This window comes from Nostoc sp. ChiQUE01b, assembly GCF_034531255.1.
GTDB lineage: Bacteria > Cyanobacteriota > Cyanobacteriia > Cyanobacteriales > Nostocaceae > Nostoc.
In genome coordinates this window covers 64,004-121,674 of sequence record NZ_JAVRBM010000007.1, presented here as the reverse complement: position 1 = coordinate 121,674, position 57,671 = coordinate 64,004, and the positions used below count along the sequence as shown (strand labels likewise).

The following is a 57,671-nucleotide window of genomic DNA, read 5'->3' as shown; positions in this document are numbered from 1 at the left end:
CAGATGCTGGTTCAAAAAATTTTGAGCCGCTTACACAAGTTCAATCTGAGTTGAAAGCAATTACAACGAGTTTACCCAAAAGCAAGGGCTTACTGGATCGAGATTTTACTCCTGAGCGCTTGCAAGAAGAATTAGAAAAAAATACTTATCCAATAATTCATCTAGCGACTCACGGTAAATTTGGTATTGATGATAGAGAAACGTTTTTGGTAACTGGGAAAAAAGTTACAATAAATCGCCAAAAATCACTTCCAAATAAGATTTACAACGAAAAGTTGACAATAAACGACCTTTATCAACTTATTAATCGTACTTACCCTCAAAATAAACCGATTGAGTTACTAACATTAACAGCTTGTGAAACAGCAGTAGGTAGCGATCGCGAAACTCTGGGTTTGGCTGGTATCGCCATCCAAGCCGGATCTCAAAGTGCCATAGCAACTCTTTGGAAAGTTGATGATGCAGCAACGCCACAACTCATAGCGAAATTTTATCAAAACTGGCATAGCGGAATGAGTAAAGCCAAAGCCTTACAGGCGGCTCAAATAGCTTGGTTGCAAACGCATCAGCAGCAACTTGAAAGTCACCCCGGATATTGGGCACCATTCATTCTCATTGGTAACTGGCTTTGATCTCTACATCAACGACTCATTTCTCCTAGCGCTGCAATTGATGTATTTTACTATTTGTCAGCACTAGTTTAGTTTGTTCTCTTAATTCTATTTTAGTATCAGTTGCTACCTGTTCTAGAAGAGAATCTTTTAATTCTCTAAGAGGAGGCTCATTTTTGGAACTTAAAGCAATTTCTAAAGTGTTATACCACAAATCAGCTTTGTTATAAAGATTTGCCTTGATTAAAACATTATTGCTCTGCAAGAGTTGCTTTTGCAAATCTGGTGGAGTTGAAACTGCTTTCATCGCAGCGATCGCAAACGGATTAGCTGAAGGACGATTAGCATCGCAGACCAATTCGACTTGCCAAAGATATTTTTGACCAACTAACAATTCTAGATTAGACAAAGATAAAACCATGATTCCAGAGGAACTTTTAAAATTTTCATCTTTAATCTCTTTTACCAATATAGATTGTTTATTAGTTTCGTCATACTCATAAAGGCGAAACTCCATTTGCCAGGAGTTATTATCTTTCACAAACCAGGCGAATGTTGGACTATTTGCTAAAGTTTGACCGTAACTTTGCGTAGGTGCAAGTAAGATAACATGTGGAATACTACTTAAAGATGCTTCTGTTTGAGTCTCGCATCCTCTAGAACCACCTGAACTTCCTCTAGTCTGCGGTGGAGGGTCGTCAGAATTATTGTTGTTCTTATCAGCTAAGGCTGCTGTAGACATTGATAACAATAAGCTTAAGGTAATATAACTAGTAAGGATGTTTCTCAAACTTTTGTGTAAAGGGCATAGTATTTCAGCCATATTCTTACTCTGTAAAGTTTTCAAACAAGTCTATTTACTATACATATAATTAAACCTAAATTATGCATGACTTTTCCCGTTAAGTCTCAAAAAGTCTAATCTTGTATTCTGATATCATGTCCGGCTAATCACTTATGATTACTGTGTCTGACCATACGTATGGGTAACGCCCCTGCAAATCTGTCGGTGATGCGAACGATCGCACTCAATATTTTGCGCCGAAATGGTTATTCCTCCATTACCCAAGCCCAGAGATTTACCTCTAATGATATTGACAAACTATTATCCCTTGTGGGATGAAACAGCCCTGCCCTTGGAAAGGGGGGAAAACTTCTAAAAGTCCCCCTTTTTAAGGGGGATTTAGGGGGATCTACAAGTCTCGAATACAACACTAAAAAGTTTTCAGACATCCTCTAAACGATAAGTCTTTAACAGGACATAATATGAACTCCTGACCCTGAATTCTGTTTTGATAACTTAGTTAAATCTTGCGTTCAATTAATGCCTGTTTTCCCACTGCGATGCTAGCAATCACGATACCAGAGACTACCAGCATCAAAGGCGTAATTTGTTCACCTAGTAATAGCCCAGAAAATATAATCGTCAAAAACGGTTGTAGTAACTGTATCTGACTGACCCTTGCAACACCACCGATACTCATCCCGTGATACCAAGCAAAGAAAGCCAGGAACTGACTGAAAATACTGACATAACTAAAACCTAACCAAGCAGTTGATGAAGCAACTAATCCGTGCTGAAACACTGTGTAGATTACAGGTATAAGCAAAATCGGAAATGCTATAACTAAAGCCCAACAAATAACTTGCCATCCTCCCAAAATCTGAGCTAAACATCCTCCTTCTGCATAGCCAATAGCAGCTGCGCCCACTGCGCCCAACAAAAGCAAATCTGCTCCCTGAATTTGTCCCGCGCTGGAGGTAAAAGCAAATAAAACAACGGTCGTACTACCGAAAATACTAGCGAACCAAAACTTTCGGGAAGGACGCTCTCTACCTTTGAGTGTGGCAGCAATGGCAGTTGCCAAAGGAACAAGCCCTATAATTACTGCACCATCTGTCGCTGGTAGTTGCTGCATTGCCCAAGCTGATAGTAATGGAAACCCCAAAACCACTCCAGCTGTAATAATTAGTAAGCTCCCCCAGTGTTTGCTTAGTGGTAAAGGCTGACGAGTTACCCACAAAACAATCATTGCCAGAACACCAGCAACTACTGCACGTCCCAGTCCAACAAAAGTCGGATCGAAGTCAGCAACGGCAGCACGAGTTGCTGGTAAGGTAAGGCTAAATCCCAGCACACCCAAAAAGCCACAACCGAGTCCTAGTGTTTCTGGATTAATCCGGTAAATATTTGAATTTCGGATCATGCTGACTTACTTGGTATAATACTGAGTTTCAATCCATATTCGCATTTCAGCTTCAGAGCCAAAACAAGCAGAACGTCCTGTCATCGGGTCATAGGCGTGCCAAGAACAATCCCCATTGGCAAGGTGATTTTGCCAAACTTGCAACTGAGAACTGCTTGCCATTACTGTAATTAAGCTATACCAAGATTCTTGAAGTTTTGATTTTAGTAGCAACCATTTATCAACTATTTTCATAAAAAAGTCCCCTTGGCTCAATCAAGCATCAGATACTTTCTAGATTCGCTTGGAAAAATAGCAATGAGAAGGTACAGATTTGTCCAATTTTTACTGGTACAGTCACAGTATTTACAACTGTTCTAGTCAAACTGCACTCAACTGTACCAGTTCAAATACAAAAAAATCCCTTATATTGCCTATAATCCCTACATCATCCCGAAGGAAGGGTTTCACAGTGAATATTCCTTTAGATCGGCACTCACCAACCCCGATATATCTCCAGATTCGCAATTATCTCAGTCGTCTGATTCAATCTGGCAAAATACCAGATGGACAAAAACTTCCTTCTATTCGGGTGATGTCTACGAGTATTCAAGTTAACAAGTTGACTGTCATTGAGGCTTACAGTCTCTTAGAAGCTGATGGTCTCATCCATGCTCGTCAGGGTTCAGGCTATTTTGTCAACCGTACAATCACAGTATTATCTAATCTAACTTTGCGTTCAACCTTTGCCCCGTCTCAAGAGGTGATAATTTCACAAGGTGGAGGGTCATTTTTTGAGCAATATACAGCTTCAATTCAGGCTCGACGGCAGCAACATATTATTGAGTTCAGTTCAGGTTTTCCTTCTAGTTCCATTTCAGATAACCTGCAACGGGTTGCTAAACGAGCATTGGCTAATGCAGGAGATATCCTTTTTAGAGAAGACTTTCCTCAAGGACAACTTATGCTGCGGCAACTGATTGCTCAGATGTTAGTTCAACAAGGATTAGAGGTTTCCCCTGAAGAAATAATTATTACCACTGGCTCACAGCAAGCTTTATCTTTAGCTATGCAATATTACCTACAAAAAGATGACTGGGTGATTGTAGAAACACCAACCTATCATGGAGCATTGGGAATTCTCGAAAATTTACAGGCCAAAGTCATAGGAATTCCCATGACGGCAGAGGGAATGAATCTAGAATTATTGGAGCAGTATCTCAAAAGTCATCGACCAAAATTAATTTACACCATCAGTACTTTACATAATCCAACAGGTATTACAACTTCCCAAACTCATCGGCAAGATTTATTAAAATTGGCACAAAAATACGAGTGTTTTATTTTGGAAGATAATGCCTACGAAGAGTTGAAATTTCAACCTGTTCCTCCTCCCATCAAGGCACTCGATCGTCATGATTTGGTCACTTACATCAGTACATTCTCAAAAACTTTAATGCCTGGACTACGAGTTGGTTACATGGTGGTAACAGGTGAGCATCATCAATCTCTGGTAAAGCATAAATTACTCAATGACTTGCATGTTTCTACAGTATCTCAGGTAATTGTGAGTGAATTTTTAGCATCGGGACATTACCGCCGTCACTTGAATCGTTTACGTATTAATAACTTGCAAAGTCGGAATGTGATGTTGCAAGCTCTGGAAAGCTACTTTCCTGAAGCTATCACCTGGACAATTCCGAAAGGTGGTTTATTTTTGTGGACTCATCTGCCACACTATTTACCTATTCAAGCAATTTGCTCTGAAGCCTTATCTTACAATGTCCTGGTTGCTAGTGGTGCTGCATTTTTTCTAGGACAAGGGTATCCGGCGATGCGCTTGAACTTTTGCCAAACACCAGAGGATATTGAACATGGAATTAAGATTCTTGGTCGGCTAATTAAAAAGTATTTAACTAAGAGTTTTATCAGTATGAGTTTGTCATCTCAACGCGTAAGTGTATCGTCTATTCATTTATAGTCATGTTCAGTTACACATAATTCATTGAGTGGTGAAACGCCTAAAGTCACTGTTACGCAGACATCAGTTCAATTGGAGTACGAAGCGACTTTCAAAAAATAAAATCAGCAATAAATAGAATAATAATTACAGCAGATTCGGAGTTTATGAGGTACAGGCTATTGTAAGGGCGAACGGCCGTTCGCCCCTAGCCGTGTACCTCATTTACCTAAAAAACGCTGTAAAAATATGGGAGAGAGAAGCAACGAATGGCTGCTCCTCTCTCCCACAAGTTGTATTAAATTTAACTTAGATTCAAATTTTTGGGTGCTTGAAGTCCCTTAAATTTGGGCAATGGGGAATTGATTAACTCGAATGATTAGCGATGCCTACGGCAACTTCGTTCAGCGATCGCTACTCATTTACTGGTATATTCCAATACTTTTACAAGTTTGCAGCGACACACCGTTTCTATCAATATTTCTTTGTCGCTGCTAAATTCAGAACATTTATTTGCTTGTATGCTTTAGCCCAAAATTGAGTCTGAATCAAGTTCCAACTGATGTTTGAGCAATTCTTGGTAAGTCGTTTCCCGAATCATCATCTGCTTATAAAGCATAAGCAAAAACTCTTGAGCTTGTTCACGAGACATCTGCTGCACTTGGTCAGCAAAAACTCTAAGGTTAAATTCTTGTTCTAAAGATAATGTCATGGGTTGATTCATCGCAGTGTCAATCGCCCAACTAGGCGAAAACTAAAGGGTCAATGTTGGCAATCTTGAGAAGAAGCGTTCATATCTAGCTGCCGTTAGCAGTAATACACTCATCAAGCGACCTACTGGGTATTCCCTTACTTAGCGGTGTTAACCTAAATATGAACTTCTGTTAACTAGTATAACAAAATATTTACAAAACTGAGATGATGGCATACTGTACTAATTCTCTAAAATAAGGCAACAGATGTAAGCAGGGATTGCCTTGCTGTATCTAAATTTATCAATTGCGAATTGCGTTAGCGCAGCGTTAGCGAGTCCGCGTTCGCGTAGCGTCTCGTAGAGAGCGTCATTGCGAATTGCGAATTGGTATTAATGCTTTAGTACATCCTGTGTCACTGATACCCCAAATATCCGAGTAATCATTTGTAATGAATCCTTACACTATCCTTAATCAGACCGGACTTCAGCGTGTTAGTGATGGCATGACCCGACCCCTACTAGAAAATTGCGAGACTGCCTCATATATCCTTATTTTAGTCTGGCCACAACTTGGGGATTTTGATAGTCTTGAATATGCGTGGTGGTTACAGCGCGAAGCTAAAAAATTGTCAGCTGAAAAACTCGCTATTCGTGCAGTCGGAATTGGTAATCGCGCCTCTGGAACCAGATTCTGTGAATATACAGGATTTCCACCGGAAAATTTATTTGTTGAACCTAATGGAGAACTACATCACCAACTCAAACTCTATTCAGGTCTCAATCTTCCTCTGGCTGGACTTTCCCCTGCTCAGAAAGCTTGGCTAAATCTAGTGTTAATGTGTGCAGGGTTTGGAAGTCCTGGAACCCTAAGAGAAGTTTTTCGGGGATACAGGGGAGATCGTCAAGCCCCTCAACTCATTGAAGATGATGAAATTATTCAAGGTACTCCTCTACCTGCTTTTCAAGGCTCATTTTTCCAATTAGCTGGCGGAAGTGGGTTTCAACGTCCCTTTGAATTAGCTACTCTACGGCTACGGAATATGGTGGAAGTTCTCAGCAATTGGCATACTTATGTACCTAATTCTGCCTACTTAACTCAGCGTGGTGGAACTTTTCTGTTTGATACCAAAGGCCAGTTACTTTACGAACATCGAGATCCAGGAATTCTGGGCTTTGCTGCTAATATGAGTCAGCCCCTATCATTTTTATCCTTGATCGAAACGGATGGCCAAGTGGGCATTGGGGAGCCACTGCGGTCTTCTCCCAAGGGGAGACGCCAAGGGCGATGAGGTCTCCCCAAGTGAAGCAAGTGGCGTCATTGGTATGTTCTTCCCCATGCCCCATGCCCGATTCCCCATGCCCAAAAACTCCATCCCCTTGTGGGTGGAGTTTTTCATTTGTGCGAAGTGGTCTTCCAGTAGGAAAATAGATGAAGCAGTAGTAACCATCAAGCTATATGTTTGAAATTATGGTATTAAATCATTTCTTGTTAAAAGAGCCTGCTTCGGTATCTCATCAACACTCCGAGCACATCAATCTACTTTTGTAAATCCAAAATCTGCTCTAAAAGAAGCTCTAATGGGTGTAAAAGTCATATTAATTCGTAATTGATAATGACGCTTGCGGACTCGCTAACGTAATTCGTAGTTGTAATCACTGCTTGCTCTGTACTCTCTTAATTACGAATTACGAATATAGCAAGTAAGGATAAATAAAATGTCATTTATTATGCAAACTTCTGGAACTCTTACTGGTTTAGATATCTTGGTAGTTGAGGATGATGATGATACTCGCTTTTTTATCACTACTGTTTTGGAAATGGATGGAGCAACAGTTATAGCAGTGATATCAGCAGCAGATGCACGCAATGTATTGTCCGAATTGCAACCCGATGTTTTAATTAGTGATATCGGGTTGCCTGGAGAGGATGGCTACACTTTCATCTCCAAATTCCGTGCGCTTAAACCAAATAATTGTGGACGAGTCCCGGCTATTGCTTTAACAGCCTTTGCTGATAGTGAAGCTCGTATCCGTGCTTTGGAAGCTGGCTTTGACACTCATGTATCTAAACCGATCGCTCCAGAAGAACTAGTGGAGATCGTGGCTAATTTAGTTGCTTCTTGTAATTGGTAATTATTCTTATCGGTCTTGATAATCTTCAGAAGACTTTGGATCTAACTCCCAGCGATCGCCATCACGATCCTCTAAAATATCGTTGGTATGCAGAAACTCAGAATCAGCCATTTCTAACCCCACTGCTGCTTCTAAGTCCTCAGTTACATTTTGATCGGGAGTGGAAGTACTACCCCCAACAGCTTCATCTCCAACTGCATCTGCATCTTGCCAATAAGCATCAACATCTCCACCAGTCAGTTTCGGACTAGTTTCTGTGTACTCATCTCTTTCATCTTGCATAGAGCGTCCGCCAATATTGTATCCCGGCAAGTCTTTCACACCAGTACCGTAAGATTCGGTAATCTCTTGTGGCAAATCATTACTTTTAATTTTGTCATGATGATTTTTTTCTGCCATGATACTAGCCCTTTTCTGCATTCTTACAATAACGTTTTTTTGTCAGCAATTTGTCTAACTAGAGGTGTATAGCTGATAAAATAATCTATCCCCTGAGAACGACGCTAAACTAGCGATCGCGCCATAAGATTGTAGCTATGAATTCATGGTCAAGGAACTTGTAGTTGAAGTTATGAGTGAGAAGTTATCCAACCGAAATTATTCATTAGTGAACTTCTCGCTCATAACTATTTTTTGTTCGACAAAAATAGGCAAAGAAAAATAAAATTTTAATAAGTTTAGCATTTTACCTTGGTATTCATCTTTCTAACTACATAGATGCTAAACAATCAAATACTCAAAATTATTTGAGTAACGGAGGCAGATAATTAATGATGATAAATAATTCAAACTTATTTATTCAGAGAATAATCTGTCTGTTTAACTGTGCGAGGCGATAAATATTTTTGTAGCTAGCTAAAGACTAGAGAAATAAAAACGTAATACCATCTATGACTGAACATAACAATCACTCCGGCAATAAAAAAGTTGCGATCCTTATTGAGCAAGCAGTAGAGGATGCAGAATTTACAGTTCCTTACAATGGACTAAAACAAGCGGGAATGGAGGTGGTAGTCCTTGGTTCCCGAACGAATGAAAAATATAAAGGTAAACGCGGCAAACTTAGCATACAAGCCGACGGTACCACAACGGAAGCGATCGCAGCCGAATTTGATGCAGTAGTGATTCCCGGCGGTATGGCTCCCGACAAAATGCGACGGAACCTTAATACAGTACGTTTTGTACAAGAGGCTATCCAACAAGGAAAATTAGTCGCTGCTGTTTGTCACGGGCCACAAGTTTTGATTGAAGGCGACTTACTCAAAGGCAAACAAGTCACTGGGTTTAGCGCTATTGCCAAGGATATAACTAACGCCGGTGCAAATTATTTAGATGAGCCGTTGGTAGTTGATGGCAATTTGATTACATCTCGCGAACCTGGAGACTTGGCAATTTTCACCACAGCTATTTTGAGCCGTTTGGGTTATGGTGGCAAAGATGCAGCATTGCCAAATGAGAAAGACACAACTGCTGAATGGTGGAAACTAGCTGATGCTTGGGGTGGTTCAACTAAAGGCGATATTAGCAGAGGTTTAAATATTGCCCTTACTGGTGAACGTTATTCACTCGAAGCATTTGAAAAGTACTTTGAAAAGGAATCAGATAGCGAAGTTAAATCACTCTTTCAACAAATCATTGCTAATAAGCAACGCCACATTGAAAAACTAGAAACCTATCTTCAACATTTGGGCGAGAAACCCTCTTTAGGGTCAAATATTGCCAATCAGTATGCCAAGGTAAAAACTGCCTTGACAGGAAGTGATGACATATATCAGTTACGTTCCGCTTTGGGGGATGTGCAAACGGGTATTGGCGATATTGGTAATTTGTCTGCGATGTTCACCGATCCAGTAGCAACTGCTATTTTCAAAGGAATTTACCAGGATTTAGTGAAATCTGAACAGCAATTAGTAGAGTTGTATCGAGCGCGGATAACCGCTCAGATTCAGCCTCCTAAGCCGACTACAGGGGCAGCTATATCAATGTAACCAATTCCAGAGGCGCATACCGCTTAACCTCTGATGAGTATTTGCGTTTTGGTTATTTTACTAGACGTTTGTCAAGTTTAGAAGACATCTGGTGAAATGATGTAGGCACAATTCATGAGTTGTGCCTACCAAGGATTTCAGGCAACGCAGAATTAATTTTCACTCCTATGTCTACTGTATGTAATGGAGAGATAAAAAAGTGACTTCGACATCAGGCGATAAACTTACTCCCAGTCAGGGTGAAGCTAGTGAAGTAGAGCGTTGGGCATCTCTCATCGGTGGCGGTGCTATGGTGTTGATGGGTTTAAAACAAGGTTCTTTGCGGGGAGTGTTAACAGCTTTGGCTGGTGGTGGTTTGATTTATCAAGGTGCAACTAAACAAAGTACAATCCAGCAAGCACAGGAAGCAATAGGGATAAACCAACCCATCAAAATTGAAAAGACGGTAACAATTAATAAATCGGCAGAAGAATTGTATCGTTTTTGGCACAACTTTGAAAATTTGCCCACATTTATGAAGCATCTCAAATCTGTAAGGGTGTATAACGAAAAACGTTCTCATTGGATAGCCAATGCACCCTTGGGTAACAGCGTAGAATGGGATGCAGATATTCTCGAAGACCGGGAAAATGAATTTATTTCTTGGGCTTCTGTCGAAGGTGCAGACGTTGATAATTCTGGTTTTGTCCGCTTTAAAAAAGCACCAGGCGATCGCGGCACAGAAGTAAAGATTGTCTTGGAGTATAACCCTCCAGGTGGAGGATTGGGAGCTACCATAGCTAAACTTTTTGGTGAAGAACCAGAACAGCAAATTGGTGATGAATTACGCCGCTTCAAAATGCTAATGGAAGCAGGGGAAATTGCCACCACCGAAGGTCAACCTTCTGGACGCAGCTAGTTATTAGTCCTTTGTCCTTTGTCATTTGTCCTTTGCCTAAAACAAATGACCAATGACTAATGACCAATGACTAATGACCAATGACTAAGGACTAATAACTATGAAAGCAGTTTGCTGGAACGGTGCTAATGATGTGCGGGTAGAAACGGTACCAGATCCGAAAATTCTCAACCCCCGTGATGCGATTATTAAAATTACTTCCACGGCAATTTGTGGCTCTGATCTACATATTTATGGCGGCTATATTCCCACAGTGCAACAGGGTGACATTATTGGTCACGAATTTATGGGAGAAGTCGTGGAAGTTGGCAGAGGAGTCAACAATTTAAAAATAGGCGATCGCGTTGTTGTTCCTTCGACAATTGGCTGTGGTAATTGCCATTATTGCCAACGTGATATGTGGTCGTTGTGCGATAATTCCAATCCTAATGGTTGGATTCAAGAAAAATTATTTGGTAATATCACCTCAGCCATTTATGGCTACTCTCACATGTTAGGTGGTTATGCAGGCGCACAAGCAGAATATATCCGTGTACCTTTTGCAGATGTGGGTGTTGTCAAAGTTCCCCCAGATTTGCCGGATGAGATGTTGTTATTCATTTCCGATGCTATTCCCACTGGTTACATGGGTGCAGAGTTATGCGATATTCAACCGGGTGATACTGTAGCCGTTTGGGGTTGCGGTGCTGTTGGACAATTTGCCATGATTAGCGCCTACATGATGGGAGCCGAAAAAGTGATCGCTATCGATCGCTTTCCTGAACGCCTGGAAATGGCGAAAAAGTTTGCCAAAGCAGAAGTGATTAACTACGAAGAAGTTAATGCTGGCGAAGCGTTGAAAGAGATGACTGGTGGCCGTGGTCCCGATGCTTGCATCGATGCCGTTGGTTTAGAAGCACACGGCGTTGGTTTAGAAGACTTCTACGACCAGACAAAACAAAAGCTCAGATTGGAAACTGACCGTCCCCACGTTCTGCGGGAAATGATGGTCGCCTGTCGTAAAGGCGGGACTCTTTCAATCATGGGTGTTTATGGTGGTTTTGTAGACAAAATGCCATTTGGTGCAGCCTTCAACAAGGGTCTAACCTTTAGAATGGGACAAATGCATGGACAAAAATATATGAATTTGTTATTGCAGATGATTTTGGATGGAAAACTTGATCCATCCTTTGTTGTCACCCATCAATTACCTCTAGAACAAGCACCCCACGGCTATCATATTTTTCAACAAAAAAAGGATAACTGCATCAAAGTTGTTCTTAAACCCTGAATGGTGAATAGTCATTCAGCATTTTGAATTGTACACCTAATATAATCCAATTGAGGTTTTTTATGAATCGAGTAATTTCATGGCTACGGAATATTCGCATTTCCCAAATCCTTGTAGTTTTCCTCGTAGGATTTATGTTCTTACTGGGTCAGGCTTTTAGCTACACGAACATAGCACTAGCTGATGTTAATACTCCAGAGGGTACTTATTACAAAGGAGCACCAAATGAGCAAGGTGAAATTAGAAACGATACCCAAATCAATAATACCCCAGACTCACAAAACCCAATAAAAAGCGCTGTTGATAATATCCGCGAAAAGTTAAACTTGGATGAAAAACCTCCTGAAGCGACAAGAGAGTTTTTTGATCCTAGTACAAACACAACCGGAGATAAAACTTCATCATTTAGTAAAAGTAGAGAAGGTTATTATCGCACTCCTTCTAGCAACTAACTAAAGAGATAGTAGCTAAAAGGTGAGCAAATTTTGGGTCGAGATTGTTGACTCATACATTGTTGAATAACTTTTTAGCTGTTACTGAGACGCGATAGTTATCGCGTCTCAAAATCAAGGTAAATTTAGTATTTATCTTGATATGAATGAGTCAGAAATTATCAGAGGAACAAATAATTATGAAAGCAGTTTGCTGGCATGGAGCAAACGATGTGCGGGTAGAAACAGTTCCTGATCCCAAAATTATTAACCCGCGTGATGCTATTATTAAAATTACTTCCACAGCAATTTGTGGATCTGATTTGCATATTTACAATGGCTACATTCCCTCAATGGAAAAGGGTGACATCCTTGGTCATGAATTCATGGGGGAAGTTGTAGAACTTGGAAGTGCAGTTAAAAATGTGAATATAGGCGATCGCGTCGTTGTTCCTTTCACTATATCCTGCGGTAGCTGCTTTTTCTGCAATCGAGATTTATGGTCATTGTGCGATAACTCCAACCCCAATGCTTGGTTGGTAGAAAAGCAAATGGGCCATTCACCAGCTGGTCTATTTGGCTACTCTCATTTATTCGGCGGTTATGCCGGTGGTCAAGCAGAGTATGCACGAGTGCCCTTTGCTGATGTAGGCTTGTTCAAAATTCCCGATGGTTTAACGGATGAGCAAGTACTATTTTTAACAGATATTTTTCCCACTGGCTACATGGCAGCCGAGAACTGCAACATCAAACCCGGTGATATTGTCGCCGTTTGGGGTTGTGGCCCTGTCGGACAATTCGCCATCAGAAGCGCATATATGCTAGGCGCAGAACGGGTAATCGCCTTTGACCGCATTCCCGAACGTCTACAAATGGCTAAGGAATACGGCAAAGCTGAAGTTCTCAACTACGAAGAAGTGAATATTGGCGAAGCACTTAAAGAAATGACTGGCGGTCGTGGCCCCGATGCTTGCATAGATGCAGTGGGAATGGAAGCACACGGCACAGACTTTATGGCATTCTACGACCAGGTAAAGCAAGCAGTACGTCTAGAAACAGACCGTCCGACGGCACTACGGCAAGTAATAGTGTCTGCTGCTAAAGGTGGTCACGTATCACTTGCGGGTGTGTACGGTGGCTTTTTAGATAAAATCCCGATGGGTGCTGCCATGAACAAGGGATTAACCTTCAAAATGGGACAAACGCATGTCCATAAGTATCTAAAACCTTTGCTAGAACACATCCAAAACGGTGATATCGATCCAACGTTTATAATCACTCACAGCTTACCTCTAGAACAAGCGCCCCACGGCTACGAAATTTTTAAGCACAAGAAAGATAACTGCATCAAAGTTGTACTCAAACCTTAATGGGGAGTGGGGAGCAGAGGGGTAAGGGAGCAGGGGGAGCAGGGGGAGCAGGGGAAGAAGAACTATTGATTATTACCCCATTCCCAATTCCCAATGCCCAATGCCCAATTCCCAATTCCCAATGCCCAATGCCCTATTCCCCATGCTCAAAGTTAAAACTATAAAGAGGCAAAAAATATGTCTGATACAACCGTTAGTAAAGTAGACTCTAGTCATTCTCCAAAAGGCCAACTTGGTCAAAAATATCTTGCATCTGGCAAAACTATTTCCATGCGTCTGTGGGAAAATGAACAACCGAACGAACCTAAAGAGCCAACAGCACGAGAATATGAAACTGTTGGTTATGTAATCAATGGTCGTGCCGAATTACATATTGAAGGGCAAACAATTTTACTAGAATCTGGGAGTTCTTGGATAGTACCAAAAGGAGCCAGCCACACCTATAAAATTCTAGAATCATTTACTGCTGTTGAAGCAACCAGTCCACCGGCTCAAGTTCACGGACGAGATGAAGCCTGATTTGCAATTATTTGAAATTTGGCGATCGCTAAAAACTTATAGCCGCTTTCAATAACATAAACTATAAAGCGTTCGTAGGGGAACAATATTCTTGCTCTCCTTTTTACTGTGCTTTGCAGCTTAGAAAGCATTGGAACAAATTTTTTTGCTGACTTATTTAGCGGTAGTGAGTCTACATATTGTTACAGAGAAGCAAGCTACGCACCTTGTTTGCTGTTGACGCAGCTCTCGTAAAGAAGTTCAAATCACTAAATATACTTTATTTCGTGTGGTGTTTCACTGTTTATATTCTGATACCATTTCACGAAAAATCTGATACAGATGTAACCCCTGAAAGCTTTGCTGCATCTAAGTTTTTTAATTGCGAATGGGCGAAAAAGCGAATTGTGAATTGGTATAACGATTGACACCTTAATTCTATTTTGAGAATTATAAATAATACTTATGGCATAAATCTTCTGATAGAGAGACATAACAAGATGAAATTGTATTCTATTAACAATGTCTTTTTAAAGAAAATGCTTGTAAGAAAGTATGGTTTTTTATCAATCATTTAAGTATAGATAATTACTCAATATTATTAACAAAAACAGAATGGAGTGAACAAATGAGGTTTGTCTTAAGACGTCGCAAGTTGGGTCAATTGATGGTCTTTAGCACAGTAGCAGCTACGATCGCTAATTTTGTAGAGAAAGCTGTGGCACAAACTCAAGTCAAAAAAACTACTCCAATGCTGGTAACTTCAACACCTGAAACTGTGAAAGTGACGCTGCAAGTGAACGGAACAGCACATAGTTTGCAGATTGAACCGCGTGTTACCTTACTTGATGCACTTCGGGAATATATAGGACTAATTGGTACTAAAAAAGGTTGCGATCATGGTCAGTGTGGAGCTTGCACGGTGCTGGTTGATGGGCAACGAATTAATTCCTGCCTGACATTTGCGATTATGCATACTGATGCTGCGATCGCAACTATTGAAGGGCTGGAGCAAGGAAACAATCTCCACCCAATGCAAGCTGCGTTTCTGACCCACGATGCGTTTCAGTGTGGCTACTGCACACCAGGACAGATTTGTTCGGCAGTGGGTTTGGTGAACGAGGGACACGCTAAGTCAGATGCCGATATTCGGGAACTAATGAGCGGGAATATCTGCCGTTGTGGGGCTTATCCAAATATCGTGGCTGCTGTCCGCGATGTCTTAGAGGGAAAAAAAGATGCAGCCGTTTAACTATAAAAAAGCGGGACAAGCAGAGAATGCCGTGGCTTTGGTTACTCCAGATGCCGAAGCCTCGTACTTAGCTGGTGGTACCAGCCTGATCGATTTGATGAAACTGGATGTACAAACCCCAAAACAGTTAGTTGACATTAACCCACTACCGTTAACCAAGATAGAAGTGCAGGGTAATGGCGTGCGGATTGGAGCAATGGCAAGCAATAGCGACGTTGCTTATAATCCGATAATTCGGGAGCGTTACCCAGTGCTGTCAGAGGCGTTGCTGTCTGGGGCATCACCGCAACTGCGAAACATGGCAAGTGTGGGCGGAAATTTACTGCAACGCACCCGCTGCTACTACTTCCGCGACACCGCCTTCCCCTGCAATAAGCGCGTTCCCGGTTCAGGTTGTCCGGCAATCGAGGGTTATAACCGCATCCATGCGATTCTTGGCGGTAGCGATCGCTGTATTGCCACCCATCCTTCTGATATGGCTGTGGCAATGGTGGCACTTGATGCTGTTGTGCAAACACGCGGGCCGAGAGGAGAGCGCAGTATCCCGCTTGTAGATTTTCATCTCGTACCGGGTAATACACCAGAAAGGGAGACGGTTCTAGAACATGGAGAATTAATTGTTGCCGTTGATTTACCTGCTTCAAACTTCGCAAGGCGATCGCACTATTTAAAAGTCCGCGATCGCGCCTCCTATGCCTTTGCGATGACATCGGTTGCGGCGGCATTAGATATTCAAAATGGGATTATTCGCTCGGCACGCATTGCCCTTGGTGGCGTAGGAACAAAGCCCTGGCGTGCTTTGGAAGCGGAAAAAGCACTTTTGAACAAGCCCGCAAACCAGGCAACATTTCAAGCAGCAGCATTGGCTGCGATCGCCGGTGCTAAACCTCAAAAATACAACGCCTTTAAGGTCGAACTGGCTAAACGCACAATTGTTAAGGCGCTCTTGACGGTGGGAGGAATGGTATGAATATAGGGGATACAAATATAGTTGTCGGCAAACCGTTAAATCGAGTTGATGGACGGCTCAAGGTAACTGGCAGCGCCCGCTATGCGGCTGAGTTTCCGGTAGCAAAAATGACTTATGGCGTGACAATTCAAAGTGCGATCGCCAAAGGTAAGATTGCCAAAATCGATACCAAAGCGGCGGAACAAGTACCGGGTGTGCTAGCAGTTATTACCCACCTCAACGCGCCCAAAGCTTCGGGAGAAAAGGGCGAGGGTCATAAGCTGCAAGTCCTGCAAGATAACGTTATCCTGTATAGCGGTCAGCATATTGGTGTTGTGGTTGCCGATACCTTTGAACGAGCGATGTATGCTGCCTCCCTCGTGCAAGTTCGGTATGACGAAGAGAAACCAACCATCAATATGCAAAACAACCTCGCTAAGGCATACTTACCTAAAGGTAAATTGCCTGGAGAGGAACCGCCCGATTCAGCGCACGGCAATGTCAGCCAAGGACTAGCGGCGGCGGCTGTCCGCGTCGAGCAAACCTATACCACCCCAGTAGAAAATCACAATCCGATGGAGCCTCATGCCACAACAGCAGTTTGGCAAGGCGATCAACTGCTGCTGTATGACGCAACTCAGGGAATCTTTTCGGCTCAAAAAAAAGTTGCGACGGTATTAGGAATTGAGCCAGAGAAAGTTCGCATTATGTCTTACTTTGTTGGCGGTGGCTTCGGTTGCAAAGGGTCGGTTTGGTCGCACGTACCGCTAGCGGCGATCGCAGCACGGCAGGTAAATCGCCCAGTGAAATTAGTTCTGGGACGGATACAGATGTATGGGCCTGTCGGCTTCCGACCTGAGACAATTCAACAGGTTTCTCTAGGTGCAACCCGTGATGGCAAATTGACCGCTCTGCGACACGCCGGGACTTCCCAGACTTCAACTTTCGATGAATTTATCGAACCTGTTGGTAAAAGCGCCCGCATGATTTACGCTTGCCCGAATATCGAAACCAGCCACCGTCTGGTTAAACTTGATGAGGGTACACCAACCTATATGCGGGCCCCAGGCGAAGCTTCCGGGTCGTTTGCCCTAGAATCGGCAATGGACGAACTAGCTTATGCGCTCAACATCGATCCAGTGGAACTGCGTTTGCGTAACTATGCTGAAGTCGATCCCAGCAAAGGAATACCTTGGTCGAGCAAGTCACTTAGAGAATGTTACAAATTAGGGGCAGAAAAGTTTGGCTGGCAGAAGCGCAATCCCAAGCCCCGTTCGATGCGAGACGGTAATTATTTAATTGGTTGGGGTATGGCGACAGCTACTTATCCTACCAACCGTTCCCCAGCATCAGCGATCGCTCAAATTATGGCAGATGGTACAGCCGTGGTGCGAAGCGGTTCCCAAGATATTGGTACGGGAACTTATACTGTCATGACTCAAGTCGCAGCTGAGGCACTCGGTTTACCAGTTAACAAAGTCCGGTTTGAACTAGGCGATACCAAGATGCCAGAAACACCCGTTTCTGGTGGTTCGCAAACCGCCGCCAGTGTAAGTTCAGCCGTGCATTTAGCAGGAAATCAAGCACGCAGTCAGCTTTTGCAACTAGCACTTGCCGATCAAAAATCGCCGCTTTATAGTTCCAAGGCTGAGGATGTGATTGCTGAAAATGGCAGCTTTTTCTTAAAAAATAAATCCTCCGCCAGCGAAACTTATCAGGCAATCTTGACACGGCATGGAAAGAAAATGATCGAAGCGCGTGCAGATGCCAAACCTGGAGACGAAAAAAAGAAGTTCTCAATGCACGCATTTGGAGCGCAGTTTGCCGAAGTGCGCGTTGAGCCTGATTTGGGTGAAGTGCGAGTAACGCGCTGGGTGGGGACTTTTGGCGTGGGACGCATCCTCAACGCGAAAACAGCCAACAGTCAGCTGATCGGTGGGATTGTCTACGGTATCGGCATGGCACTGATGGAACATACGCTAACAGACCCGAACCGAGGACGCGTTGTCAACCATGATTTAGCTGAGTATCACGTCCCAGTGAATGCAGATGTTCCTGATATTCAGGTGTTGTTTGTGGATGAACACGATCCACATATCAACCCGCTTGGTGTCAAAGGAATTGGGGAAATTGGGATTACCGGCACTGCGGCGGCGATCGCTAACGCTGTCTATCATGCCACGGGTAAGCGTGTCCGCGATTTGCCAATTACATTAGACAAACTTTTGTAGACATAGCGTAGGCGTAGCCAGCCGTAGGCATCGCCGAAACAATGAAACCGCCAATTTCTAAACTCAATTAAGTTGATTAACTGGCGATCGCAACTGGCTTTTTCCGGGAAGGACGCTTGCGGTCTGATTTTTTCTTCAATCCCACAGCTTGAGCTTGATCGCTATCTGAACCATATTGCCCGCGCACAACTTCTTTCATGGCTAATACAGCATTATGAAATTCCCATTCTGCTAATCGCGCAGCATCAGCAGCAGCACGGTATAAAGCTAGTTTTTCGGTTTCAGTTTGTTGAGAAATCACCATTGCCTGATAAACTTCTTGTAACTTTGCAGCTGAGGCATCAGCGCGAGTCGTATTGTAGGTGCTGACAGTTTGCAAACCGTGGAATGAGTCAATATCTTGACTAATGGTTTGAGGGCGCAAACGGCGTGTTCTATCTTGGATAGTCATAGATGTATACAGTGGTATAGTGTACATTAAATGTACCCATTGCAACCAAAAATCTATCAGTAAGATAAAGTTTTAAACCAATTTGCAATTCGCAATTACGTTTTGTGACGGTGATTTTACCCCGACACAAAACGTGCTGCCTGTAGAGGCAGGGGAATTAAACCCCAAAAAAACTTTGTTAAACAAAGGGTAAGCATTATGAATGCATCGACTTGCTTTGTGAATGCATCAACTTGCTTTGTGAATGCATCAACTTGCTTTGTGAATGCATCAACTTGCATTATGAATGCATTGACTTGCATTGTGAATGCATCGGCTTGCATTATGAATGCATCGGCTTACATTGTGAATGCATCTTATGGAATAAGTCTCAAAACACACCTTAGTTAGAGTCTTTATGCCAAATTGCCATGCTACTATTCGGCTCATTCCTATTGTTGTTTGTAGGAGACAATTATGGAAATCAGTAGACGCAGCTTGTTAAAAACTGCTTCGGCTTCAGGATTAGTGGCAGCAGGACTTGCAGTTTCGGAAGGATTTTTGCAGCCGCTCCTCGCCCAAACAGAACCCGTTGATGAAAAGACTCAACTGCTAGCCCAAAGTTCAACCACTCCAACTCGACGCGGCGAAATGTTGTATCGCACCCTCGGACGTACCAAAGAACAAGTATCTGTAATTGGCTTGGGTGGGTTTCACATTGGAAAAATTGAAGAGGAGCAAGAAAGTATTAAGCTGATCCGCAGTGCCATTGATCGCGGCATTAACTTTATGGATAACTCTTGGGATTATCACAATGGACGTAGCCATCGGTGGATGGGAAATGCTCTTAAGAATGGTTATCGCCAAAAAGTCTTTTTAATGACGAAAATCGATGGTCGCACTAAAAGTGCCGCCAAGATGCAGATTGATGAATCGCTCAAAGATTTACAAGTTGATCATATTGATTTAATACAGCATCATGAAATACTCCGCTTTGAAGACCCCGATCGCGTCTTTGCTCCTGGTGGCTCAATGGAGGCAGTCGTTGAAGCACAGAAAGCAGGTAAAATTCGCTATATCGGCTTCACAGGACACAAGAATCCCCAGATTCATCTTCAGATGCTAGAAACTGCCACACAAAATGGTTTCCGCTTCGACACCGTGCAGATGCCCTTGAATGTCATGGATGCCCATTTTAGAAGTTTTGAACGCCAAGTTTTACCTATGTTAGTGAAAAACAACATTGGTGTGCTGGCAATGAAAACAATCGGCGAGTCTTACATTCTTAGAAGTAACACAGTCAGTGCGATCGATTGTTTGCATTACGCCATGAATTTGCCAACATCAGTTGTAATTACAGGCATCGATAGCATGGGAATTTTAGACCAGGCGTTTGAGGCAGTCCGCACGTTTAAGCCAATGGATCAAGCACGAGTTACAGCACTGTTAGCGCGTACCCGTGAAGCAGCAGCGAAAGGGCAGTATGAACGATATAAGACCACAACCCAAAATGACAGTACAGCAATGAATCCAGCTTGGTTGGGATAAATATTAATACGTTTAACTATTTTTTCATGCAAACAGCGATGTCTACGACAGGCTACGCCTACGCAATTTTGTAGGTGTGAGTTATACCAATTCGCAATTCGCAATTCGCAATTCGCAATTGAGAAATTTAGATGCAGCAAGGCTTTCCCAGCTTACATCTGTTGCCTTATTTTAGAGAATTGGTGTTACCTGGATTTGATGCGTTACGCAAATCCTCTCAAAATCAATTTTTGTGTCGCTTGAATTGATGCATTTTAACAAAAAGCCAGAGAATTCACTGCTATCTAAAGTATTTATTGCTGTTAAGTCTATCGATTGGAAGATGTATTTATCCTCAAAACTCCCATGATGTGAAGGAAGGGTAGAAGCAAGTTGACTTCGACACACTTCCTGCCCTAAAAGTATCAAAAATTCCTAAAGTTAAGACATCATCTAGAACATCATTATGAAACGCATTGCGTATTTAGGACTCGGCATCATGGGCAGTGGTATGGCAACAAACTTGCTCAAAGCTGGTTACGATCTAAGGGTTTGGAATCGCAGCCTAGAGTCTTGTAAGCCTCTGGTTGAACAAGGTGCAACACAAGCACAAACACCAGCACAAGCCGTAGAGAATGCCGAGGCGATTATGTATTCGCTCTCGAATGACAAGGCGGTTGAAGAGGTTGTCTTTGGGCAAGATGGCATTTTATCGAACGTGCAATCGGGACAAATTGCGATCGACATGAGTACAGTTCATCCTGACACCTCCCGCAAACAAGCCGCAGCTTATGCCGAAAAGCAGGTCGAATTTCTTGATGCTCCCGTTTTCGGCAGTAAAAACGAATCCGCAGCTGGGGGATTGTGGATTGTTGTTGGTGGCAAGCAGGAAATATTCGAGCAAGTCAAACCAATTTTAGAGCCGTTGAGCGAAACGATCCATTATCTGGGCGGCACTGGCAAAGGCGCATCGATGAAACTTATCGGTAACTCAATTGTGGCAACCCAAATCGAAGCGTTAGGGGAAGCGATGATTCTGGCAACTAAAGCCGGACTGAATCCACAAGATGTTCTTGATGTGCTGCATGTGGTAGATTTCCGCTCTCCAATTTTTGACGGTATGGGCAAGATGCTGGTGAACCGTGATTTTTCGCCAAGTTTTGCCCTGAAGCACATGCTGAAAGATGCGAATTTGATTGCTCAATTTGCCCAAGATTTAAATTCTCCAACACCTGCTGCGGCAATTGTCAGAGAAACCATTAAAACAGCAGTTAATCAAGGGTGGGGAGAAGAAAATGCATCAGCATTAATCAAAGCTTTGGAGTTAGAAGCAGGAGTAACCGTTAAATCATAACTGCAAATTCTTGAATAAAACTTGGAGATGATTATGGCTGAATTAACAAATTTACGAGTTGCAGTTTTAGCAACTGATGGGTTTGAAGAGGCTGAACTCACAGAACCCATAAAGACACCTGGGTGGATCGAGAAGTTGTACTAGATGGAAACTGGTTGACGACTTGTCACCCAGATGATATCCCTGCATTCAATCGGGAAATGTTAAATCTATTTGCCCAATTTGCACCGACGCATCTGCTTCGTGATTTCAGCATTAGTGGTCGTTATTTAATTGTGCGATCGCGCTTATTTTTCATTCAACGTTTCAAAATATAGCTTTATCCAAGGAGAACAATTATGTCCAACTTCAAAATATATTCTACTGGTATAGTGGCGATCGCCTTATCTCTGGCAACTGGTTGCACACCAACTACGCCCCATGACCAACCTACATCGGAAGTTCCATCTGCTCAATCTGTGCGAACGACAGAAAGTCCATCACCAACTGCATCACCAACTGCATCCCCAACTGCATCCCCAACTGCATCACCAACTACACCAGGGCAAAATAACCTCAGTTCTTCAGACAGACAGTTTATCAATGAAGCTGCTCAAGGTGGTTTAGCAGAAGTCAAATTAGCAAAACTAGCATTAAAACGTGGAACTAGCAATGCGGTAAAACAGTTTGCACAGCGCATGGTTGACGATCACACCCAGGTGAACAAGCAACTTAAACAGTTGGCGACTGAAAAAGGTGTAACGCTGCCAACTAGTCTCAACAGCACAAATAAGCAAGTCCTGCAACGCTTATCCAAACTTTCTGGTGCTACCTTTGACCGCGAATATTTGAATCAGATGCTTGAAGATCATCAAAATGATGTCTCCGCATTTCAAACTGAAGCTGAAGGGGGACAAGATCCAGACGTGAAAGCATTTGCAGCTCAAACGCTACCAACCCTCCAACAACACCTGCAACAGGTTAGTTCCCTTATTAATCCTGGAAGTTCAACTAGCACCCCAACTCCAACTAGCACCTCCACTCCAACTAGTACCTCGACTCCAACTAGTACTCCGTAATATCATGTCCGGGTAATTGGTTACAAAGTGTAGCTTTGGCGAATTAATTACACAACGTCATTGCGAATGGAACGCTTGCAATGACTGTAAATGTTTTTGTCCAACTACTTATTAGCATAAGACTTACGCAAAACATAACGAAAGTAGCGGTAATTCATGAATTACCGCTACGCAATAATCAGGTTTTCGGGCACATCTTGCGTAAGTCCTGTAGCATTGTCAGGCGACACAATGGCATTGTTAGGCAACACAATGGCATTGTCAGGCAACACAATGGCATTGTCAGGCAACACAATGGCATTGTTAGGCAACACAATGGCATTGTTAGGCAACACAATGGCATTGTCAGGCAACACAATGGCATTGTCAGGCGACACAATGGCATTGTAGGGATTCCTAAATTGAATTTGCTACGAATTGCCGTACTAAATCCAAAATTTAATCATTAAGAATTAAGAAACCACGATGCCTAAATTGTTTAAAGGAAAAATTTCTCGTCGTCATATCTTGACGACTGCTGGGTTAGGAGCCATTTCAGCTGCCACAATTGGTAGTATAGGCGAAGAGGTTGCTGCCCAGCAGCCAACTGGACAAGCTACTCCACGCGGAGGCCCGTTACCGCCTCAGATTCAATTTCCGCCCATCTCAGAAAAAACTGAGGTTGACACAGGAGGGCCACCAACTGCATTACCTCCAGAGCGACGCTTAGGATTTGCGATCGTTGGACTTGGCAGACTGACATTAGAAGAAATCATGCCTGCGTTTGCAGAATGTAAACTAGCAAAGCCAACTGCATTAGTTAGTGGTGATGCTGCTAAAGCAAATCTTGTTGCCCAGCAGTATGGCATTAAACCGCAAAATGTCTACAACTATCAGAATTACGACAATCTCCGCAACAATCCAGACGTTGATGTGATTTATATTGTACTGCCTAACAGTATGCATCGGGAATATACGGTGCGTGGTGCGAAAGCCAGAAAGCATATTCTGTGTGAAAAGCCAATGGCAACCACAGTCGAAGATGCTCAACAGATGATCGATGCGTGTAAACAAGCCGATCGCAAGCTGATGATTGCTTATCGCTGCCAATATGAGCCGCACCATCGCGCCATGATTGGGATGATCCGTAGCAAAGAATTGGGAACTGTAAAGGTGATTCAGGCAGATAACGGACAAAACCAGGGAGGTGACTTAAATCAGTGGCGATTGAAACGCGCTTTAGCTGGAGGTGGCTCTTTACCGGATGTCGGAATTTATTGCTTGAATGCAACTCGCTATTTAACGGGAGAGGAACCGATCGCAATTAGCGCCCAAATCTTCAGCACTCCTGGCGATCCTCGCTTCAAAGAAGTTGAAGAAAGTGTCACCTTCCAGCTGCGGTTTCCCAGTGGGATACTAGGAATTTGCTCCACTAGCTACGGCTTCCACGAAGCGCGTCGGTTTCGTGTCTTCGGTTCTGATGCTTGGGGACAAATCGATCCGGGATTTTCTTACAACGGTTTACGGATGATGATTTCGCGCAAATCGCCAACCAATAGCATGGCAGAAAACGTTAGCGAAGTGCGGATAGGTGAGAAAAACCAATTTGCCTTGGAAATCGATCACATGGCAGATTGTGTGATTCAAAACAAGCAACCCCATACCCCTGGTGAAGAAGGTTTGCAAGACCAAAAACTAATTGCGTTGATTTACGAAGCGGCACAAACAGGCAAAACGATCGCTCTACCTCGTGTGTCAGGATTGGATGTTACTCGTGGCCCTGCTCCTCGAATGCTAAAGTGATACGTGCATACCACATACTGTCTTCATATGAACGAATTACAAGCAATTTTAGAAGGCTTCGAGTCAAGTCAAAAAAGTGGTGAAATAACTTTTCTTGCGACTGTAGTTAAGACTCAAGGTTCAACCTATCGCCGATCGGGTGCTAAAATGCTGATCACAAATACAGGTCAGACGATCGGAACAATCAGTGCTGGTTGCTTGGAGAACGATGTATTTGAGCATACTCAACAACGAATGTCAGACGGCGAACCAATTGTTGTTACTTACGATAGCACCGCCTCTGAGGATATTCTTTGGGGCTTTGGTTTAGGGTGCAATGGGACAGTGCAAGTTCTCATCGAACGCCTTGAGAGAGAAAGCACACCAAATGCGATCGCTTTTATACAGGAGTGTTTTCATCAAAAACATTTGGGTATTATTGCCACAGTCTTTGGCTTTGAAGGCGCAGTCAAGGTCAAACTTGGGTCGCGCCTGCTGCTGTATCCAAATGGTAAAATTATCACTGACATCAAAGAGCCAAATTTAATTCAATCTCTGCTTGCAGATAGTCAAGCAGCCTTTGCTAATCAAAAGTCAAGGGTAAACAACTATCAGTTACCTTTAGGCAGTGCCGAAGTTTTCATCGAAGTCATCCAACCACCCACAGCTTTAATCATATTTGGTGCAGGTTATGATGCTGTACCCGTAGCCCAGTTTGCTCAAGCATTAGGTTGGGACGTTACTATAGTCGATTGTCGAGCTAATGAGGCTACTAGAGCGCGATTTCCGATACTTTGTGATGTTATTCTTAGTCGGCGAGAAATTGTACATAAACAGGTATTTATAAATGCCCACACAGTTGCTGTAGTGATGACGCATAATTACCTTGACGACCGAGAAATTTTGCAAATGTTGCTGCCATCTCCTACACCTTACATAGGGGTTTTAGGCCCAAAGCTGCGTACTGAAAGATTGCTTGAAGATTTACATCTGCAAGGAATAGATTATACTACCGAACAATTAAAAAGATTGCATGGTCCAATTGGTATTGACATTGGAGCAGATACACCTGAAGAAATAGCGATCGCGATTATTGCAGAAATTCAAGCAGTGCTAACAAACCGCAATGGTAATTTTTTAAGAAATCGCAATCAACCGATTCACCAATCTTATGAAAGCAACTCAAACTTGCTACTTACCATATAGTTTTTATGACTGCTATAGATAACGAGAAATCAACCATAGCCATTATGATTCTTGCGGCTGGTGCATCTACGAGGATGGGTACACCGAAACAACTGTTGCTTTACCAAGGACGTAGTTTTTTAAAATATATTACAGAAATAGCGATCGCTTCAGTTTGTCAACCTGTGGTAGTAGTACTTGGAGCCAATGCAGAACAGATTCATCCCCAAATTAAACAACTTCCCGTTAAAGTAGTTAATAATTTGGATTGGGCTTGTGGAATGAGTACTTCAATCAAGAGTGGTATTGAATTGTTAAATAATCTTCCACAAAAAATAGAAGCAGTAGTTATTACACTTTGCGACCAGCCATTTGTTTCTCCCCAAATTATTAATCAACTTGTTGATGCATATTATTCGACAAAAAAATCTATTATTGCTTGCGAATATGGGGATACATTAGGTGTACCTGCTCTATTTAGTCAGACATTTTTTTCAGAACTTACTGCTTTAAAAGAAACTTCAGGAGCAAAAAAAGTTATTAATAATAACATCAATGAAGTTTTTTCGATTCCGTTTTCACTAGGGAATATCGATATTGATACACCAAAGGATTATCAACAATTGCTATCAATTACTAGAGGAATTTTTGAAGTATCTTGAAGGAGATCGCTAAAAGTAAACCTGATTTATCAAAACAGCAATATTGGCGTCAGTCGCCAGAAAAAGAAATTGAATTCTGTGCGACTGGTGAAGCAGCGCAAGGAAACCCCTTCTAATCGAGTCAGCAATCAATTATTAGTTATACTCTCAAATATCCTTGCTTTTGGTGTTGCCAGAGCTAATTTATACCCTCTACTAGTTTGGCATCTCTCACAGCCAAGTTATTGAGAATCAATTTATCAATTAATCGATGGTGAGTACCAAGTTACTCAATTTAGAGGCAGCGATGCCTGCGGCGGTAAACAACGCATTGTGTCGCCTAATTTCCCGGAGTTAAATTTAACCGCCGAACAGATTTTTCAAGCTGGAGGTCTGCCAACATAGCCACAACCACACCCGACTGATTTTGAAGACAGGCGATCGCATTGCAATTCATCTGATCACCTGCTTATTGGGTAGGTGATCAGATGAATTGCTGTATCAGTTCAGTTCTAAGTAGGTGAGTCTGAACGTTCTATTTGCTGACGAATGGTATCAATAGAAGCATTAATACCAGCGAGTTTGGACTCTAAATCATCTCGCAGCCAAATCAAGAATTTTAATTTCCGCTCTAAGCTAGTTTTGTGCGAAATGGGTTCGCTTCCATAACATGGATTACCCCAAAAAGAAAACATAGTTTACCTCTGAATTTAGCTTTTGTAACAATGCAATATATTGCACCACTACATTCTGACTAATAACAATCAGACTGGTGTGTGTAACAACCGACCATTATTATGGGTGCTTAACGAACGCTTGCTAAAAGTTGTCTCTTGAATTGGTGGAGGTATTTGACCAAACTGCCATCAACTCTATCCACTTATCCTCTAAGAAAAAGTTGAAGTGACGAGAACATATTCAAAGGTTCTGGCAATTTGGCATTACAACTTTGTATTTTGCAGTTTAAATGAGATATCAACAGAACAGAACAACCACAAATTGCCAGTTGTTGACCCAACGCTGTAAGATAACTCAGCAGCCAATTCACAGCGCTTGGTCATCGCTTCTCTACGAGACGCTGCGCGAACGCTACAACTGGCTAGTAATTTACTAGAAAACCTATAGTAAAAGTGCGTAGGCTAGAAAGCTGTCTCAACACGGCTGGTAAAATGAATGTCAAGTACCTGCAAATCAACTTACTTATATCATTAAATACTTCTAATAATAGATGACTTGGTGGAAGGGAAAGGATAATGCTGAAAGAGGCAATATTCTAAGACCAATTACTGAGTAGGAAATTATTTTATGAAAACCAGAAAGCTAGGCAAACAAGGGTTAGAAGTTTCAACTATCGGACTTGGTTGCATGGGAATGTCTGAGTTCTATAGCGGTCGTGATGAAATTGAGGCGATCGCAACAATTCATCGAGCATTAGAACTTGGAGTGAATTTTCTTGATACTGCTGATATGTATGGGCCGTTTACCAACGAGCAACTAGTAGGCAAAGCAATTAAAGATCGCCGAGATCGAGTAGTTTTAGCAACTAAATTTGGCAATGTCCGTACTGAAGATGGTGGTTTTCAAGGGGTTGATGGTAGACCAGAATATGTCCATCAAGCTTGTGATGCCTCGCTAAAACGTCTGGGGGTGGAAGTGATTGACCTCTATTACCAACATCGAGTAGATCCAACTGTCCCCATTGAAGATACTGTCGGGGCAATGGCAGAGTTAGTCAAGCTAGGAAAAGTGCGTTATTTGGGGCTTTCGGAAGCTGCCCCGGCGACGATTCGACGGGCTGTAGCAGTTCACCCGATTAGTGCACTGCAAACAGAATACTCTCTTTGGAGTCGAGAGCCAGAGGATGAAATTTTACCTACCGTGCGGGAATTAGGAATTGGCTTTGTTCCTTATAGCCCATTAGGAAGAGGATTTTTATCAGGTGCGATCGCTACCCCTGACGATCTTGCACCTGATGACTATCGAAGAAATTCTCCTCGCTTTCAAGGTGAGAATTTTTATAAAAACCTGCAATTAGTAGAGCAAGTCAAAGCGATCGCCAGCGAAAAAGGAGTAACTTCTAGTCAGCTTGCTTTAGCATGGCTATTCGCTCAAGGAGAAGATATTGTCCCAATACCTGGTACAAAACGCCGTACTTACTTGGAGGAGAATATTGCAGCTACCGAAATTATCCTGACTGAACAAGATTTGAATCGACTTGAAACAGTTACACCAAAAAATGTGGCAGCTGGCGAACGCTATCCTGATATGAGTACTGTTAACCGTTGATCCCTCTGGTGCTGGAGAATTTTTTCAAATTCCGCTTTAAATGCACAAGCAGATATTACCGCAGCTTAACAAAGTAATCACCCAGAATTCTCAGAGGAAATGTCAAAAGTAGCGATCACTATTTTATCGGCTACATATCTGGATACTCATTCAATCATCTGGAAACTGCCAGCACGAGATATGTTCAATATCTTTGCTGCCACATTTACTACAGACTGCATCAATCACAGAGTCCACCCATTCATAGCTACAACTACGACAATGACAGAAAATGTTATTGCGGTTAGCCATTTCAATACCTCGATGCCACTGTTGTAGTTGAGAAGAGTCTGGAAAAGCTTCTGACATTCCATCAAACCTCGTTCGTGTCATTATCTGTATTATGAGCCTAACAAGCCCTGAAGTGAATAACTCAGTATTAATCGCCCTGACGATCGCCGTGTCTATAGCGCTATCGCCTGTCAGCATTGCTGGTACTGTCCAAGGTTCAACCCATACTATCAAAATGTCTTCATTTAACCTCAGTTCTCAAAAATGGCAAAACCGGGTACTGCTAATCTTTGCGCCGTCTGTTGATAACCACAATTATCAGCAACAGATGCAGGTATTTAACCAGCACCAAAATGGTTTGAAAGACCGGGATTTAGTTCTTGTTCAAGTTTTGGCAACAGATAAAAGCTATGCCAACGGACAGTTAATAGATGAGTCTTCTGTTGCCAATTTGCGAAATCGTTTTGGAGTTGAGCGAGAAAATTTTCGTGTCATTTTGATCGGAAAAGATGGTGGTGTTAAACGCCAAGAAACTACACCAGTGCAAGCGACAGCAATTTTTAAGCAAATTGACGCTATGCCCATGCGTCAGCAAGAAATGCAAGAACGATAAATTGGTAAAGCAGTTGGTTTTATTGTTTAACATTAATGCAAGTACAGGTAATTACCTTTTACTACAAATGCTACGCCAATCCCTAAGCGCAAACCTACAAAAGTATCTGCTTTCAAACCTGAGCTTAATTCTTCAAGTAGATGAGAACACTCATTAAAAACGCATATACTGCAATTATCAAGCAATGAATTTATTAGCTCCTGGTTTTAGACCTACTAGGAGCTTTTTTTTATTATCCATCTCAATTAAGGGAGTTCATCACGAGAAGTAATAGCGTTCATCCTCAAGGCTATCGATCATTGCTTCTGTTGGTAGATTGAATGTCAATATTTGGATTGCTATTGTGTATTTGTCACTAAAAAATGTTTATCAAATAAAAACAATGAATATTCTTGCTTGGATTGTTTTGGGTCTAATTGCTGGTGCGATCGCAAAGGCTATCTACCCTGGTCATCAAGGCGGCGGAATTTTAGCAACAATTTTATTAGGAATCGTCGGTGCTTTTATTGGTGGTAGTTTGGGTGTATTCTTCAGTACAGGAAGCTTTGCTCTAGCGGCTCCCTCTTTGAGTATTCCCGGTATTGCAGTGGCAGTTCTGGGTGCAATTGTTGCAGTCTTCTTGTGGAACGCGTTAACTAGCCGCAGTGCTTTGTAATAAATTAAATTGAATTAACTAATTTAGAACTTACGCAATTTTTGTCTTACCTGTCAATGTGTAAGTTCTGTTTATCAACAATTCTTGACAGAATTTGCTGCTTGTCATGCTGATAGCCTCAACATTATCAATTTGAATAATGTTGAGGCTATGATTTTATTTTGGATGCCCTATGTGTCGCAAGCATTTTTTGAATTGGTATTAGAGAAGTCGTAAATCTCTGCCTTACAGGCTTATAAAGTCTGTGGCAACAGCAGCAACAGCGTGCTAAATCGCAAGCAAATTTTATACTTGTAATCTACTTAACTTTATTTGGTGCGTAGGCATAGCTCATCATAGACATCTCCTAGCAGGATAATTAAAAACTTGGTTAGCGATCGCAATCTATTAGTTATACGTGTTTTATTTAAATAAAAGTTATTTTTAAGACATCCAATTAGTCGTTTACACACTACTAGTATTTAAGAACTTAATACTAGTGGTGTATAAATAGATTAAACTTGCCTCTGAGTTATTTGCGATGAAATTTAATGAAAACGTAGTTACGATTTCCAGTGTACAACTTTGACAACTGTCCACAATACTGTTGCATGTCTCAAGCTCATGGTAATATTATTTTACTGTCAGGGAGATATTATTTTATACATCAATTTGTAACCATGCTGAAACAGCTAGTTAGGTGTGCTACCTTCAAAAAACAAAAAATTATTCAACCTACCCAGGAAATCAACAAAAGCCCTAACATACAAACCACAGAGCTTTTGAAACTCTGCTTATATAAGGTACTAAAGAGCTAACTAAGGCTCTTTTTTCGGAATCATCATAGCCAGCGAAAAAGGCATAAAACCCTCTGAGGATGGCAAAAAATTAGACAAGAGTAAATAGAAAAGTTTTGACACAATGTCAATAGTTTTTTGTATATATAAAAATATCAAAAAGCCCAATTTGTCTTGCAATTAAGACATTAACATTGTGTGTTTTATTTAGATATTGATTCTCTTTGTGCTTAGTTACCTATATAAAAGTCCTATTTGATTAGTGAAAACTTAAGCTACGCTCGATTAAATTAGGCAAACACTTAAATTTAACAAATAATTTAGGACTGCTAGATCAATCTTGATCTAGTAAAAATTCGATTATTCACAAAGTCAGTAAGAGTAACAGGAAAAACATGAATATCATAGTTCGTTTGTTTGGAGCGATCGTTCTCCAAGTATCTGCGTTGGCTGCAATGTCTAGCATGGCAATGTCTGATGACAAGCCTTTTGGTATCAATACCCAGCAGACTCCTGCTGTTTATCCACGGAAAGCAACACAAATGTCTGATGACAAGCCCTTTCGCGTCAATACCCAACAGACTCCTGCTGTTTATCCACAAAAAACAACACAGAGGCTTTGCTCTTTAGATCCTATTGAAGATTTATTACCTCCACCACAAACTAAAGCAACTAATTCTTTGCTTTCTTACCTTGCTGAACAGGGTTTTACACAAAATAAAGAGGGTTCCTGGGTCTGTTATGCCAACGATCCTAAAAAAGAGGGACGTTATTTTACTTTATTTAAGGTCAAACAAGTTAATAGCAGGCTCATAGCAAGTTCTTTCTTAGATGAAGGCAGTCTGATTCAAGGGCAGGAAAATCGTAGCTTGGACTTCTTTATGATGCTGATTGAGCATCATACGAATACTACTAAAGAGAACCGTCAAGGTATACGTAGATATCTACAAGCCTTCGTTTCCTTAGTCAAGGAAGGGAAAATCAAACCTACGCGTCGTGGGTATCTTTTTGACCAACCAAACCGGGCGATAGTCTTATATCACACACTCTCATCAGGAAATCTCAAAGGTACAGGAATCACGATCAACATTTATTTAGCTAAGAGTTGAACTGGGGACTGGGGACTGGGGACTGGGGACTGAGGACTGGGGAATTGCTGTCGTTTAGTGGAGGTGCATCTTGTCTAGATCAATTGTTCAAAGAATTGCGATGCCGAAGGTGGTTCGCTTTGCAGCGATCGCATTTTCATCTGTTGCAGTAGTACTTACTACATGTCAGTCTGCTTTTGCACAGCTAAATATTGGACGCTATGGTATCCAACAAGGACTGGAGTCTGAGTATCTCCAGTACCAAATCAATAACCAGAATTTGAGCCAGATGCGAGTCATTCCTGGATGTGATGTGGGATTTGGTCTGACTTGTAATAAGACAGGATCGGTAATCCAACGATTAGTGGAGTTAAACAATGGGACTAGTTATCAAAACCTCCTGATCCGAGCAGCCGGTGGGGAGAAAAACTTCCAGAATTTCGCTAGCTTCTACGGCAATAATCCTAATCTCTCTGCGGTGCCTTACGCCTCATTTTGGAGAAATGCATCTCCCGCAATCATGGATGGATCTCAATATCTTCTTGGACAACCTTTTGGTCGCAATCCAGTAGAAGGACTCGGACTTGTAACCAAGCAGTTCTACTGGGCACCATACTCAGGAGTCAATGACTCTGTTAGCCTTCGTAATGGATTACTAGACCTGAAATTCTCATACGGACGACTGCTGTTTGAAGAAGCCTCAAAAATTTCTAACATTCAAGAGCAGATTCAGTCTCTAGGTCTATCGCCAGAGATGACAAATTTTTATTTAGATAAAATCTCTACAGGCTTGGATGCGTTGAGTTCTGGAAATCAGAACCAACTCCAACAGAGGATTTTTGAAGTACTATCCTTTCCATACTCCGAAGATGGTGGGGAACTCGGACGCCCCAATAATGCGATTCCAGCGGAATTTAATCAGATATTAGGAGAAGATATCGCAGGAAATACTTTGCTGAGTGACAATCCACTAGCCTTGGATGGAGAAACAATAGCTTTTGATGCTTTCCCTAGCTCTGCGGGAGATGTCTTGATACCAGACAGTTCTAATTCCTTTCCACTTTGGCCAATAATCGGCGTTGGGGGTCTTGGTTTAATTCTGCTTCTACTACTGAGTGGCGATAGTTCTTCAGCTCAATCACCTGTTTCTTCATCTCAACCACCTGCACCTGTTTCTCCAGGAAATGCACCTTTGTCTCTCAACAACAAAGGCGAATGCGATCTGACTCCCAGTGGTAATGGTTCCGATCACACACAGATTATTGAGATTCCGTGTAATGTTACTCCTCAAACCCCCACGCAAGTGAAGAAGGTAATGGAGCCATCAACGATCAAAGCGCTTGTATTGCTAATTGTTCTACTATGGATAGTCCGTAATAAACACCGGACTTTAAAAATCTTTAGTTCGTAACTATACTACATAAGGGGATTTAGCGAAAAGTTGGAGCGCTAGTTTCCAGCGAGGTCTACGACAGACTACGCCTACGCAAGTCCGAGAGCATCAGGCTTAGAAATCAATAATTAACCACTTAAGGTAGCACAGCTAACTGTGCTACCCTACCCGTGTAACTCATTCAAATGAGAATCGCTATTTATTATCAGGACTTACGCAAACAATAGCCGAAACCCTGATTTTTAGGTATGGGCAATTCATGAATTGCCTCTACCGGGTGTAGTTTTGCGTAATATCACGTCTGCTAAATTACTTCTGATATGTCATTGCGAACGCAATTGATTTGTGTTTAACCGGACATGATATAAGTCCTAATTATTACAAAATTGTAATTCAGATAAAGGGAAAGCTGTCATATTGGGCTGGTGTAATTAAAACTATCAACTCTTTCCAATCTCAGCAAAACAAGATTGATTGTCATGATTATTCGTCAATTTCTAGCTTTGGCAGCCATTTCCCTCACGCTTGCAGCCTGTAGTCAAGCAGGCAGTAACCCGAATCTGACCGCCCAAAACCCTCCTCAAGCGCGTGAGCAACTACCGCAAGGAAGGCGATCGCACCGTCAGATAGATTTTACAGCTGCGGCTCAAAAACTTGGTGTTACCGAAGCCAAGTTAAAAGAAGCTTTGGGAGTACCTACTAATCCAACCAATCCACCAGATGGAGAGCGTCGCCGTCCCGACCTGAAAGCAGCAGCTACAAAACTTGGTGTTACCGAAGAGAAATTGCGGGAAGCGTTGGGGATTCCGGCACGTCCTCTGAGCAATTAATCAATTGCTGGTAGGAGTTGAACGCAAAGACTCAATTATTGATTTACAACCAAGGTGCATTTATAGCGTATGACACTTAATTCTCCCCAACAAATTACACTCAAACCTTTTAAAGAAGGCTTGATAAAAGACAAACTGACGAAATGGCTGATCGGGTTATTGATACTCAGTTCACTCACAGGTGGTGGATACCTTGTTTACCGTCAGACGGTGATTTCCTCCACTCAAGAAGCCAGAAGCAAAATGCAGACAGTCCTAGTTGAGCGAGAAACCTTACCAATTACCATCTCAGCCAACGGTACTGTTGAAGCTAAACAATCGACTAACGTTAGTCCCAAAAGTTCTGGACAGCTAAAGAAATTGCTGGTGGATGAAGGTGACTCTGTGAAAGCGGGGCAAATCCTGGCATACATGGATGACTCAAATCTGCAAGGGCAATTAATTCAAGCACAGGGTTCTCTGGCTTCTGCTCAAGCGAATTTGCAAAAGGCGATCGCTGGTAATCGTCCTCAAGATATTGCTGCTTCACAGGCGCAATTAGAACAAGCCCAAGCGACTTTAGAAAAAGCAGAAGCAGGTAATCGCTCTCAAGATATTGCTCAGGCTGATGCACGTTTAAAAAGTGCTCAAGCAAGTTTAACAAAAGCCGAAGATGATTTGAGCCGCAATCAGCAATTATACAATGCTGGTGCTATTTCTCTTCAGACTTTAAACCAAAAACGCGCCGACAAGGATAGCGCGAAAGCTTCCGTAAATGAAACCCAGCAAGCGCTGGCATTGCAAAAAGCTGGGTCACGCAAAGAAGATATCGAGCAACTAAAGGCAGCAGTTGAGGAAAAACAACAAGCTTTAGCACTACTCAAAGCAGGAAACCGCCAGGAAGATATTGACGCCGCACGCGCTCAAGTGACTCAGCAACAGGGCAGCCTAAAAACGATTCAAACACAAATTCAAGACACAGCAATACGTGCCCCATTTAGTGGTATTGTGACTTCCAAGTATGCCGATCCAGGTGATTTCGTTACACCGACAACATCTGGGAGTTCGGTTTCAGGATCAACCTCTTCTTCGATTCTGTCGCTGGCATCAACTTATCAGGTTGTGGCAAATGTTGCCGAAACCGATATTAGCAAAATTAAGGTAGGGCAATCAGTAAGCATTACAGCCGATGCGTATCCTGACAGAACCTTTACGGGAAAGGTTGCCCAGGTTGCGGCTCAAGCAACTGTAGCATCCAACGTTACCAGCGTTAAAGTCAGAGTGGATCTAACTGACCCTGAAACTCTCCTGCTTCCAAGCATGAATGTTGATGCGAAATTCGATGCAGGCGAATTAAATAATGTGCTTGTTGTACCAACAGTGGCGATCGCTCGTCAGAGTAATGGTACTGGAGTACAGGTGCTTACAGAAAATGGTAGCACTCGATTTGTGCCAATTAAAACTGGAGCTACGGTAAATAACAAAACCGTTGTACAATCCGGTTTACAAGGAAATGAAAATATTTTGGTGAGTGCGCCATCGAATTCTAATAAAAATAGTAATACTAACAAGGCTAGTTCTCCTGGCGGTATGGGTGGACTTCCTCCTGGTGGCCCATAGTATAGTTTGCGTAGTTTAATACAGGAGAACACATTAACAATGCAAGCTGATGCATTAACAAAGCAAGCCGATACATTAACAAAGCAAGCCGATACATTAACAAAGCAAGCTGATGCATTAACAAAACAAGCCGATACATTAACAAAGCAAGCCAACGCATTCACAATGCAAGCCGATACATTAACAATGTAAGCCGATAAATGGCATTGCAGGGTATGACCAAGTTTAATTAGCTACGAATTAATAAAATGCTGTACTTAGATTTAGTGTCACAAACAAAGTTTAATAATGATCAAATCACGCAATCGCAAACCACTGGTTAAACAGGCATCTACTTTAATCCGCAGTTCTTCGGTATCAGCCGTTGAAATTTTGACAATGGCGTTCGAGACATTGTGGAGTAATAAACTCCGCACTGCGCTCACAATGCTGGGTATTATCATTGGCATTATGGCAGTGATTGCTGTCACCGCCATTGGTCAAGGCACTCAAAAAGCAACTGAGCAACAATTACAATCACTCGGAACCGACATTTTGCAAGTGCAAGCGGGTGCATCTAGAAGTGGCACGGTGCAACAGGGCGCTGGGAGTGCTACAACATTGACTTTAGAAGATGCTGAGGCGATCGCGCAAGAGGTTTTAGAGGTTGACCGAGTGTCGGCTATTTTGCAACAGTCTGCCCAAGTCGTCTATGGCGAAAACAACGACTCGATGACGATTATTGGAACTGATGTCAATTATCCAGATGTACGCAACACCCGTCCTCAAACAGGTAGGTTTTTTACTGAGGAGGAAGTCAAGGCGGCAAAACCTCTGGCGGTTTTAGGCCCCACTGCACGAGATGAACTGCTGGGGTCAGGAAGTATTGCAGAAGGCGCACAAATCCGCATCTCTGGACAAACCTATGATGTGATTGGCGTTATGGAGACAAAGGGAGCGCAAGGGCCCCAAAACCCGGATGAACAAATTTATATCCCGCTTACCAATATGTCTGCTCGGCTAGTAGGAAATAATGCTGTTAAGGGAATTGCCATTCGAGGAATTTATGTCAAAGTCAAAAGCCAGGAACAGCTAGACGCTGCTCAATATCAAACTACGAATCTCTTGCGGGTAAGACATGGCATTTATCCAGAGAAAGGAGATAAAGATGATTTTCGGACTGTAAATTCGGCTGATATCATCAACACGCTAACTAGTACATCTAAGCTTTTTACCGTAATGATAGTGGCGGTTGCGGTAATTTCTTTAATTGTTGGCGGTATTGGTATTGCCAATATCATGCTTGTGTCAGTGGTGGAACGAACACGGGAAATCGGGATTCACAAAGCGATTGGAGCGACTAGTACTGCGATTTTGAGCCAGTTTTTAGCCGAGGCAGTTGTGATTGCAGTAATTGGAGGGGTAATTGGTATTGGACTGGGAATTGCGATCGCCTTTGCCGCCTCAAATTTGTTTAAATTTCCCTTCGTGATTTCGCTTTGGTCAATACTGTTCGGCTTTGGTTTAACGTTTGTGATTGGGTTACTGGCTGGCGTAATTCCCGCTCGTAATGCTGCCAGACTTGACCCAATTACGGCGCTCAGAAGTGATTAAAACATTCTTGAAGTAGAGAATTACTAATATGGCAACGATGATTTGGATGGAAGAAATTCAGAAAACATACCGTCTTGGGGAAGTCGAGGTTCCGATACTCAAAGGTATTGACTTGTCTATTGAGGAAGGCGAATACGTTTCAATTATGGGGATGTCTGGTTCGGGGAAGTCTACGCTGATGAACATCATCGGTTGCCTCGATCGCCCCACATCTGGAGATTATGTTTTAGAAGGTAGGAACCTGACTACGCTAACTGATGATCAGTTGGCATATATCCGCAATCGCCGGATCGGTTTTGTGTTTCAGCAGTTTAATTTGCTGGCTCGTTCTTCCGCTTTAGAAAACGTGATGCTGCCAATGGTCTATGCAGGTGTTCCCAAATCGGAACGTAGAAAACGCGCAGAGTCAGCTTTAACTCGTGTTGGCTTGGCAGAGCGAATGTTAAACCGTCCTAGCCAGATGTCTGGTGGACAGCAACAGCGAGTAGCCATCGCCCGCGCCCTCGTTAATCGCCCTGCACTTGTTCTAGCAGACGAACCCACTGGAGCGTTAGACAGTGAAACCTCTCAGGAAGTGATGGATTTGTTGACTGAGTTAAACAGTCAAGGCATCACGATTGTCATTGTTACCCATGAACCAGATGTAGCCGAGCAAACTAACCGGATTATTCATGTTAAAGATGGTTTAGCTGAAGGGGTAACAAAAAAGTTACAAACTAGACTGGATAATGTGCATAGCAAAACCTGATGAAAATCGGGTAGTTTACCAGCCCTTTGGCGTAGCGTTCAGTTCGGGGAGCGTCCCGTAGAGAAGGAAAGGTATCGCCTGTTAATTTGCGAGCAATTCACCACATTCCACCAAATTATCTAAATACTCAGCTCGACGGTTGCGATATTTTAAGTATTAAGCATATTCCCACAGATCGTTACCCGCAAGTGAGTTTAAAAGTGAGAAAAATCAAACTACTGGCTTTGATATTAATTAGTTTGGCAATGGTGTTGTGGTTTAATTTGCGTTTTTCAACACCGTCAATACCCACTATTGCGGCTTCACCACCAAAAACTATCCGCTACTTTGATCGCACTTTGCCCCAAAGCATCGCTCACATCCTATTGATTCCAGCTAATAGCAAATTTTTGGTGACTCCTGCACTATCACAGAAGGTAGCCACTGTAGAGGAATTTGCCCAAAAGCATCAAGCCGTGGCTATTTTGAATGCAGGCTTTTTTGACCCAGCCAACCAAAAAACTACATCTTATGTTGTCATACAAGGGAAGTTGATAGCTAACCCCAAGGAAAACGAGCGGCTGGTAAACAATCCCAACTTAAAATCTTATTTGGGTCAAATATTCAATCGCACAGAATTCCGTCGCTACTTATGCGGACAAACTAGCCGCTATTCCATTGCTCTACACACTCAGTCACCACCAGCAGGTTGTCAGTTAGTTGATGCTATAGGTGCTGGCCCACGCCTATTACCAGAACTCACCTTAGAAAAAGAGGGCTTTGTAGACAATGCCAATAAACGAGATGCGCTTGGCAGCAACCAACCCAATGCCAGAACTGCCGTAGGTATCACCCGTGATGGCAGCGTTATTTTAGTTATGGTGGCTCAAAAACCCTTGGCTCCCGCGAACTCTGGAATATCTTTGCCAGCATTAGCTGATTTGATGAAAACTCTTGGTGCCGATAAAGCGATGAATCTGGATGGGGGGAGTTCGTCTTCGCTTTATTACAATGGGAAAACCTTTTACGGGAAGGTTGATTTGGAGGGAAATTCTATCAAGCGTCCTGTGAAGTCGGTTTTGCTGGTTCAGGAAAAGTAGGGGCTGTGGGAATTGATCGGACAGAGCGATCGCAATTGCCATATCAAACTTAAGTATAGGAATCATATTTGATTTCTGAAATTATCTACGTAGCTGGGGAGTAGGGAGTAGGGAGTAGGGAATAGGGCTGAAGGCTTTTCGAGTTGAGGGCGAGTTTTTTCACGCAATCAAATCATAGTCCTATAGTAGTTAACAAAGTGTAGGGGTTTAAATCCCCGGCTTCTATCAAGCTGCAAGTGTTGGGCTGCTTGTCTTTATCCCCGTTACAACACGGAAAAAGCGAATTGCGAATTGCGAATTGCGTTAGCGAGTCCGCGAGCGTCATTGCGAATTGCGAATTGGTTTAAGCTATACCTACCTACTGGTAGATTTTTGCCATATCAACAATTCCTGAATCCGAATTGAGTCACAATGATAATAGATAGGCAATCATTGAAGGTGCTGTTATGCTTCGTCTAACCCAAATTATTCGGAACTTGTTCCTTCGTTTTGAAGGCTTGTTTGGTGTTTTATTCCAAAGTATTTCTAATTTTTTCGGAAATTTATTTGGTTTTTTTGCCAAGCTTTTCGGATTCAGTGAGTCTGGTTATTTCTTGGAATCTGATCGGGTGCAAGGCGTAAAGCAAGCTTCAGCTAAACAGCCAATTGAAATGAATCGGGATAACACTGCTAAAATTCCTGCCACTAACCGCCGTCGTTCTAATGCCAAACTTGACGACTACTACCTCAACATGGCTCGTGATGTGAAAAAGAACTGAAAAAAGCCATACATAAAGTGGAAGGTAAATTTAGCAATAAGCTGTTCCAGCTTTAACTTGCATAATTAGGGTGGGCAAGACTTTATCATCAGCGCTACTTCAATAACGCTCAGTACAAGTCAGCCGAACGTTGTCCACCCCAGAATATTTTAATTAAATTTAGATATGCAAATTATATCTGGAACAGTTTATCAATAACTAAATGGCGCTTTGCATTTTCAGAAAAATCATCTAGCTACAATTAACGAATTTGTCTGTGCGTAGACGAGCATTTACCGCAGGCGATCGCACCTTTAACAAAAATTTTGTCCAGTTTGAGGCTGGACAATAGCTAGAAATATTTTTGAGCTTGAATATTTACTTGGTTTTTAACTTACCAAATCAACTAAGGCGTTGCTTTGGAAGCGGACTATAGATGAAACTGAGCAACCGCGATAATTCTCGGAGGTGAATACTGATAGTGTGATATTAGCTTGACCTGGATCTAAAATGCGTTTTACCTTGCAGGTTTGCATCTTATTATTGCAGTAAGCAATAATCCGATCGCCAGCCTTGACTTCCAACGCTTGAATTTTCAATTAATACCAACCTTGCAGGAATTTGCTTTGTTAAAGGAAAAATATATTACTATATCTTACTCGCTTAACAATAGCAATGTTCTTTTATTGTATCACAAAAATTAAGAGTATGAATGCTATCAATTCAATCTTGGTAATGTCAAGTTTATTCATGCTGCAAATACTAGTGCAGGAGGTAAGAGGCAGAAATTTATCTGTTGCTCTCAACCCTATCTAATTCCAAGCCACCAAATCGTTCGTGCAGTTTCTCGGTCAGAGTATTTGTTGAAATCCAGATGTAGGGAAACCTCTACTCCAACTTATTTGGAGTTAAATTTTTTTGATGACAGATTTTTCTCTCGATGTTTTTGTTAGAATCATTGAAATTTATACCTAAAAATCCCACTATGGCTTTATATGCTGAATTACATAGACATCTAGGCGGCTCCGTCGTACCAAGAGTTTTATGGCGATATTTCGAGCGACATTCTACGGAGTTAATTTCCCGCTTTGTTGACTATTCAGAATTTGAAGATTTTTATACCCGCCCACGTAACACCCTAGACGAGTATCTAGAATTACATACCTTGGTAGAAAGCGTGCAAACTGTAGAGACTTTGCCTTACTTTATCTATCGCTTGGTGCGGGGTGCTTACATATTTGAAAATTTGGCTTATTTGGAACTGCGCTACACTCCTTATTTGCGGACACCTGAGCATCTGAGTCAATCTGAAAGAATTGACAAGATGGCAGAAATTGTGCGAGTAGTAGGACTTGCCAGCCATCAGCCAGAATATCCGATTGTTACTAGCCAAATTCTCTGTATGCACACGCGCCTACCTTATGAGGTGAACAAGGCGATTGTTGATTTGGCGGCGCAAAATCAACAGTATGTCTGTGCAGTAGATGTAGCAGGAGGTGATAGTTATTACGCCGATCGCTTAGAAGAATGGATTAGCTTATATGATTATGCGCGATCGCTGGGCGTTAACACCACCGGACATCTATATGAAACGACTGCTGGTTGTTACCCAGAACTGTTACCATATTTGATGCGAATTGGTCACGGCATTCAAATTCCTCTACTGTATCCAGAACTACTTAATGATGTGGCTAGACGCGGACAATGTTTGGAGGTTTGTCCGACAACTTATCTAAAAACTGGTACTTTGCAGGATATACGTCAACTCAAATTAGTTTTTGACCGTTGTCTTGATGCTGGGGTTGATATCGCTATCTGTACTGATAATGCTGGATTGCACAATGTGCGTCTACCGTTTGAGTATGAGAATCTCTTGACTTACAACATTATTAGTTTTGAACAACTACAAGCTTGTCAAGATGCGGCTTTCCGTCATGCTTTTGCTTGGCCTTACACTCAACGTCCCGCATCCCTGTTGAACGGTTTACTGAAACCTGAACCCCCTAAAGTTTTGGCAACAAGGGATAGTAATTAACAACCACCTAGAGGTAGGCAGAAAGTAAGATAATTTAATGTTAATTAATGTTGTAATAAGTGAGTTTTTTTGATGGTGTAGAGAAAGCTGTAATGCACAGTAGATATTTTGCAAAAGTCAATGTTTTAGGGATTAAACCACAGATGCACGCAGAGAATTCATCGGTGTTTATCTGTAGTTTCCTTTTCGCTGATTCAGATTTTTGCTATAGTCTAATGTGCAATACAAGAAACCAGCAATTATGGAATAAATAGACTTTGATTGATATATCTGGGTTAGGTTTATGCGCCAACACCTTCTGTGGCACCACCGACTGAAATCCTAGCTGCAAGACCACCTTTGATTTCTGCTACCTTAACAAACCCTTCTCCTCTCAGAATTTGTGCAGCCTGGTTGATTGTTCGTCACTGTCACCATAAATATAGATATATTGACAAAAGTGTACTAGTTTTGTCACTTTTTAAATTAATAGAATGTTGAAATTTAAAATTAAATAATTTAAGCTCTTAATTAAGATTAAGCAATTCACGGCATAATCTAAACTCAAACAATACTTTTGGTAAATTTCTTAAATGGCTACAATCAAGATTTCCGATTTACATCTGGCTGGTACTGACTTACAGCTTTCTATCTCAGATTTGGAGGTGATCGGATCTGAGGAGATGGATAAAATATTAGGTGGTTTGAGCCTAACTCCTGGAGAATCGCTTGGTGCTGGTATTGCGGCAGTTGCGCTAGGCACTTTCATCGTCTCTAATCCTGTGGGTTGGGTCGGGCTAACCGCAGCTATAGTATCTAGTTATTGGGGTGGAGTTGGAATAGGTACAGCAATCTATGAATTATACTGAGTCAGTTAACTCCATCAGCCTACAACCACCCAAAAATTTGAATTTACAGCAGTTTTCATCTATTTGAACTACATATGTCGTAGGGGCACAGCATTGCTGTGCCCCTACTTTTCTTTACAATTAATCAAAATTTCTGGTTAATTCGCTTCCTCATTCCCACCAGTTCCGTTGCACCCAGAAGCTATAAACTATAATTTATGGCATCTACTATTCAAGCTCTACCAACAGAAGTTGTATATCTCATTACAGCTGGAGAGGTAATCGACTCTTTAGCCTCTGTGGTGCGGGAATTGGTAGAAAATTCCCTAGACGCAGGTGCAACGCGAATTGTGGTTTCTCTGTGGCCGCAGCAATGGCGAATTCGTGTGGCAGACAATGGTTGTGGAATGAACCTAGATGATTTGCAACAAGCAGCCACAGCCCACAGCACTAGTAAAATTCGCTCTAGTGCCGATTTGTGGGAAATTAACAGTTTGGGGTTTCGTGGTGAGGCGTTGCACAGTTTAACGACTCTGGCAGAGTTGGAAATTTTGAGTCGTCCTCTGGGCGGAAAATTAGGATGGCGGATAGTTTATGGCGATGACGGCAAAGTTGTACAAGTTGAAGTAACTGCGATCGCACCTGGTACAGTGGTTACAGTTTCCCATCTTTTCGGTAATTGCTCATCTCGTCGTCAGGGATTACCCACAACAGCACAGCAAATGAAAGCTGTGCAAGCCACAATTCAACAAATCGCCCTTTGTCATCCGCACGTCACCTGGCAGATTTGGCAAAATGACCGTCAATGGTTTACCATCTGTCCTGCTACTACAACTAGGCAGTTGCTACCGCAGATTTTACCGCAAGTACGACAAGGTGACTTGCAAGAAATAAAACTCGAAATACCCAACCCACTAAACTCAGTAGACAGAACTCCTAACTCCCCACTCCCCACTTCCCACTCCCCCTTATCCCCAGAGGGGGCCCCACCTTCCCCACTCTCCACTCAGCACTCAGCACTAAATTTAGTGGTAGGATTACCCGATCGCTGTCATCGTCATCGTCCAGATTGGGTACGTGTAGCCATTAACGGCAGGATGGTGAAGACACCGGAACTAGAGCAAACGATATTATCAGCATTTCACAGAACATTACCACGCGATCGCTATCCAATTTGTTTCTTACATCTAGCCATTTCCCCAGATCAAATTAACTGGAATCGCAATCCAGCAAAAACAGAAATTTACCTCAACGAAATCATTTATTGGCAAGAGCAAATTACCCAAGCAATTAACCAAGCACTCAGCATCTCTTCTAACAATCTCAAAGAAGCTGTTCACACGACACGAGTTAGTAAATTACTCAAAGCCGCAGAAGCCAAAGGCGGTTACAATTTCAATCCTCAAAATCCCAACGAAAATCACAAAAATTCTAACTCCTCACTCCCAACTCCTAACTCCTTAAAAGCTGTCGCTCAAGTTAGTAACACTTATATTGTGGCGGAACATTCAGGTGGTATGTGGTTAGTAGAACAGCACATTGCCCATGAGCGAGTTTTATATGAGCAATTATGCGATGATTGGCAACATGTATCCGTCGAACCACCAATAATTCTTTATCAATTATCACCAGCGCAGGTATCGCAACTGCAACGCATTGGTTTAGAAATAGAACCCTTTGGCGAACAACTTTGGGCAGTCCGTAATATCCCCGCCCCCTTGCAGCAGCGAGACGACTGTGCAGAAGCAATTTTAGAACTTAGTTGGGGAGGTGATTTACAAACAGCCCAAGTAGCTGTCGCCTGTCGCAGTGCCATTCGTAACGGTACACCGATGAATCAACAAGAAATGCAGACACTTTTAGATAATTGGCAACGCACTCGCAACCCCCGCACCTGTCCTCACGGACGCCCAATTTATCTATCCCTAGAAGAATCAGCTTTAGCTCGGTTTTTCCGGCGTAATTGGGTAATTGGTAAAAGTCATGGAATTTGATGTTTTTGGCAAGACATGACATTGTGGAGTTTGACAGAAAAAAGGCGATCGCATCTTTAGATGCAGGTAAGCTTGTAATTGCCGTGTGGTTGGACGAGATTTATCGGAGGTTAGCGGTTAAATTGGACGAGTAAATGAAAGTCAAAAAAATCAGAAATGAGCAATGAAGCGAATACTTGCCGTAAATATGTTGAGCCAAAGTTAAAGGATGCAGGATGGGAAACAGAATCCCATGCTTATTATGAGCAGTATTACTTTACTGATGGCAAGATTCGCCCGAAAAATAAGCGCCAACCCCGTGGGAAACGGAAGTTTACAGACTATTTGCTGCTATATAACGGAGAATTTCCCTTAGCCGTGGTGGAAGCCAAGCGAAAACATAAAACACCAGATGAGGGACTGGAACAGGCAATAGACTATGCCAACCTTCTAGGGGTAAAGTTTGCTTACTCCACTAACGGACAAGGAATTGTAGAGTTTGATTTCATCACGGGTAAGCAGTCTGATGTGATGGAATCGTTTCCCAGTCCTGATGAACTTTGGCGACGATTAACTGGGGAAGCGAAGAAGCAAATTAGAACAGACATAGCAGAAAAACTGTTAACTCCGTTTTATCCAATTCCAGATAAACCACTGCGTTACTATCAACGAAATGCGATTAATGCTGCACTAGCGGCAATTTTCAAAAGTCAAAAGCGCCTACTGCTGACAATGGCAACGGGAACAGGTAAAACTACTGTTGCTTTCCAAATAGCTTGGAAACTGTCAAGTCTGGAGTGGAATACTTCTGGAGAATCTCGTTCTCCTAGAATCCTGTTTTTGGCAGATCGGAACGTGCTGGTAGATGACCCGATGAATAAGGATTTTTCTGCCTTTAATCAAGAGAAAATTTACAAAATTCAGGGGGAAGCGAAAAAAGGACGTGACCTCTACTTTGCTATTTATCAAGCAATTGGTGATACACAATATAGCTTTGGACTTTACAGAGAATATAGTTCTGATTATTTTGACTTGATTATTGTTGATGAGTGTCACCGAGGTAGCGCCAGGGATGAAAGTAACTGGCGACAAATTCTAGAACATTTTGAACCTGCGTATCAGTTAGGACTGACAGCAACACCGCTACGGGATGATAATATTGATACCTATCGCTACTTTGGCAATCCCCTTTATACATATTCTCTCAAACAAGGGATTGACGATGGTTTCTTAGCTCCCTATCGAGTTTATCGGATTACCACCCGTTCCGATCGCGAAGGATGGCGACCAAATGCTGGACAAATTGACCGCTATGGAAGAACAATTCCTAATGAAGTTTATCTGACACCAGACTTTGAGCGAAAATTGGTCAGAGAAGCGCGGACAAAGGCGATCGCACAACACATTACTGATTTTTTGAGAAGTAGCGATCGCTATGCCAAAACCATTGTCTTCTGTGTCGATGAGGAACACGTTAAGGCAATGATCAAGGAATTACGCAACCTCAACAGCGATATCACCAGAACAAATCCTGACTACATAACTCGCATTACTTCTGATGCTGGTGATGTGGGTAAGGGACATCTCTATAAATTTAAAGATGTCTTAGATGAAACTCACATTATCGCTGTTACAGCTAAATTGCTAACAACTGGCGTAGATATTCCCACCTGTAAAAATGTTGTGCTTGCTCGTGTTATTCGTTCAATGACAGACTTTAAGCAGATTATTGGACGGGGAACTCGTGTACGAGAAGAACGGGATAAGCGCTCGTTTAATATACTCGACTATACCAATAGCACAGTGTTGTTTGAAGATAGAGATTTTGATGGCGAACCCGCCCTTATTAATGAATCAGAAATAGATGATCGGGGGAAAATACTCTCTGAACATGAGGAGGAGTTGGAGTCAGCAGAGTTAGAAGAGGAAACAGAGGACTTGGAAGAGGATGAAAAGTCTGGATTTTGGGGAATCCCAGATGATGATGACGCACCACCTCGGAAATATTACGCTGACGGGGGAAGCGAAGAAATTATTGAAGAGAGAATTTATGATTTAAATCCAGACAATCAACTGCGCTTGTCTCAACTAATTGACTACACCAGAGAGCAAGTTAGGATTCTCTATCGTTCTACCATAGAAATACAGCAACGCTGGGCAGATCCAGAGCAGCGTTCAGAGATTATTGAGTTATTGGCAGATCGGGGGATTGATTTTGATGAGTTAAAACAAGTTACTAAGCTTCCCGAAGCTGACCCTTTTGATTTACTATGTCATATTGCCTTTGATGCTCCGGTGCTGACTTGCAAGCAACGGGCTGAAAGGTTACGTCGTCGCAATGCTGACTTTTTTGAGCAATATGGGGAAGATGCTAGGGCAATTTTAGAGATAGTTTTGGACAAGTATGCAGAAAAAGGAGTTGAGGAGTTTAATATTCGGACGGCGTTTAAGGCTAACCGGGAATTTAAAAAATATGGCAATGTGGCTGAAATTGCTCAACGGTTTGGTGGAGTTCAGCAACTTAAGGAAGCAGTGAATCAATTGCAAAGTCTCCTGTATTCAGCTTAATAAAAAATAAACCTCAACATTCTCACAGATGCAACAAGAGTCTAAACCTATTTGTGTCGTCATTGACACTAATACATGGATATCTGATTCTAATCTTTTTTTAAAGACTCCACTTGGCGCAGCATTACTTTATATTTTGAAGCGTAGTAACGGATATATAGGTTTGCCAGAGTTAATTGAAGATGAAGTTATCAAGCATACAATACGAGTAGGGCGAGAAGCTATTCAAAAAATTAACAGCAACTTCAAAAAAATTGAAATAATTCTGGGTTCAAGGTCTACTTATGAGTTACCTAATGAAAATCAACTCGAATCAGTTGCAAGAGAACGATTTATTGAACTTGACCACTTGATTATAAAAATTCCGTTCTCATTTGAACAGGCTAAAGCAGCAGTTAAACGTATTAATGAATGTTCACAACCAAATGGAGAAAAAAATCAACAGTTCAAAGATTCTGTGATTTGGGAAGCTATTCTGACTCTTGTTAATGACTACACTGTTCACTTTATTACACAAGATAATGCTTTTTATAAAAATAGAAGAGCAGATAGTGGTTACTTAGCAGAAAATCTCTTAAACGACTGTCAAAATTTAGGTAGCTTTGTTCATATATATCAAGATATTAAATCATGTCTTAAACAGCTTCAACATAGTTTACCACCACTAGATTATCAAAGTATTATCTTAGCAATAGATAGTGTAATTAATCCAAATTTGCAAAGACAGGTAGTTGCAGAAATAGGTTTTGAAATAGTCAGTTTAGCAAGCGAACTATCCACAATTTCTGCATTCATCACAGAAATGATAGGAAAACTAGCCCTTAGTTTTGAAATCAATTATTATTTGTCAGATGTCCACAATACTGATGATAACGAAAGGAAAAATGCTCTCTTGAGAGTCGGTGGAGATTGTTTATATGAATTTAACAGTAATAGCATCTCAGATGTGAAAATGGATTTTGAAAGAATGACCTGGTTAGAACCGAGTGGAGAATTAGGTAAAAGAGGAATTGTATATATGAGTGCAACCCTTGGAGGTGATAATCAAGCCAAATATATGTTCAGAGAACCACTTTCAAATAATTAAATCAAGTATAAGAATGGCGAAACGCACTGCTAAACAAAACGATAAACCCGTCACTACCGCTCAAAAACTGGGAAGCGTGATTAAGTCAGCGCGTGACATCATGCGAACGGACAAGGGATTGAATGGAGAATTAGATCGTCTCCCGCAGCTGACTTGGATTATGTTTTTGAAACTTTTGGATGATTCCGAAAAACTGCATGAAGTGGAAGCAGAATTAGAGGGAATTTCCTATAAACCAACTATTCAACCGCCTTATCGCTGGCGAGATTGGGCTGCTAATGAAAATTTTACGGGCGATCGCCTGAAAAGTTTCATCAACAACGATGAGGCAATTTTACCAGATGGCACTAAAGGAGCAGGATTACTCGCCTATTTGCGTCATCTCAAAAGCAAAACCGGACGCGATCGCGCTGATGTCATCGCCAAAGTTTTCAAAGATGTCACTAACCGCATGATTAGCGGGACTTTGCTGTGGGATGTCCTGAGTAAGGTAAATGATATTCACTTTGATAAATCAGAAGAGGTGAATCTCCTCAGCACCCTTTATGAGTCGATGCTGAAGGAAATGCGCGACGCGGCGGGAGATTCGGGAGAGTTTTACACCCCCCGTCCCGTAGTGCGGTTTATCGTGCAGGTGATGGAACCGAAACTGGGGGAAACCATTTTTGACCCTGCTTGCGGAACTGGTGGTTTTTTGGTTGAGGCGTATGAATACCTGAAAAAGAATTGTAGCGCCCAAGATTGGCAGATATTACAAAAAAGCATTATTGGCGGTGAGGCAAAATCCTTGCCTTTGATGTTAGCACACATGAGTTTGCTGTTACATGGGTTTGAATATCCCGATATTGATGATGGTAATAGTCTGCGGTTTACCCTTGCGGAGATGGGTGAAAAAGATTGGGTAGATGTAATTCTCACAAATCCGCCATTTGGGGGTGAGGAAGAAGACAGAATTAAAAATAACTTTCCCCCAGATAGACAAACTAAAGAAACGGCGTTGTTATTCCTTCAGTTGATTATGCGTCGTCTCAGACAAAGACCCCGTGTAGGGACAATTCATGAATTGTCCCTACAAACAGGACGCGCCGCAGTTGTATTTCCCAATGGGGTGCTATTTGGGGATAATACTTGCGCCAAGCTGAAGGAAGATTTACTTAAGGATTTTAATCTGCATACCATTGTCCGTTTACCTAATGGGGTATTTGCACCTTATACTGGCATTCCTACAAATTTGTTGTTTTTTGACCGTTCTGGACAAACGGATGAGATTTGGTACTATGAGTTACCATTGCCAGAAGGACGGAAAACTTACACCAAAACTAAGCCGATACAGGATGAAGATTTTGCTGAATGTGTGGCATGGTGGAAAAACCGAGAAGAGAATGGACAGGCTTATAAATATAACTTTCGGGAAGCTTATAAGCAGGCGATAAAAGAAGCAACGCCTCATTGGAATGCTGCTAAGAAAGCAGAGGAAACGGCTAATCAACTTGTAAAAAAAGTTAAGAAATTAATTGAAAAAATCCAAAGTTTACAAAATTCAATTTTGGACTTTTCACCACCGAAAGAAATTGCACAGATTAAAAATCAGATTCAGGTAGTCAAGGATGAGGTGAAACAGGCTCAAACTGAGGAGCAAAGTCAGCGCGAGATTGCTAAAGATGAGAAGGCTAAAGGGGATGCTATTTACTGGGCAATTTATAATCTTGACCGAAAAAACCCAAATAGGCAGCAGGATTTTGAGCATTTACCGCCTGAACAGTTAGTGGCTGATATCTTAGATAAAGATAGGCGTGTAGCTGAAATTATGGCGGAGATTCAAGCACTTTTGGGAAGTTAAATTAGGAGAAAATTAGATGAATATCGAGGAAGCAGTGTTAGAAAGATTACGTCAGTTACCTATTGACAAACAGCAGCAACTATTAGATTTTGCGGAATTTTTGTCTCAAAAAACGACTTCTGAGACTCCTTTACGGACTGTTAGAGGGTTATGTGCTGATTTAACAGTAGATATTACTGAAGAAGATATTGCTCAAGCGCGTCAAGAAATGTGGGGTAATTTTGCAAGGGATATCGTTTAATGACATCGGTAGTTGCAGAGACACACACTTTAATTTGGTACGTTTTTGACTTGCAGAGATTGTCAGAAGCCGCATTAAAAACTTTATGTTAAAACTGACATTTAAGCAGACTCCGGCAGAATTAATACTTCGGGCTGCTTCAACTATTATATTTAATACTTTAAATCAATTAGATTACCCATTTTTAGCACTTTCTGAACTTGCTGAAAATCCACAATACGGTTTTACCGCTAGTGCGTCAATTGAAGAAGTAGGAGCAAAATTCGTTCGTATTACTGATTTAAAAGATGGAGGAATCAATTGGGATACTGTACCCTATTGCAAATGTGATGAGCCAGAAAAGTATCTAATTTACCCTAATGACATTTTGTTTGCCAGAACGGGTGCAACAACTGGAAAAACACATCTTGTTAAACAAGCTCCATACGCTGTTTTTGCTTCCTACTTGATACGAATCCGCCCAAAACCACTGGTAGAGCCTGAGTATCTTTATTCATTTTTTCAATCAGATGCTTACTGGAGACAGATTTTAGATGAAAAGGAAGGCTCCGCACAGCCTAACGTCAATGGTCAAAAACTGATAAATATTTTAGTGCCAATGGTTGATAGTAAGATTCAGTCAGCTATCAGCAAGTTTTTGGCGGTTGTCAGAAAACGACAAGACGGTAGTTTTGAAGAACTGCCAGAACTCCCACCACCCCTAAATGAACAACGGCGGATTGTGGTGTTGGTTGAAGAACTGGTGGGGAAGGTTGAGGAAGTGCGATCGGTAAGAAATGAAATCATTCAAGATTTTCATGGAGTCCTGCTTAGTGCATATCATAAACTAATTGAAGGTGCTGAATACTTACCTATGAAATTTGTAGCACCTCTGCAACGTAGAACTGTAGAAATAGAATTATCAAAAAACTACCCTGAATTAGGTATAAGGTCTTTTGGAAAAGGAACATTTCATAAACCAGTATTAAGCGGAGCAGAAGTTGGTACAAAGAAAATTTTTAGAATTGAAGTCAATGATTTGTTATTTCAAATTGTATTTGCTTGGGAAGGTGCTGTAGCTGTTGCACAGCCTGAAGATCATGGATACTTTGGTTCTCATCGTTTCTTAACCTGTATTCCCCAATCAGGAATTGCAACTTCTTCATTTTTGTGCTTTCACTTCTTGACTGAAAAAGGTTTAGAGGATTTAGGAAAGGCATCACCAGGAGGTGCAGGCAGAAATAGAACTCTTGGACTAAAAGGTCTAGAAAATATACAGGTTCCTATTCCTCCATTTGAGAAACAACTCTGGTTTGATAATCTCAAGTTCAAAATAGACACAATGAAACGCCTAAGAGAACAAGCAATGAAAGAACTTGATGCACTTTTACTTTCCATCCTAGACAAAGCATTTAAAGGGGAACTTTGAAGAGAAGCAAGGCAAAATTTTTGTAATAAATAGTTGGCATAGAAAATAACAATAAGGTATGAAGCCAGAAGACTTTCAAAATAGCCCAACAGGTCGATTGGTGCAAATTATACAAGGAGAAAATCCTTGTTTTGCTTTTGTTCCTAATCCTTTACCACCAGTACTAGAACTCGATACAGAAATTTGGCGTACACTTTCTGATGCTGACCGAGCCTTGGGTGAACTTGCAGGATTAGGGCGTACTATGCCCAATCCTAATCTTCTCATCCGTCCATTTATTCGCCGGGAGGCAGTGCTGTCTTCGCGTATTGAGGGAACCCAAGCAGATATTACTAACCTCTACGCTTATGAAACCGGACAATTAACACTTCCAGGTATAAATCCTTCTTTGCCAGAATCTGATGTTAAAGAAGTTTTTAATTATGTGCGTACTTTAGAATATGGCTTAGAAAGACTTACAACTCTGCCTATCTGCTTACGTTTTATGTGTGAACTCCATGAGCGTTTAGTAGATGGTGTGCGTGGAGAAAAAGCCGCTCCTGGAGAATTCCGTCGTTTTCAAAACTGGATTGTAGTGCAAGGGTTAACTATCAACGATGCTCGATTTATTCCTCCACCTGTGCCAGAAATGGAAGAATGTCTTCATGAATTAGAAAAATATCTTAATAGTGACTGCGGCTATCCACCACTTATTCGGATAGGTTTAATTCATTATCAATTTGAAGCTATTCACCCCTTCATTGATGGCAATGGACGTATTGGGCGATTACTAGTCTCACTACTACTTTTGCATTGGAACTTATTACCCCTACCTTTACTTTATCTCAGTGCCTTTTTTGAACATCATAGACAAAAATATTATGATTTAATGCTCAGTATCAGTCAGCGTGGTGCTTGGCGGGACTGGCTAATATTTTTTTTACAAGGGGTAACAGAACAATCTAAAGATGCCTTGGTTCGGTCAAAAAGGTTACAATATTTGCAGTTGCAGTGGAGACAAGAGTTAACTCAAACCCGTGCTACAGCCCTATTGCTGCGTCTTGCAGATAGCTTGTTTGACTCTCCTATTCTCACAATTCCTCAAGCCCAGGCAATTATGGATGTTAGCTATCGCTCTGCACAACAGAACGTTGAAAAGCTGGTCAAAGCAGGTATCTTGGTACAGGCTAGTGAAGGCTCTTACGGAAAAATATTTATTGCGCCAAAAGTTTTACAAATAATTGGCGAGTAAATTTACTTAATTTATACTTTTTAGCCTAAAAGTATAATTTTCAAGATTAGAATTATACTTGAGTTGCAATCTCTGTAAAGCCATGTCAACACTGGGTTTTGCTAGCTGGATAGTACATTGTCGTTAGAACTGGAATTACATACTTTCAGGACTTACGCAAGATGTGCCTGAAAACCTGATTATTGCGTAGCGGTAATTCATGAATTACCGCTACTTTCGTTATGTTTTGCGTAAGTCCTATAGAGATTTTTTGAATTAGCCAGGAATTTTCGACGAAATAGAAGCTTTTTTTATTTGTACAGAGCATAAAAAAAGCTATCAAATATCTAGCTGAAATGGTAAGATTTTCTGAAATCCATTTCTGTACCTTTGTAGGTTTATGAGTGTATCCCACTAATAAGATTTTTTTAATCCAGATATAAATAGTAGCAAGGTTAATGAATGCATCAAAATATACTTTTTGTCGTTCCTGATCAATGGTTAGACGACGATATCTGCATTGATACCAAGCAAAACAACGTTGCTATTGAAATCTTGAAACGGCGATTTTAATAGCTCTACCTCTATTTTTCTTGGTTTTCCATACCTGTTTTGATATTTGGGGTCGAAGACCCCGCTGACGTTACGTAGGGCAGCACGTTTTGATGAGTGAATCGTAACCTTTATCAGCAGCAAATACCTGAAATTTTTTACGTGGTCTACCACGTTTTAAAGTTTATTGATAAAACTATTTTCTGTAGTAGTTAAAGAGGTAAGTAATTGCTGTGAATTAGAGTTCTTTACTTGTCTCACTATGATGGTCGCACAATGATTTAAAAATAGTCATCTTTTTCATAAAAATGATTAAAATATGCTCTACATGTTTCTGGAATTTAATACTAGCTTTAAAATTTACCAGAATTTTAGGAGTGTTACTTGCTTTTTACCAGGGTAGTGCCTTGGCTGATGTCTTAGCTCATCCTGCGGAAAATGTTAGTAGTTCAAGTTTAAATTTCAACCTTAAGAGCCAGAGACAGTCCGTTGAAGAAATTGAAAACTTAGCTTTGTCAGGAACTCGTCTGTTGACAAGCCAGCACCAATTTCGTCAGATGCCAGTATTCACAACAGGCTTATCAAAGTTGAAGCAACCAACATTAGACCCAATTTTGTCTCAGGTTCTCGACTCGGAACCGCCAAAACAGCCAATCCCAATCCCACAGCCACGACCAGAACCTGCCCTTGAACTTCCTCTTAAAAAATTTCCCTCCTCTGAAGAACGCTTAGACCTTCCTCAAAGTATCATCGTTAGCAAATTCGAGTTTGATGGGAATACGGCCTTTAGCGACGAAAAGTTAACTAAAATTACTGCCCAATTTACCAAGCGATCACTAACCTTTGTAGAATTACTACAAGTTGAAGCTACTGTCACCAAACTTTATACCGATGCGGGGTATATCAATTGTGGTGCTGTGATTCCGGCTGGTCAAACCTTATCTCAACGGGGATCTGTCGTCAAAGTCCAGATTATTGAAGGAGGACTAGAAGAAATTGCGGTGACGGGTACACGACAATTGAACTCGAACTACATCCGCAGCAGATTAGCCATTGCCACCGCTAGACCCCTAAATCAAAAGCGCTTGCTGTCAGCTTTGCAACTATTGCAACTTGACCCTCTAATTCAGAATATATCAGCCGAATTGTCTGCTGGGTCGCGTCCAGAATTAAGTTTACTGACAGTCAAGGTAGTAGAAGCCGACTCCTTTAATACAGAATTTTTTATAGATAATGGTCGTGCGCCTAGTGTTGGCAGCTTACGACGCGGTGTCCGCATTAACGAAGGAAATTTATTTGGTTTTGGGGATGCCTTGAATCTGGAATATATCAATACTGATGGTAGCAACGCCTTTGACTTGCGCTACAACATACCTGTTAATCCTCGTAATGGCACAATTACCCTCAGAGGTGGATTGACAAGTATTGAAATTGTCGAACCACCCTTTGACCGCATAGATATCATTGGTAATTCCAATTACTTCGAGTTAGGCTTCCGCCAACCTTTAATCTTATCTCCCAACAGAGAATTTGCTGTGGGTCTATCCGTGTTACGACAAGAAAGCAAATCTGAAGTGCAAGGTTTTCCCCTGGTGTCAGCAGGTGCTAACCCTGAGGGAGAGACCCGCGTCTCAGTCTTACAGTTTTTCCAAGAATATCAGCAGCGTGATTCTCAACAAGCCTTAGCCCTGCGCTCTCAATTTAACCTTGGTTTAGATATCTTCAATGCTACCGTCAACAATGACCCTCCTGATAGTCGGTTTTTTTCTTGGCGGGGACAAGGACAATACGTGCGACTTTTAGCACCACAAACTTTACTGGTGATCCGTTCTGACCTGCAATTGTCAACCCGTGCCCTTGTGCCTTTAGAGCAGTTTGGGCTGGGCGGTCTGCGTAGTGTTCGGGGTTATCGACAGGATATTCTCTTGACAGATAACGGCTTTTTAGCATCAGCAGAAGTGCAATTACCAGTACTGCGGGTAGAAAAGGTCAAAGGAGTTTTGCAAGTAGTGCCGTTTATTGATTTTGGTGTGGGTTGGAATAGTTCCGAGAATTCAGACCAAAATACTAATACCTTGACTAATACCTTGGTAGGGTTGGGATTGGGTTTACAGTGGCAAATGGGCGATCGCCTCAACGCTCGTCTTGATTATGGGATTCCATTAACAGATATTCAAGACACAGGCAAGACTTTGCAAGAAGACGGTATTTATTTCTCAATAGTTGCGAATCCTTTCTAAAAAATTTTGTCAAAAAATCTCTGATTAGCAAAGATTTAGGAGTCAAAAGTTATGCAATATGTTAAGCGATCGCTCCTCTTCAACACTTTACTTCTATCTATAGGGGTGAATTTTGTGTTGGCTTTGTTGTCTTATATTGCTTCCTGTCCGGCAAAAGCACAAATTACACCTGATGCGACTCTAGGCGATAAAAGTTCAGTTGTAGTACAAGACAAACTTGAAGGCAGTGATATTGACCGGATTAATGGGGGAGCAATTCAAGGAAGTAATTTATTCCACAGTTTCCAGGAATTTAACGTTAGTGAAGGAGCAAAAGCCTATTTTACAAATCCAGGAGGAATTACGAATATTTTGACTAGGGTGACAGGGAGTAATGCCTCAAATATTCTAGGAACTCTGGGGGTTTTGGGCCCTGCTAACCTGTTTTTGATTAATCCTAAAGGAATTGTCTTTGGGCCCAATGCGCTTTTAAACATGGGGGGTTCATTTGTAGCTTCTACTGCCGATAGTCTAGTGTTTGATAATGGGTTGGAGTTTAGCGCCACAAACCCGCAAGCAGCGTCACTGCTAACAGTGAATATTCCTGTAGGATTGCGCTTGAGAGAGAATTCAGCGAACATTGTCAATCAATCATCTGCTGTTCTTTACTTACCGCCAACAAACACTTTGGCACTAGTAGGTGGAAATGTCATCCTTGATGGTGGGAGCTTGCAGGTAGCTGGAGGTCGGATTGAGTTAGGAGGATTGACTGGTGCGGGAACAGTTGGTCTAAATATTCAGGAGTCCCAAGGAATACCAAGAGTAGCTTCTCTAAGTTTTCCCAATGATGTTGAACGAGCTGATATATCCCTGTCTAAACAAGCAGTTGTGAATGTTCAAGGTGGGGGTAGCGGTAGTATTGCGATTAACGGTCGTAACGTAAATCTTATAGAAGGAGGTCGGTTATTAGCTGGAATAGACCCACGTTTTAGTTCCTCTGGAACTCAGGCAGGAAATATTGAAATTAATGCCAGCGATCGGGTAGTTTTTAGTGGGGCTAGCAGTGGAGCATTGAATCAAGTTGAGACTGGGGGGCAAGCTAACTCTGGTGACATTAAGATTCAGGCTGGTTCTCTTGAGGTGAGTGATGGCGCTCAACTCAGTACTAGTACCAAAGGCATAGGAAATGCAGGCACGATTAGAATTACAGCTAGCGATCAAGTAGCTATTGACGGCCAATCTGTCAGCGATCCGCGTAGCTCACTATTCAGCCAAGTCGAAAAAGATGCTGTAGGTAATTCAGGCGGAATTGAGATTAATGCAGGTAATGTCGCCATCACTAACGGTGCTCAACTCAGTGCCAGTACTTCAGGAGAAGGAGATGCAGGCAAAATCAGCATTAATGCCCGCGATCAGGTATTGCTAGATGGCGAATCTATTTATAACAACCTGAGTCAAGTATTCAGCCAAGTGGAACAGGGCGCTGTAGGTAAATCAGATGGGATTGAGATTAACACAGGTAGTCTTGCCATTACTAACGGCGCTCAACTCAGTGCAAGTACTTCAGGAGAAGGAGATGCAGGGAAAATCAGCATTACTGCCCGCGATCAGGTATTG

General features: G+C 41.9%; 55 protein-coding genes and 1 pseudogene (1 of these 56 cut by a window edge). 47 read left to right on the top strand and 9 right to left on the bottom strand.

All coding sequences use genetic code 11. The features are described 5' to 3' along the window. Positions 1-632 carry the end of a CHAT domain-containing protein gene (locus RMY63_RS07300; RefSeq protein ID WP_322728068.1) on the top strand. The gene continues 2,086 nt to the left of window position 1, outside the view, so 632 of the gene's 2,718 nt are visible here — the last part of the coding sequence; its start codon lies beyond the left edge, outside the window; its stop codon occupies positions 630-632. A 25-nt stretch (positions 633-657) separates the two neighbouring features. Here the strand turns inward: RMY63_RS07300 and RMY63_RS07295 are convergent, their stop codons facing one another. After that, the gene (locus RMY63_RS07295) at positions 658-1,434 is read right to left on the bottom strand and encodes a DUF928 domain-containing protein (protein WP_322728067.1); all 777 of its coding nucleotides are present in this window, start codon (positions 1,432-1,434) and stop codon (positions 658-660) included. Positions 1,435-1,593: 159 nt separating this feature from the next. Between RMY63_RS07295 and RMY63_RS07290 the strand changes: the two genes are divergently transcribed. Next, positions 1,594-1,734 (top strand): hypothetical protein, encoded by a 141-nt coding sequence (locus RMY63_RS07290; protein WP_322728066.1) that lies wholly within the window; start codon positions 1,594-1,596, stop codon positions 1,732-1,734. A 181-nt stretch (positions 1,735-1,915) separates the two neighbouring features. Here RMY63_RS07290 and RMY63_RS07285 read toward each other — a convergent pair whose 3' ends face one another. Both RMY63_RS07285 and RMY63_RS07280 read right to left on the bottom strand, forming a co-directional pair. After that, positions 1,916-2,818, bottom strand: coding sequence for a DMT family transporter (locus tag RMY63_RS07285; RefSeq protein ID WP_322728065.1), 903 nt, complete (start codon positions 2,816-2,818; stop codon positions 1,916-1,918). Positions 2,819-2,824: 6 nt separating this feature from the next. Beyond that, the gene (locus RMY63_RS07280; protein WP_322728064.1) at positions 2,825-3,052 is read right to left on the bottom strand and encodes a hypothetical protein; all 228 of its coding nucleotides are present in this window, start codon (positions 3,050-3,052) and stop codon (positions 2,825-2,827) included. 217 nt (positions 3,053-3,269) lie between these two features. Between RMY63_RS07280 and RMY63_RS07275 the strand changes: the two genes are divergently transcribed. Further along, positions 3,270-4,778: a PLP-dependent aminotransferase family protein gene (locus tag RMY63_RS07275; RefSeq protein WP_322728063.1), complete on the top strand. Its 1,509-nt coding sequence runs from the start codon at positions 3,270-3,272 to the stop codon at positions 4,776-4,778. A gap of 505 nt (positions 4,779-5,283) precedes the next feature. On the opposite strand, the gene RMY63_RS07270 is transcribed toward RMY63_RS07275, so the two are convergent. Then, positions 5,284-5,481, bottom strand: a complete 198-nt coding sequence (locus RMY63_RS07270) for an NblA/ycf18 family protein (RefSeq protein WP_322728062.1) — start codon at positions 5,479-5,481, stop codon at positions 5,284-5,286. Between the two features lie 419 nt (positions 5,482-5,900). Here RMY63_RS07270 and RMY63_RS07265 point away from each other — a divergent pair, with 419 nt between their 5' ends. Beyond that, positions 5,901-6,740, top strand: coding sequence for a peroxiredoxin-like family protein (locus RMY63_RS07265; protein ID WP_322728061.1), 840 nt, complete (start codon positions 5,901-5,903; stop codon positions 6,738-6,740). Positions 6,741-7,179: 439 nt separating this feature from the next. After that, positions 7,180-7,584, top strand: a complete 405-nt coding sequence (locus RMY63_RS07260) for a response regulator (RefSeq protein WP_416212492.1) — start codon at positions 7,180-7,182, stop codon at positions 7,582-7,584. 6 nt (positions 7,585-7,590) lie between these two features. Here RMY63_RS07260 and RMY63_RS07255 read toward each other — a convergent pair whose 3' ends face one another. Beyond that, positions 7,591-7,983: a DUF6335 family protein gene (locus RMY63_RS07255; RefSeq protein WP_322728059.1), complete on the bottom strand. Its 393-nt coding sequence runs from the start codon at positions 7,981-7,983 to the stop codon at positions 7,591-7,593. A gap of 491 nt (positions 7,984-8,474) precedes the next feature. Here RMY63_RS07255 and RMY63_RS07250 point away from each other — a divergent pair, with 491 nt between their 5' ends. The 9 genes from RMY63_RS07250 (at position 8,475) to RMY63_RS07210 (ending at position 18,471) form a co-directional block, all read left to right on the top strand. After that, on the top strand, positions 8,475-9,572 hold the full coding sequence (locus tag RMY63_RS07250) for a DJ-1/PfpI/YhbO family deglycase/protease (RefSeq protein WP_322728058.1): 1,098 nt from the start codon (positions 8,475-8,477) through the stop codon (positions 9,570-9,572). Between the two features lie 199 nt (positions 9,573-9,771). Further along, positions 9,772-10,470 (top strand): SRPBCC family protein, encoded by a 699-nt coding sequence (locus RMY63_RS07245; RefSeq protein ID WP_322728057.1) that lies wholly within the window; start codon positions 9,772-9,774, stop codon positions 10,468-10,470. Between the two features lie 100 nt (positions 10,471-10,570). Beyond that, entirely contained in the window at positions 10,571-11,740 is a 1,170-nt protein-coding gene (locus RMY63_RS07240) for a zinc-dependent alcohol dehydrogenase (protein ID WP_322728056.1), read from the top strand. Positions 11,741-11,802: 62 nt separating this feature from the next. After that, on the top strand, positions 11,803-12,192 hold the full coding sequence (locus RMY63_RS07235) for a hypothetical protein (protein ID WP_322728055.1): 390 nt from the start codon (positions 11,803-11,805) through the stop codon (positions 12,190-12,192). A gap of 179 nt (positions 12,193-12,371) precedes the next feature. Continuing rightward, positions 12,372-13,541, top strand: a complete 1,170-nt coding sequence (locus tag RMY63_RS07230) for a zinc-dependent alcohol dehydrogenase (RefSeq protein ID WP_322728054.1) — start codon at positions 12,372-12,374, stop codon at positions 13,539-13,541. A 177-nt stretch (positions 13,542-13,718) separates the two neighbouring features. Continuing rightward, positions 13,719-14,060, top strand: a complete 342-nt coding sequence (locus tag RMY63_RS07225; RefSeq protein ID WP_322728053.1) for a cupin domain-containing protein — start codon at positions 13,719-13,721, stop codon at positions 14,058-14,060. 607 nt (positions 14,061-14,667) lie between these two features. Then, positions 14,668-15,291: a (2Fe-2S)-binding protein gene (locus RMY63_RS07220; RefSeq protein WP_322728052.1), complete on the top strand. Its 624-nt coding sequence runs from the start codon at positions 14,668-14,670 to the stop codon at positions 15,289-15,291. Then, positions 15,278-16,261 carry a xanthine dehydrogenase family protein subunit M gene (locus RMY63_RS07215; protein WP_322728051.1) on the top strand — a complete coding sequence of 328 codons (984 nt, stop codon included), beginning with the start codon at positions 15,278-15,280 and terminating at the stop codon, positions 16,259-16,261. Before RMY63_RS07220 ends, RMY63_RS07215 begins: the two co-directional genes overlap by 14 nt. Further along, positions 16,258-18,471 carry a xanthine dehydrogenase family protein molybdopterin-binding subunit gene (locus tag RMY63_RS07210; RefSeq protein WP_322728050.1) on the top strand — a complete coding sequence of 738 codons (2,214 nt, stop codon included), beginning with the start codon at positions 16,258-16,260 and terminating at the stop codon, positions 18,469-18,471. The genes RMY63_RS07215 and RMY63_RS07210 overlap by 4 nt, the downstream gene beginning before the upstream one ends. 76 nt (positions 18,472-18,547) lie before the next feature. On the opposite strand, the gene RMY63_RS07205 is transcribed toward RMY63_RS07210, so the two are convergent. After that, positions 18,548-18,922, bottom strand: a complete 375-nt coding sequence (locus RMY63_RS07205) for a hypothetical protein (protein ID WP_322728049.1) — start codon at positions 18,920-18,922, stop codon at positions 18,548-18,550. A gap of 456 nt (positions 18,923-19,378) precedes the next feature. On the opposite strand from RMY63_RS07205, the gene RMY63_RS07200 reads away from it, so the two are divergent. The 9 genes and pseudogenes from RMY63_RS07200 to RMY63_RS41710 form a co-directional block, all read left to right on the top strand. Next, the gene (locus RMY63_RS07200) at positions 19,379-20,449 is read left to right on the top strand and encodes an aldo/keto reductase (RefSeq protein WP_322728048.1); all 1,071 of its coding nucleotides are present in this window, start codon (positions 19,379-19,381) and stop codon (positions 20,447-20,449) included. Positions 20,450-20,894: 445 nt separating this feature from the next. Next, positions 20,895-21,782: an NAD(P)-dependent oxidoreductase gene (locus tag RMY63_RS07195; RefSeq protein ID WP_322728047.1), complete on the top strand. Its 888-nt coding sequence runs from the start codon at positions 20,895-20,897 to the stop codon at positions 21,780-21,782. Between the two features lie 122 nt (positions 21,783-21,904). Beyond that, positions 21,905-22,099, top strand: coding sequence for a hypothetical protein (locus RMY63_RS07190; RefSeq protein WP_322728046.1), 195 nt, complete (start codon positions 21,905-21,907; stop codon positions 22,097-22,099). Between the two features lie 21 nt (positions 22,100-22,120). Then, a complete protein-coding gene (locus RMY63_RS07185) occupies positions 22,121-22,840 on the top strand; it encodes a DUF4142 domain-containing protein (RefSeq protein ID WP_322728045.1) in 720 nt (239 codons plus the stop codon). A gap of 156 nt (positions 22,841-22,996) precedes the next feature. Continuing rightward, entirely contained in the window at positions 22,997-23,230 is a 234-nt protein-coding gene (locus RMY63_RS07180) for a hypothetical protein (protein ID WP_322728044.1), read from the top strand. A 75-nt stretch (positions 23,231-23,305) separates the two neighbouring features. After that, positions 23,306-24,622, top strand: a complete 1,317-nt coding sequence (locus tag RMY63_RS07175) for a Gfo/Idh/MocA family oxidoreductase (RefSeq protein ID WP_322728043.1) — start codon at positions 23,306-23,308, stop codon at positions 24,620-24,622. A gap of 27 nt (positions 24,623-24,649) precedes the next feature. Beyond that, the gene (locus RMY63_RS07170) at positions 24,650-25,807 is read left to right on the top strand and encodes an XdhC family protein (RefSeq protein ID WP_322728042.1); all 1,158 of its coding nucleotides are present in this window, start codon (positions 24,650-24,652) and stop codon (positions 25,805-25,807) included. A gap of 5 nt (positions 25,808-25,812) precedes the next feature. Continuing rightward, positions 25,813-26,448 (top strand): nucleotidyltransferase family protein, encoded by a 636-nt coding sequence (locus RMY63_RS07165; protein WP_322728041.1) that lies wholly within the window; start codon positions 25,813-25,815, stop codon positions 26,446-26,448. 231 nt (positions 26,449-26,679) lie between these two features. Further along, positions 26,680-26,832, top strand: a pseudogene (locus RMY63_RS41710) (Uma2 family endonuclease); the annotation flags it as partial. Positions 26,833-26,939: 107 nt separating this feature from the next. Here RMY63_RS41710 and RMY63_RS07160 read toward each other — a convergent pair. Continuing rightward, positions 26,940-27,122 carry a hypothetical protein gene (locus tag RMY63_RS07160; RefSeq protein WP_322728040.1) on the bottom strand — a complete coding sequence of 61 codons (183 nt, stop codon included), beginning with the start codon at positions 27,120-27,122 and terminating at the stop codon, positions 26,940-26,942. Between the two features lie 610 nt (positions 27,123-27,732). On the opposite strand from RMY63_RS07160, the gene RMY63_RS07155 reads away from it, so the two are divergent. Then, entirely contained in the window at positions 27,733-28,713 is a 981-nt protein-coding gene (locus tag RMY63_RS07155) for an aldo/keto reductase (protein WP_322728039.1), read from the top strand. A gap of 150 nt (positions 28,714-28,863) precedes the next feature. Here RMY63_RS07155 and RMY63_RS07150 read toward each other — a convergent pair whose 3' ends face one another. Beyond that, the gene (locus RMY63_RS07150; RefSeq protein ID WP_322728038.1) at positions 28,864-29,085 is read right to left on the bottom strand and encodes a hypothetical protein; all 222 of its coding nucleotides are present in this window, start codon (positions 29,083-29,085) and stop codon (positions 28,864-28,866) included. Positions 29,086-29,095: 10 nt separating this feature from the next. Here RMY63_RS07150 and RMY63_RS07145 point away from each other — a divergent pair, with 10 nt between their 5' ends. The 11 genes from RMY63_RS07145 (at position 29,096) to RMY63_RS07095 (ending at position 40,115) form a co-directional block, all read left to right on the top strand. Then, complete coding sequence (locus tag RMY63_RS07145; RefSeq protein ID WP_322728037.1) at positions 29,096-29,596, top strand: DUF4174 domain-containing protein; 501 nt, start codon at positions 29,096-29,098, stop codon at positions 29,594-29,596. A gap of 382 nt (positions 29,597-29,978) precedes the next feature. Next, entirely contained in the window at positions 29,979-30,251 is a 273-nt protein-coding gene (locus RMY63_RS07140; protein ID WP_104909288.1) for a GlsB/YeaQ/YmgE family stress response membrane protein, read from the top strand. Positions 30,252-31,422: 1,171 nt separating this feature from the next. After that, positions 31,423-32,136, top strand: a complete 714-nt coding sequence (locus RMY63_RS07135; protein ID WP_322728036.1) for a hypothetical protein — start codon at positions 31,423-31,425, stop codon at positions 32,134-32,136. 70 nt (positions 32,137-32,206) lie between these two features. Continuing rightward, positions 32,207-33,526: a hypothetical protein gene (locus tag RMY63_RS07130; protein WP_322728035.1), complete on the top strand. Its 1,320-nt coding sequence runs from the start codon at positions 32,207-32,209 to the stop codon at positions 33,524-33,526. Between the two features lie 461 nt (positions 33,527-33,987). Further along, complete coding sequence (locus RMY63_RS07125) at positions 33,988-34,338, top strand: hypothetical protein (protein ID WP_322728034.1); 351 nt, start codon at positions 33,988-33,990, stop codon at positions 34,336-34,338. 69 nt (positions 34,339-34,407) lie between these two features. After that, on the top strand, positions 34,408-35,937 hold the full coding sequence (locus RMY63_RS07120; protein ID WP_322728033.1) for an efflux RND transporter periplasmic adaptor subunit: 1,530 nt from the start codon (positions 34,408-34,410) through the stop codon (positions 35,935-35,937). Positions 35,938-35,976: 39 nt separating this feature from the next. After that, a complete protein-coding gene (locus RMY63_RS07115; RefSeq protein WP_322728032.1) occupies positions 35,977-36,129 on the top strand; it encodes a hypothetical protein in 153 nt (50 codons plus the stop codon). Between the two features lie 186 nt (positions 36,130-36,315). Continuing rightward, positions 36,316-37,530, top strand: a complete 1,215-nt coding sequence (locus RMY63_RS07110) for an ABC transporter permease (protein ID WP_416212491.1) — start codon at positions 36,316-36,318, stop codon at positions 37,528-37,530. Positions 37,531-37,558: 28 nt separating this feature from the next. Continuing rightward, a complete protein-coding gene (locus tag RMY63_RS07105; RefSeq protein ID WP_322728030.1) occupies positions 37,559-38,278 on the top strand; it encodes an ABC transporter ATP-binding protein in 720 nt (239 codons plus the stop codon). A 200-nt stretch (positions 38,279-38,478) separates the two neighbouring features. Beyond that, positions 38,479-39,357 carry a phosphodiester glycosidase family protein gene (locus RMY63_RS07100; protein WP_322728029.1) on the top strand — a complete coding sequence of 293 codons (879 nt, stop codon included), beginning with the start codon at positions 38,479-38,481 and terminating at the stop codon, positions 39,355-39,357. A 446-nt stretch (positions 39,358-39,803) separates the two neighbouring features. Beyond that, positions 39,804-40,115, top strand: coding sequence for a threonine dehydratase (locus tag RMY63_RS07095; RefSeq protein ID WP_322728028.1), 312 nt, complete (start codon positions 39,804-39,806; stop codon positions 40,113-40,115). A gap of 368 nt (positions 40,116-40,483) precedes the next feature. Here the strand turns inward: RMY63_RS07095 and RMY63_RS07090 are convergent, their stop codons facing one another. Next, positions 40,484-40,693 carry a hypothetical protein gene (locus RMY63_RS07090; protein WP_094352741.1) on the bottom strand — a complete coding sequence of 70 codons (210 nt, stop codon included), beginning with the start codon at positions 40,691-40,693 and terminating at the stop codon, positions 40,484-40,486. Positions 40,694-41,079: 386 nt separating this feature from the next. On the opposite strand from RMY63_RS07090, the gene RMY63_RS07085 reads away from it, so the two are divergent. The 12 genes from RMY63_RS07085 to RMY63_RS07030 all read left to right on the top strand — a co-directional run. After that, complete coding sequence (locus tag RMY63_RS07085; RefSeq protein ID WP_322728027.1) at positions 41,080-42,129, top strand: adenosine deaminase; 1,050 nt, start codon at positions 41,080-41,082, stop codon at positions 42,127-42,129. A 572-nt stretch (positions 42,130-42,701) separates the two neighbouring features. Beyond that, complete coding sequence (locus tag RMY63_RS07080; RefSeq protein ID WP_322728026.1) at positions 42,702-42,977, top strand: hypothetical protein; 276 nt, start codon at positions 42,702-42,704, stop codon at positions 42,975-42,977. A gap of 197 nt (positions 42,978-43,174) precedes the next feature. Further along, on the top strand, positions 43,175-44,950 hold the full coding sequence (gene mutL / locus RMY63_RS07075; RefSeq protein WP_322728025.1) for a DNA mismatch repair endonuclease MutL: 1,776 nt from the start codon (positions 43,175-43,177) through the stop codon (positions 44,948-44,950). 5 nt (positions 44,951-44,955) lie between these two features. Further along, on the top strand, positions 44,956-45,084 hold the full coding sequence (locus tag RMY63_RS07070) for a hypothetical protein (RefSeq protein WP_322728024.1): 129 nt from the start codon (positions 44,956-44,958) through the stop codon (positions 45,082-45,084). Between the two features lie 22 nt (positions 45,085-45,106). After that, on the top strand, positions 45,107-47,497 hold the full coding sequence (gene hsdR, locus RMY63_RS07065) for an EcoAI/FtnUII family type I restriction enzme subunit R (RefSeq protein ID WP_322728023.1): 2,391 nt from the start codon (positions 45,107-45,109) through the stop codon (positions 47,495-47,497). A gap of 28 nt (positions 47,498-47,525) precedes the next feature. Then, on the top strand, positions 47,526-48,584 hold the full coding sequence (locus RMY63_RS07060) for a PIN domain-containing protein (protein ID WP_322728022.1): 1,059 nt from the start codon (positions 47,526-47,528) through the stop codon (positions 48,582-48,584). 13 nt (positions 48,585-48,597) lie between these two features. Next, on the top strand, positions 48,598-50,424 hold the full coding sequence (locus tag RMY63_RS07055; RefSeq protein WP_322728021.1) for an N-6 DNA methylase: 1,827 nt from the start codon (positions 48,598-48,600) through the stop codon (positions 50,422-50,424). 16 nt (positions 50,425-50,440) lie between these two features. Further along, complete coding sequence (locus RMY63_RS07050; protein ID WP_322728020.1) at positions 50,441-50,665, top strand: DUF2281 domain-containing protein; 225 nt, start codon at positions 50,441-50,443, stop codon at positions 50,663-50,665. A gap of 85 nt (positions 50,666-50,750) precedes the next feature. Next, positions 50,751-52,073 carry a restriction endonuclease subunit S gene (locus RMY63_RS07045; RefSeq protein ID WP_322728019.1) on the top strand — a complete coding sequence of 441 codons (1,323 nt, stop codon included), beginning with the start codon at positions 50,751-50,753 and terminating at the stop codon, positions 52,071-52,073. Positions 52,074-52,131: 58 nt separating this feature from the next. Continuing rightward, the gene (locus RMY63_RS07040) at positions 52,132-53,304 is read left to right on the top strand and encodes a Fic family protein (protein ID WP_322728018.1); all 1,173 of its coding nucleotides are present in this window, start codon (positions 52,132-52,134) and stop codon (positions 53,302-53,304) included. An 839-nt stretch (positions 53,305-54,143) separates the two neighbouring features. Beyond that, positions 54,144-56,075, top strand: a complete 1,932-nt coding sequence (locus RMY63_RS07035) for a ShlB/FhaC/HecB family hemolysin secretion/activation protein (protein WP_322728017.1) — start codon at positions 54,144-54,146, stop codon at positions 56,073-56,075. 51 nt (positions 56,076-56,126) lie between these two features. After that, positions 56,127-57,671, top strand: a 1,545-nt coding sequence (locus tag RMY63_RS07030) for a filamentous hemagglutinin N-terminal domain-containing protein (protein ID WP_322728016.1), incomplete at its 3' end; no start/stop codon positions are given.

Bases quoted from the DNA above. Each gene is read 5' to 3' on its own strand.
- RMY63_RS07295 (WP_322728067.1), bottom strand. From the start codon at position 1,434: ATGGCTGAAATACTATGCCCTTTACACAAAAGTTTGAGAAACATCCTT.
- RMY63_RS07290 (WP_322728066.1), top strand. From the start codon at position 1,594: ATGGGTAACGCCCCTGCAAATCTGTCGGTGATGCGAACGATCGCACTC.
- RMY63_RS07285 (WP_322728065.1), bottom strand. From the start codon at position 2,818: ATGATCCGAAATTCAAATATTTACCGGATTAATCCAGAAACACTAGGA.
- RMY63_RS07280 (WP_322728064.1), bottom strand. From the start codon at position 3,052: ATGAAAATAGTTGATAAATGGTTGCTACTAAAATCAAAACTTCAAGAA.
- RMY63_RS07270 (WP_322728062.1), bottom strand. From the start codon at position 5,481: ATGAATCAACCCATGACATTATCTTTAGAACAAGAATTTAACCTTAGA.
- RMY63_RS07265 (WP_322728061.1), top strand. From the start codon at position 5,901: ATGAATCCTTACACTATCCTTAATCAGACCGGACTTCAGCGTGTTAGT.
- RMY63_RS07260 (WP_416212492.1), top strand. From the start codon at position 7,180: ATGCAAACTTCTGGAACTCTTACTGGTTTAGATATCTTGGTAGTTGAG.
- RMY63_RS07255 (WP_322728059.1), bottom strand. From the start codon at position 7,983: ATGGCAGAAAAAAATCATCATGACAAAATTAAAAGTAATGATTTGCCA.
- RMY63_RS07250 (WP_322728058.1), top strand. From the start codon at position 8,475: ATGACTGAACATAACAATCACTCCGGCAATAAAAAAGTTGCGATCCTT.
- RMY63_RS07240 (WP_322728056.1), top strand. From the start codon at position 10,571: ATGAAAGCAGTTTGCTGGAACGGTGCTAATGATGTGCGGGTAGAAACG.
- RMY63_RS07235 (WP_322728055.1), top strand. From the start codon at position 11,803: ATGAATCGAGTAATTTCATGGCTACGGAATATTCGCATTTCCCAAATC.
- RMY63_RS07230 (WP_322728054.1), top strand. From the start codon at position 12,372: ATGAAAGCAGTTTGCTGGCATGGAGCAAACGATGTGCGGGTAGAAACA.
- RMY63_RS07225 (WP_322728053.1), top strand. From the start codon at position 13,719: ATGTCTGATACAACCGTTAGTAAAGTAGACTCTAGTCATTCTCCAAAA.
- RMY63_RS07220 (WP_322728052.1), top strand. From the start codon at position 14,668: ATGAGGTTTGTCTTAAGACGTCGCAAGTTGGGTCAATTGATGGTCTTT.
- RMY63_RS07215 (WP_322728051.1), top strand. From the start codon at position 15,278: ATGCAGCCGTTTAACTATAAAAAAGCGGGACAAGCAGAGAATGCCGTG.
- RMY63_RS07210 (WP_322728050.1), top strand. From the start codon at position 16,258: ATGAATATAGGGGATACAAATATAGTTGTCGGCAAACCGTTAAATCGA.
- RMY63_RS07205 (WP_322728049.1), bottom strand. From the start codon at position 18,922: ATGACTATCCAAGATAGAACACGCCGTTTGCGCCCTCAAACCATTAGT.
- RMY63_RS07200 (WP_322728048.1), top strand. From the start codon at position 19,379: ATGGAAATCAGTAGACGCAGCTTGTTAAAAACTGCTTCGGCTTCAGGA.
- RMY63_RS07195 (WP_322728047.1), top strand. From the start codon at position 20,895: ATGAAACGCATTGCGTATTTAGGACTCGGCATCATGGGCAGTGGTATG.
- RMY63_RS07185 (WP_322728045.1), top strand. From the start codon at position 22,121: ATGTCCAACTTCAAAATATATTCTACTGGTATAGTGGCGATCGCCTTA.
- RMY63_RS07180 (WP_322728044.1), top strand. From the start codon at position 22,997: ATGAATTACCGCTACGCAATAATCAGGTTTTCGGGCACATCTTGCGTA.
- RMY63_RS07175 (WP_322728043.1), top strand. From the start codon at position 23,306: ATGCCTAAATTGTTTAAAGGAAAAATTTCTCGTCGTCATATCTTGACG.
- RMY63_RS07170 (WP_322728042.1), top strand. From the start codon at position 24,650: ATGAACGAATTACAAGCAATTTTAGAAGGCTTCGAGTCAAGTCAAAAA.
- RMY63_RS07165 (WP_322728041.1), top strand. From the start codon at position 25,813: ATGACTGCTATAGATAACGAGAAATCAACCATAGCCATTATGATTCTT.
- RMY63_RS07160 (WP_322728040.1), bottom strand. From the start codon at position 27,122: ATGTTTTCTTTTTGGGGTAATCCATGTTATGGAAGCGAACCCATTTCG.
- RMY63_RS07155 (WP_322728039.1), top strand. From the start codon at position 27,733: ATGAAAACCAGAAAGCTAGGCAAACAAGGGTTAGAAGTTTCAACTATC.
- RMY63_RS07150 (WP_322728038.1), bottom strand. From the start codon at position 29,085: ATGACACGAACGAGGTTTGATGGAATGTCAGAAGCTTTTCCAGACTCT.
- RMY63_RS07145 (WP_322728037.1), top strand. From the start codon at position 29,096: ATGAGCCTAACAAGCCCTGAAGTGAATAACTCAGTATTAATCGCCCTG.
- RMY63_RS07140 (WP_104909288.1), top strand. From the start codon at position 29,979: ATGAATATTCTTGCTTGGATTGTTTTGGGTCTAATTGCTGGTGCGATC.
- RMY63_RS07135 (WP_322728036.1), top strand. From the start codon at position 31,423: ATGAATATCATAGTTCGTTTGTTTGGAGCGATCGTTCTCCAAGTATCT.
- RMY63_RS07125 (WP_322728034.1), top strand. From the start codon at position 33,988: ATGATTATTCGTCAATTTCTAGCTTTGGCAGCCATTTCCCTCACGCTT.
- RMY63_RS07120 (WP_322728033.1), top strand. From the start codon at position 34,408: ATGACACTTAATTCTCCCCAACAAATTACACTCAAACCTTTTAAAGAA.
- RMY63_RS07115 (WP_322728032.1), top strand. From the start codon at position 35,977: ATGCAAGCTGATGCATTAACAAAGCAAGCCGATACATTAACAAAGCAA.
- RMY63_RS07110 (WP_416212491.1), top strand. From the start codon at position 36,316: ATGGCGTTCGAGACATTGTGGAGTAATAAACTCCGCACTGCGCTCACA.
- RMY63_RS07105 (WP_322728030.1), top strand. From the start codon at position 37,559: ATGGCAACGATGATTTGGATGGAAGAAATTCAGAAAACATACCGTCTT.
- RMY63_RS07095 (WP_322728028.1), top strand. From the start codon at position 39,804: ATGCTTCGTCTAACCCAAATTATTCGGAACTTGTTCCTTCGTTTTGAA.
- RMY63_RS07085 (WP_322728027.1), top strand. From the start codon at position 41,080: ATGGCTTTATATGCTGAATTACATAGACATCTAGGCGGCTCCGTCGTA.
- RMY63_RS07080 (WP_322728026.1), top strand. From the start codon at position 42,702: ATGGCTACAATCAAGATTTCCGATTTACATCTGGCTGGTACTGACTTA.
- mutL (WP_322728025.1), top strand. From the start codon at position 43,175: ATGGCATCTACTATTCAAGCTCTACCAACAGAAGTTGTATATCTCATT.
- hsdR (WP_322728023.1), top strand. From the start codon at position 45,107: ATGAGCAATGAAGCGAATACTTGCCGTAAATATGTTGAGCCAAAGTTA.
- RMY63_RS07060 (WP_322728022.1), top strand. From the start codon at position 47,526: ATGCAACAAGAGTCTAAACCTATTTGTGTCGTCATTGACACTAATACA.
- RMY63_RS07055 (WP_322728021.1), top strand. From the start codon at position 48,598: ATGGCGAAACGCACTGCTAAACAAAACGATAAACCCGTCACTACCGCT.
- RMY63_RS07050 (WP_322728020.1), top strand. From the start codon at position 50,441: ATGAATATCGAGGAAGCAGTGTTAGAAAGATTACGTCAGTTACCTATT.
- RMY63_RS07045 (WP_322728019.1), top strand. From the start codon at position 50,751: ATGTTAAAACTGACATTTAAGCAGACTCCGGCAGAATTAATACTTCGG.
- RMY63_RS07040 (WP_322728018.1), top strand. From the start codon at position 52,132: ATGAAGCCAGAAGACTTTCAAAATAGCCCAACAGGTCGATTGGTGCAA.
- RMY63_RS07035 (WP_322728017.1), top strand. From the start codon at position 54,144: ATGATTAAAATATGCTCTACATGTTTCTGGAATTTAATACTAGCTTTA.